The organism is Arcicella rosea (genome assembly GCF_040543805.1).
Lineage (GTDB): Bacteria > Bacteroidota > Bacteroidia > Cytophagales > Spirosomataceae > Arcicella > Arcicella rosea.
This window is the reverse complement of sequence record NZ_JBEUMS010000005.1, coordinates 115,344-173,014: the sequence shown is the minus strand read 5'-3', so window position 1 is coordinate 173,014 and position 57,671 is coordinate 115,344. Positions and strand designations below refer to the sequence as shown.

Here is a 57,671-nt window from a genome sequence, read left to right as displayed (position 1 = left end):
ATCAACAAGTTGTTTTTGATGAAGTAGATAAAAGGATGCTTCGTTCGACGGTAGAAAAACCAGAAATTTTAGGATTGCCAATCCAGAAAAATCTATTTGAGTTTAACCATACGCCAATAGGAGAGGTGTTTGCCAAATTGGAAGAATCGTATGGATTGAAAGTGGTTTTTGATAAAGACGTAATGAAAGAATGTTATCTGACAGCCTCGTTGAGCGACGAACCACTGTTTGAAAAATTACTTTTGATTTGTAAAACAATTGATGCTAGGTATGAAGTAATCGACGCACAAATAATAATTTATAGTAAAGGATGTATTTAAACCCATAAAATATATGATAAAATAACTCAATTAGACAGTAAATTATCAAAAAAATAAGGCGAAAGTGCTGCAACACCTTCGCCTTGTGAGTCCCCAAAATCTATTGGCTAAGATGATACACACGAAAATGTGTACAGGGGAGAATTTTGCCGAATCATAACAATGACAAAACAAACAAATGTATGAAAAACAGATTACTATTTCAAAAAACAATTTTAAAAATCATGCGAATAAGTCTGTATCAAGTACTTATGGCGATTGTCTTTACAACTATCGCACAAGCTCATAAGACAATCGCTCAGGAAATACTTGAACGCAAAGTTTCTTTCCAATCAAACAATCAAAGTGTTGAGTCTATTTTACATAAAATTGAAAAAGTTTCAGAAGTACAATTTATGTACAATCATCAAATTTTTGATGCCAAGCAGAAAATCTCTTTCAATGCTGAAAATGAGAAGCTTGAGAAGGTTTTAGACAGACTTTTAAGTCCACTAAAAATTGATTATGAATTAGCAGGTAATAGAATAATCCTAAAAAGAGGCTTAAAAACAATTACTAGTATTAATGCAATTGAAAATACAAGTACAGAATTAGTACTGGCAGATCAGTTGGTGAAAGGGAAAATTACTGATGAAAAAGGAGAGGGGATTCCCGGTGCAAATATCTCCATTAAAGGAACACAAAAAGGTACTTCTTCTGATGTTTCTGGTAATTATACTATTGCTGTACCTGATGATAAAGCAATTTTGATTTTTTCTTCAGTTGGTTTTGAGAAAAAAGAAGTAGCAGTTGGTAAACGTATAAATATAGACGTGACTTTAGCAACTGACGTTAAATCTTTAGAAGAAGTAGTTGTAGTCGGCTATGGTACAGCGAAAAAAGCTACTTTAACAGGTTCAGTATCAACGGTTAATGCCGCTACTTTTAAAGATAGAGGACCTGTTTCAAGTCCATTAGCGGCATTGCAAGGACAAGTTGCTGGAGTAACGGTTACTCGTAGTTCGGCACAGCCCGGTCGTGAAGGTTGGAATTTCCAAATTCGTGGTGCTTCATCTGCTAATGCTACAGAGCCTTTGGTCATTGTGGATGGCGTACCAGTACCGAATGTAAGTGCTTTAAATTCATTCAACCCGAATGATGTTGAAAATATTTCCTTCTTGAAAGACGGAGCGGCTGCCATTTATGGTTCGAGAGCTGCGGGTGGTGTGGTGTTGATTACAACCAAAAGAGGAAAATCTGGTAAAGTAACCATCGAATACAACGCTTCTACTTCCATGAAAAAAGTAGGTTTATTACCTAAATTGGTAGATATTAATGGTTGGGGACCGATGATTAAAGAAGCAAGAACTGCTGATGGCTTTGCGCCAACAGATATTTGGTATAATTACGGAAATGTTTCTATGTTAGCTTTAGCGGCTGGGAAACAATGGCTTACGAAAGCAGAATATGATGCTTTAAGTCCAAGTGGTGCGAGTTTGTTTTCGGATGTCAAAGATTTTACCTTCTTCAATGGAACAGAACAAGATATGTTATGGGGAAATGCTCGTTCATCAGAACATCAATTAAGTATTTCTGGAAGAACTGAAAAAGCAGGTTATCGCATTTCATTGGGATATTTGGATGATGGAAGTCTATTGAAAGTAGGGAATAATTCAGCGAGACGTTATAATTTCCGTTTGGCACACGATTATCAGTTTTCAAGCAAGTTGAGAATGGAGACAAATATCTCTTTTGAAAAGCAAGATATTACTCAACCCACTTATTTGGGCGATATTGTAAACAACGGTAACCAACCAGGTAAACCATTGAGTGGCTTAGGATTAACAGATAAACCTTATATTTGGGGTTCTGGTTTAGGAAATGCTTCGGTGAATCAAATTGCTAATTTAGGAGGCGATAACGATGAGTACAACAATCGTTTTAACACCAATTTGAATTTAACTTATAACATCACGCCAGAATTGAAAGCCGTAGGTTTTGCAGGATATTATTTGTTCAATACTGATATTAGAACTTTAGGAAATTCTATTCCTTGGTATAATTATGCAGGAGATATTTTACTTTCAAATTTACCAACTCGTAGTTTTTATCAACGTTCAACCAGACAAGAGGCGAATTATAATTTGAATGGCTATTTGGAATACGATAAACAAATCGGGAATGGTCATAATATCAAAGGAGTAGTAGGAGCACAGTTTGAACGTTTTGAGAAAAACATTTATATCGCAAAAACTTTTGATGTATTGGCCAATGTACCGCCATCATTAGGTTTAAGTACTGGTGACGGAACTTCAAAAACTGTTGCAGAAAATCAGTTTCATACAGCATTAGGTGGTTATTTTGGTCGTTTGAACTATAATTATGCAGATAAGTACTTCGTAGAAGCGAATGCTCGTTACGATGGCTCTTCAAAATTCCGTGCGCAAGATCGTTGGAAATTATTCTATGGTGTATCTGCTGGCTGGCGTTTGAGCGAAGAGTCGTTCATCAAAGATTTAGGAGTATTTGATGAATTGAAACTGAGAGGTTCTTATGGAATTATGGGTAACCAAAGTGGTATTGATAATTACGATTATATTCAATTCTTAAACCTAGCATATTCTACTTCATCTACAGATGCCAATTACCCAATTATTGGTACAAGTCCTGTGGTGCGTGTTACTCCAACGAATACTTTGGTGGCTTATGACCGTACTTGGGAAAGATTAGAATCGAAAAACGTAGGACTTGATTTTACTTTATTAAACCGAAAACTATCCGGAACATTTGAATATTTCTGGAAAAGAAATAATAATATGTTGTTGAGTAGAACATACTCTGCCTTGATGGGTGCTTCTGCTCCAAAAGGTAATAATGGCGATTTATCCGTTTGGGGATGGGATTTATCATTGAACTGGAGAGATAAAATCGGAGATTTCTCTTATCGTATTGGGGGCAATATTTCGGATAACCAAAATAAATTGGTTGATTTTGGTGGACAAACCATCATTAGCAGTGGTAATAGAGGTTTTAATAGTGCAGTACAAGGTTATCCAATTGATTCATATTTTGGATTAGTTTATGATGGTCGTATCCAAACAGCTGAACAATTAGCCGCCTACCGAAAATACATTACAGGAAATAATATTGGTATGCCAGCAGGTGCTGAAACGGCTCAAGCAAATAATAAACTTGCTTTAGGAGACAATATGTACAAAGATGTAAATGGCGATGGTAAAATTACTTTCCCTGAAGATGCAGTATTTCTAGGAACAGATAAACCTCGTTTATCTTACTCTTTCAATGGAGGAATCGAATACAAAGGCTTTGATTTAAACTTTATATTTCAAGGTGTAGGGAAAAGAACCATTATTCGTGATGGAAACTGGAGAATTCCAGTAGCAGTAATTTTCCAAGCACAGAATGCTGCTTTCCAAGACCAATGGTGGACGCCCACTAGAACGGATGCAAGTTTACCTCGTATTTCAAGTACAGGTACAATTAATAATTATAATTATTTCCCATCTAATTGGATTGTTGAAGATGGTTCTTATCTAAGATTGAAAAACTTGGTGATTGGTTATACCATTCCGAAAACAATCACTCAGAAAGCTAAAATCGAAAGATTAAGAGTTTATTTTTCAGGAAATGATTTATTTGAATTCTCAAAAATTAAAGATGGTTGGGACCCAGAAGCACCAAGAACGGTATCGAATGCTGGTGATGGCGACAACAGTGGTGTGAGTACTTTCAGCCAGCGTTTCCCATTCTATCGCTACTTTACTTTTGGTGTTAACTTAACTTTTTAAGATGAGCTTTCATCGTGGACGATTAAACCATTGAGAATTTTAAAATTAATAAGGAAATGAAATTTAACAATAGATATTTAAGAATAGCACTAGCAGGTTTATTATTAACCAATGTTAGTTGCAATAGTTTGGTTGATATGAAACCTATCAACGAAATTTCAGATGCTGATTACTGGAAAACAGCTGACCAGTTTAAACTCGCTGCCAACGAATTTTATACTTACTTACGCACTTTCACTGATGTGATTAACGATAATCCACATTCAGATCGTAGAAGTGATATTGTTTACACAACGGGTGGTTCGGTTTTTAGTAATGGCTCTAACACAATTCCTGCATCTGATGGAAACTGGAATACGGCTTATGCCAGAGTACGTGCTACTAATTATTTGTTGGATAAAGCGAATACTTATAGTCAACCCGCTGAAATTCAGAAGTATGTAGCTGAAGCAAAGTTTTTCAGAGCTTACACATACTTCGATTTATTACAACAATTTGGTGGCGTGCCTATCGTATCAAAGCTATTGACAACTACTTCTCCAGAACTGATAAGTCCAAGAAATACAAGAGATGAAGTAATAGATTTTATCATTCAAGATTTAGAAGCGGCTATTGCCATTTTGCCTACTGAAAATGCGATTGCAGCAGCAGATAAAGGGAGAATTAGCAAAGGTGCAGCACAAGCCTTTTTGGGAAGAGTAACTTTATACGAAGGAACTTGGCAGAAATCAAGAGGAAATGCGACTCGTGCAAATACTTTATTGGATAAATCAATTGCTAATTCAGACGAAGTAATTAAAAGTACACAATACGAATTGTTTGCGCCAATTGCTTTGGGAGATTCTGCTCAGAAATACTTATTTATCTTAGAAAATCAGCAGTCGAATCCAGCAAATATTACTAAAGCAGCCAACAAGGAGTATCTTTTAGCGAATAGATATGATTTTGCTTCTCGCCAAATTCGTTTCAATGTTACGCATACTTTATTGAATAACGTGGTATGGATTACTCGAAAATTTGCTACAATGTACTTATCGAAAGATGGTTTACCAATTGAAAAATCGCCTTTGTTTAAAGGTTTTGCTACGACAACCTCTGAATTTGAAAACAGGGATAATCGTATGAAATATAATATGATGCTGGATGGAAAGCAGTATTTTGACAATGAAAATCCTGGTTCAAGAACTACTTGGAAAGGCGATGCCGCAGAAATAGCTTTATCAAGAGGAAAACATAAGTCAAATACGGCTTCAGGTTACGGCAACCAGAAATTTTGTACAGAAAGACGTTTAGACGACAACCAAGAAGGCTACGATTTTCCTGTAATCAGATATGCTGAAGTATTATTGAACTATGCCGAAGCTGTTTATGAAAGAAATGGAACGATTTCAGATCTTGATTTAGATAAATCGCTGAATTTGGTTCGTAATCGTGTCAACAAATTGATGCCTAAATTGAGCAATGCTTTTGCACAAACCAATGGACTTGATTTAAGAACAGAAATCAGAAGAGAGCGTACTATTGAATTGTATTTGGAAGGTTTCAGAAGAGATGATTTGATTCGTTGGAAAACGGCTGAAATAGAAATGCCAAAGCCAATTGAAGGCATCACTTGGACGGGTACAGCTTATGAAACTTATTGGACAGGTATTAAAAATAACATTGTGAATGGCAATTTCCGTTTAGAAACTAGTCGCCAATGGCAAGAAAAACATTATTTATTGCCAATTCCATCACAACAATTACAGTTGAATCCTAGCCTTGTACAAAATACGGGTTGGTAGTTATAGGTATTTTCTCAGATAATTTTTTAGAACAAGGGCTATATTATGTTAGCCCTTGTTTTTTATAATACTTAATTTGTGCTATTTTGTAATATTGGTAAAGTACAAAAAATTAAATTTAATATTTTGTGTAAATGTCTGTTTTGTAGTGTATTATGTTTTGTAGGTGTGTTTTATATATTGTTTATATTTAATTTATTAATTTCTCTCAAAAGCTTCATTCAATTCTGCAATTGTGTATTGCCAAATACTTTCAGAGCCTTTTTGCATGCCTTTTATTTTTTCAAAAACAGTTTCGTAGCTTACATTATATTCTGTCCAAGTGCCGCCCTGGTTAGAACGATTTTGTAAGATAGGTTGAAGTCTATCCATCGTCTTGGCGAATTTCGCCTCATTACTTTTCCCTTCTTCAAATTCTAGCCAAATATCAATGTATTCCTGTGCTTGTTTGGGCGATAAAATCCCAAAAATGCGTTGCGCCGCAATGAATTCTTCATCAGTATTCACATGGTTTTTAGTGGTATCATACAGAAAAGTATCGCCAGCATCAATTTCCACAATGTCGTGTATCAAAACCATTTTTAATACTTTCAACACATCAATGGGTTCATTAGAATGTTCAGCTAAAACCAAAACCATCATTGCCAAATGCCAACTGTGTTCGGCATCGTTTTCATGTCTATCGCTATTAAATAATTTCGTTTTGCGTTGAATATACTTTAGTTTATCAATTTCCTTGATAAATTCAATTTGCTTTAATAGTTCGTTAACTTGCATTGTAATCTTCTTTTTAATTATTCCTGTTATTAGTTTTATGTTTGCAAAGGAAATATCATTTTTTGCTATTTAAAAGGACAATTGTCCCAAGGATAAAATGCTTAGAATAAATAAAGAATTATTGAATTTTTTGGTCGCACTTTATCATTCAGATACGGAAGGTAATATTATTGAGCAGACTTTTCAGCCTAAAAGTCAAATTTTACAAGAAAACAAACAAGTGTTTTCGGTCTATATTATCAAAAGTGGTATTGCTAAATGTTATTTAACGGAAGATACAGGCGATGATTTTATTCAAGAATTTTTTGGAGAGGGATGGATATTTGGAGAAATAGAAGTTATTAGAGATGAACTAAGTTTTTGTAGTATAGATGCTATTTCGGAATTAGTAGTGTATAAAATTTCTAAGGATTTTTTCAATAAATTACTTAACACAAACGAAGCTTTTAATCGTTTGATATTAAAAATTCTAGCCAATAAAATCTATTTTAAGGCCATTCGCCATTCTTATAATCAATCACATCCTGTTGAATCTAAATTGTTAAGACTAAAAGATGATTTTGCTGATTTAGCCAATCTGATTTCCAAACAAGAAATTGCCAATTATTTAGGCATTACCATAAGAAGCCTAAACAGAACGCTCAAAGAGTTAAAAGTAAAAGGTTTGATGGATTTTTAACAATAATAGAATAGGAGAGGGGGAGTAATGAAAAAAGCAAACGCTTACAATATTTAAAGAAATACCGTTTAGGAATACAAAAGAGAGAGAATTGTCGGTTGATGATTCTCTCTCTTTTGTAAACACATTTCTGCTTTCGAGTATCGTTTTAATGCTCGTGAGTATCGAATCAATGCTTTCGAGTATCGTTTTAATGCTCATGAGTATCGAATCAATGCTTTCGAGTATCGTTTTAATGCTCGTGAGTGTCAAATCAATACTTCTGAGTATCATTTTAATGCTTCATAATGTCTCATCGTCTTATAAGTAGAAAAGCCTAAATCGTCCTCAAACCGAACAGTCACTGTAACAAAACCGTACACTTTAATAATAGCTTAAAAATATTAAGTTTCTGATAAACAGTGATTTATGTTTTTTGGCATAGTTCTGTTAATACTATTAGCATGATTGAAAAAATGTAAATATTAAGCATTTAACCTCAACCTTTCAAATAAATTTTAATTTCTAAAAAACAAGAAAATGAAAACTTTAGTAAAAACTTTCGCAATTGCTTTATTCACAACAGTATCATTCTTTGCTAATGCAACAACAGATACTAACGAGGCTACAAACGCTAAAAAAACTTTTGCAGTGGGTATTTATCAAACAATTAATACATTAAAAATGAATGTAATGATTGATAAATTGGCGGGTAAAAAAATTACCATTCAATTAAAGAATGAAGATGGTGAGGTAATTCACACAGAGATTGTCGGAAAGAAAGAAACAGCTTATCGTGGAAATTATGACCTTAAAGAATTGGAGGACGGTAAGTACAGCTTTGAAATCAGCGATGGAAATGCTAAAATCGTGAAGAATGTACAAGTAGGGACAACAAAACCAGCACCCTCATCTTCTGACCGTTTTATTTCGTTGAACTAATCATTTTTTAACAGCTAAACCTAAATTTAAAAGCGGATTATTCGATAAGAGTAATCCGCTTTTTGTTTGAAAATAGTTTACTCTAAATTAATCTCCTGATTTTTAGGATATTTAACACTATATTTCAAAATGTGTTTTTTCTCTTGCTTGGCTGGAAGCTGGTATTTCCAAGTAAGTATTTTACTTTCTTTATCTAGCGTGGCATCTTTGTATTCTTGTTCTTCCACCGTAATTTCCTTCGTCGTAGAAATCGGAAATTGGTCTTGAATAACAATATTGATACTTTGCTGTTTGTTATTTCTTACACTGATTTCAAAACCTCTATTTTCATTTTTATAATTACTCAAAAACTGCTTGGTGCTAAATTCTTTCAGTCTTTTTCGTTCAATGATAATGCCTTTGTCTCTTCCCAACGAAATATTAAGCGTATCACCAGCGTGACGAACATCGAGGATTGATTTACCTAAATAAGCACCTTCTAAGTAAAGGTTTACTTCACCTTCCAATAAATTAAGGTCTTGCCAGTCAATCAATTTTGCTGTTAAGAAAACATCTTTCTCTAGTTTTGGTACAGCAAAGTACTCGTACAATGCTGGCACCGTTTGGTTTTTAATATCAACCGAATACATTTTTCCATCATTCAAAATCGTATAAGGAACTTCAATTTCAAAAGTTAAAGTAGTGGGCTGATACTTTTCTGTAGTTACTAATGGAGCAGATGGAGCAGCGCTTATAGTGCTGACTGCACCTGTCATATTCATCTTACGTTGAACGCCATAGCCTACCACAACTACTTCGTTGAGAGCAGGGTTATCTTCTTCCAAAGCAACATTAATCTTTTTACCATTGATATATGCTTCCTGCTTTTTATAACCGATAGAATTAAAAACTAGGTATTGAGCATTTTCAGGAAGCTTTAAACTAAAGTTTCCATCACTGTCAGTTGTAGTTCCAATTGTAGTTCCTTTTACACTAATTGTTACACCGGGTAAAGGTAAATTTGTGCCTCTTTCTGTTACTTTTCCTGAAATTTCGTTGGCATTATTTATGACAGGTGAGCTAAATGCGATTGATTTGGTTTCTCCGAAACGCAAATACCAAGGTTCTAAATTAGGAGCGATACCACTTTCGGTTGGGTCGCCATTTGAAATGGTTAATTTTACATCTTTCCAATCTTCGCCAGAACTTTGATATACATTGGCTTTGAGCGATAAATCTATTGGATTGCTAATGTCTTTTACTCTTAAATCATAGGTAGCAAACCATCCTGCTTTTTTTACAAAATAGCTTACATCGAAAGAAGAACTCCCCATTTCTTTAGCCGAAACCGTTACTAAAATATCGCTAGTTGCGTACTCTTTGTTATTGTTCAGGGCTCTTAACTGATAGTCGATTGTACGAATACTGCTATCTATTTTTTGGATAGTTTTTTCGTATTCAATTTGTTTCATCAGGACTTCCGAAAGTCTATTTCTTTGAAAATCAACAGCTTCTTTCAAATCTGTGGTTTTCACCCCAGTATTGCTTCCGCCAATGGATTGATTTTTAGTCAGGATGATTTCTTCGTTTTTAAAAACAGCAAGCATACTTTTTTCAACTCTTAATTTTGCTTTTAGACTTGCCTGTTGGTTTTCCAGCGTAGAAGTTTCCTCTCGTCGCTTTTGTTCGTTCAAATAATTCGTTTGATGAATAACCGACAAAATAGTAAAATTTCCGAAGCCTTTTACTTGAATACTTTGTACATCAATGTTTGGCGAAATACCCGAAAAAACTAATTCTGTTTTGCCAGCTTGTAAATTTACTTTGGCTTTTCGACTGACTTGTGCGCCACTGGTGAAAACGGTTACTTGCTCAATTTTAGAGCTAACATTTTGTTTTTTGCCTTGGGCGATGGTCTGTTGCCCACAGAAAACAATAAAACTAAATAGGTAAAGTGCGATTGTTCTTTTCATTTGTTATGTAGTTTTTGAGTTTAAATATTTTAATAATGAGAGTAATATGCTTTCTTAAAGACCAACCACCTTAAAATCCGAAATCTCCTGATGCGAAAACGTAGAGCGAAAACCAAAGTAAGATTGTGTAGGAAAATGCTCGTCTTTCGCCTCAAAAAATTTTTCACCATCAGCCCAAAAGCTTGTCATATTATCTTTAACGATAATTATGATTTGATATTCATGATTGGGCTTTAATAAATATTTTGCTTCGTTTTTTTCGGCTAAAAGTTTTCTTTCACCAGTGCCTTCGTACTTTCTGAAACGAGTGGTTGTATTGGTATTACCGCCCATGCCCACATAATACATTTTTAGATTATCATAGTCTTCAAATTTTCCAGTACGAGTAAAGAGATTGGTATTCTTGGGGTCTTCTGCCAACCAAAAAACATTCAAATCTGAAAGTCTGTCGTTTACTCCTCCGTTCAAAATAAACATTCGTTTAAAAGTAATCATATAATTACCTTTTAGTGTTTGATTGAACCAAACGCTTACACCACCTTTGGTATCCAGAACAAGCTTATTATCAACAGTATATACTTTAGAATTGGGCAATGGTTCTATTTCTGAAACCCATTTTTGAGGATTGAGTACTCCTTGAAAATCTTCAGAAAAAAGAATTTTTTGATGATGAATTTGAAGCTTACAAGCGATTAGTATATTTAGTATAGAGACAAAAAGTACAAGATTTCTTTTATTCATGGCGTTTAAACAATAGTTTTAGGTAAAAATTGGGTAAAAATACAGATTAATTTGCTTTCTAGCCTTGAGCTGAACGCAATAAACTAGCATTTTTCCAATAGGTTTGAAGTTTAAAATGACGGTCAAAGTAATCAGCAACTAACTCTCAAAATAACAATATATGAAATCACCTTTTTCGTTTACACGTCGATCATTTGTTAAAAATTCAATGATTGCCGCAGGCTTACCGCTTGCTTCTTCTGTTAATTTCCAAAAAGAAAAAAAAGTATTCGTCGCTGAGCCAAATGCTGTACCACTTGCTTGGCTCGACAAGCAAATCTCTCCATTTTTCAAAGGAACCACTTGGGGAACTCCTTGGGCTAAAGGTTTACACAAAAAAGGAACAGAATTTACCTTAAAAAGTAATGGAAATGATATTCCTACTCAAACTTGGCCATTGGCTTATTGGCCAGACGGAAGTTTAAAATGGACAGCTCATGCCATCAGTAAAAATGAAAAACTAGCTGATAATATTCAGTTGAAAGTAGGAAAACCAGTTAAACCAGCAGTTTCTCTATCTGTTCAAGAAGGAGCAAATAGCATCAAAATTGACACAGGAAAAATTCAATGTGAAATCAATAAAAAAGGACAAACTTTAATTACTTCTTTGCAAAGAGCGGGACAAATCATTGCGCAAAATGGCAAATTGGTTTTGTCGGTTCAAGACAATGTAGAAGCTGGAGAAACATTTAAAATTGATACTTTTGAAGGAAAAATAGATAAAGTAAGTGTAGAACAAAGTGGCGACATCAGAGCCGTTGTAAAGATTGAAGGTTCGCATCAAAATACTGCTTCAAAAAGTTTATTACCTTTTGTCGTTCGTTTGTACTTCTATGCAGAAGCGGAATCTATCCGAATTATTCATACCATTATTTATGATGGCGACGAAAACAAAGATTTTATCAAAGGTTTGGGCATTCGCTTTTCTGTTCCTTTAAAAGAAGCGTTGTATGATAGACATATTCGTTTTGTTGGAGAAAATTCAGGCGTTTTTACAGAAGCTGTACAAGGTTTATCGGGTTTAAGAAGAGATGCAGGAAGAATCGCTTTAGATGCCCAAATAGGAGGGAAGTCGGTTACACAATTGCCTGATAATGTGTTGAAAAATATCCAGTACATTCCAGCTTTTGGCGATTATACTTTATTTCAAGGCTCGCCTGATGCTTTTGATATTCAGAAAAGAACAAAGGCAGGACATTCGTGGGTACAATCTGCATTTGGTGGACGTGCCAGCGGAACTGGTTATTTCGGTACACCAAAAGGAGGAATTGCTTTTGGCATTCGTAATTTCTGGCAAAGTTTTCCTGCACAAATAGATATAAAAAATGCTCATACAGAGCAAGGAGAAGTAACGTTATGGTTTTGGGCTCCAAAATCACCAGCGATGGATTTACGTTTTTACCATGATGGAATGGGGGAAGACACGCACGAAAAACAATACAGTGCTTTAGATATTACTTATGAAGATTATGAACCAGAATTCGGCAGACCATTTGGCGTAGCCCGCACCAGTGAATTACAAATTTGGGTTTTATCAGAAACACCTTCTGGCGAAAACTTGGTAGAGATTGCCAAGCAAATTCAAGAACCTGCTTTATTGGTGGCAACGCCAGAGTATTTGGCACAAGTAGGAATTTTTGGAAGTGCTTTTTCTGTACCTGAAAAAACTGCTTCAGCCAAAAAACAAGCGATTGAAAGTCAACTAGATTTTTACTTTGATTATTATAAAAAGCAAATCGACCAACGTCGTTGGTATGGTTTCTGGAATTTTGGCGATGTGATGCACAGTTATGATAATGACAGACACGTTTGGCGTTATGATGTGGGCGGTTTTGCTTGGGATAATTCAGAACTTTCAACGGATTTATGGCTTTGGTATTATTTCTTGAGAACAGGCAGAAACGACGTTTTCAGAATGGCAGAAGCCATGACTCGCCACACTGGCGAAGTAGATGTGCATCATATCGGACGTTTTAGTCCGCTAGGTTCTCGCCACAATGTACAACACTGGGGCTGTAGTGCCAAACAGTTGAGAATCAGCACGGCTGCCAACCGTCGTTTTTATTATTACTTAACTGCGGACGAAAGAGTAGGGGATTTGATGCGAGAACAAGTAAATGCAGATAGAACGCTTAGAACGATTATTCCGGGAAGAAAAATCGGACAAAAAGCTCCTGAATCCGACCCTAAAGGTGAATTGGCAAGTGTTTCTTTTGGAACAGACTGGGGCGCATTATCAGCCGCTTGGCTCACAGAATGGGAACGTACCGAAAATCCTCAGGTAAAAGCCAAATTACTCAACAGTATGCGTACTATTGCTGAACAAGCACATGGCTTTTTGACGGGTGGTGCAATTATGGAATTGGCGACAGGGAAATTTCAGCAACAAGATGCTAAAAAACTGTCGGTTTCACATTTAAGTGCTGTGTTTGGTTTGGCTGAAATTTGTGCTGAATTGATTGATGTAGTAGATATGCCTATTTTCGAAAAAGCTTGGCTACAGTATTGTCAATTATACAATGGAACTGCCGAAGAACAAAAAGCAGCATTAGGCGAAAGCTTGAAAAAATTAAATTTAGAACAAGGTCATGCTCGACTAACCGCTTTTGCTGCTAAACGTAGCAAAAATGCTGAATTAGGAAAACGTGCTTGGAAGGAATTTTATGCGGGAGAAGGCGGTATCAAAAAACCATCTACTAAAATTACCAAATTAACAGGACCAACAGTACTTAATCCTGTGGAAGAAGGCGTTGCGATTTCTACCAATGGTGTAGCACAATGGGGTTTAGCAGCCATGCAATGTTTGGCTTTTGCAGGAAATGAGTTGGAGTAAGATTCAAGTAAAAAAATGATTGTCAGTATATTATGTGAAATTCACTTTAGTTATACTCGCATTAGGCAAAAAACAAATATTTTGCCTAATGCTTACAGCCTATCGCCTACAGCAAATAATAAATTGTTTGAATTTTGCAAGTATTGCTTTGTTCACCGCAATAAAGATGTTTTGTTTCCAGTCTAATTTTGTCTTGTCAAAAAACAATAAATATTGTCAAACAAAACAATTTAACAAATGGAAATTTCATCACAAAAAGTATGGTTTGTAACAGGAGCATCCAAAGGTTTGGGGCTTGATTTAGTGAAACAATTATTAGAACAAGGCTATAAAGTAGCAGCAACTTCAAGAAATGTAGAAGAACTAAAAAATGCCGTTGGAATCATTTCAGATAATTTTTTACCACTTTCTCTACAGCTTAATCAACAAGAAAGTATTGCAAAAGCCATTCAAGAAACGGTAAAATATTTTGATAAAATAGAAGTAATTGTCAATAATGCGGGCTATGGTTTAGTGGGAGCTTTAGAAGAATTAAGCGATGCCGAAGCTCGTCAAAATTTCGATGTGAATGTATTTGGTTCATTGAATGTCATCAGAGAAGCCTTACCTTATTTGCGGGAACAAAAATCTGGACACATTTTTAACATTGCTTCAATTGGAGGTTTTACAGGAGCATTTCCGGGCTTTGGAATTTACTGTGCAACAAAATTTGCCGTTCATGGTTTTTCAGAATCGTTGGCTACTGAAGTGAAACCTTTTGGGATTAAAGTAACCGTAGTTTCTCCGGGATATTTTAGAACAAATTTCTTGAATGATACTTCTTTAAGTGTACCGAAAAACCAAATTGAGGATTATCAAAATGTTCGTGATGTACAAAATACGCATGAAAATGATTATAATGGAAACCAAAATGGTGACCCAGTAAAAGCGGCAAAAGTAATGATTGAAGTGGCTGAAAGTCCAGAAGCGCCATTGCATTTATTCCTTGGTGCAGATGCTTATCATTTGGCGGAACTAAAAATGGAAGCCGTAAAACAAGATTTGGAAGCTGTTAGAACTTTGGCAACCAGCACAGGCTTTGATAATTAATCTCAATTTGTATTAAATCAAATGATAATTTGGTAAATTATGCTCAACCTGCTTTTTAAGCGGGTTTTGGGCTTTTAAATAATCCATAAAGAGATGTCAACTACCGAAACTTTAGAAGATTTCTATCAACAAAAATTCAGTTATCTTCCTGAAAATCTTAAACAAGATTTAGGGCATTTTAATGTTTTTAGGCTAGAGGATTGTCACGATGCAGATTCTCCACCAATCAATTATAGTCGTCGTGATTTTTATAAAGTATGTTTGATTCGAGGTAGAAACATTTATCATTATGCCGATAAAAGTATAGAAATTGATGGACCGACGCTCATTTTCTTTAATCCGCAAGTTCCATATACTTGGGAACCTGTATCGGGAGACCAAACAGGTTTTTTCTGTATTTTCAGAGAAGCCTTCTTTACAGAAAATCTTAGGAGTAATATTTATGATTTACCGATGTTTAAAATAGGAGGGAAGCCTGCTTATTTTTTAAACGAAGTACAGGAAAAGTTTATCAGCGATATTTTCCTGAAAATGTTGGAAGAAATCAATTCTGATTATCGTTATAAATATGACCTTATCCGTAATTATTTAACGGAAATGATTCATACTGCGATGAAGATAGAACCGACAGAAAGGCTTTATCAGCATCCCGATGCTAATTCAAGAATTACCTCAGTTTTTACTGAATTACTTGAACGACAATTTCCGATTGAGTCGCCTTCACAAAGGTTTTCATTGCGTTCTGCAAAAGATTTTGCGGAGAAATTATATGTGCATGTTAATCACCTGAATAGGGCAATTAAGACTACGACGGGTAAAACTACGACTGATTTAATTACTGAACGACTTACAAACGAAGCAATGGCTTTACTAAAACATACAGATTGGAATATTTCGGAGATAAGTTATTGTTTGGGTTTTGAAGAACCTGCTCATTTCAATAATTTCTTTAAAAGACAATTACAAATGAACCCTTCGGCGTATCGCTTGAATTAGTTGTGAATTAGTGAATTAGTGAATTAGTGAATTAGTGAATTGTGAGTTGGGGATTGGTTTACTTTAAGTTGATGAATTTAGTGAATTGTGCTTTTATATTAATCCACAATTCACTAATTCACAACTCACTCATTCACAATTACCATCCAGGGTTTTGTTGCATTGCTGGTGCTTTGCGGATTTCTGAATCTGGAATTGGTAAAAGATACATTTCTGGACGGAAATTATGACGTCTGATAGATTCTGTTACTTCATACGTATAAGTTGTTCCGTTTTTGATAATTCTCATACGCTTGTTGAATCCGTTGTTAACAGCCATCGCAATTTTCCAACGGCGAATATCATTCCAACGGTGGTCTTCAAAAGATAATTCGATACGGCGTTCATTTCTGATAACTTCTCTCATTTCCTCTTTTGTCATACCCGCTTTTAAACCATAAAGATTATTTGATCCCGGCTCAATACCTGCTCTTTCACGAAGTTCAATCAATTTAGGGTAAGCCAATTCTGGTTTTCCCGTTTCGTTGATAGCTTCGGCATAGTTCAATAAAATTTCAGCATAGCGTAATAAAGGCCAGCCTCTATTAGCATTGAAGCTACTATTAGCAGAAATATTTACATCACACATTTTACGAGTATAATATCCTGTTGTTTGTCCTGCCACAGTAAAGCCGTCTGTAGCCGCACCTTCATGCGTATAAACGGGTCTTAAAGCATTAGCAGATGCCAAGTAATATAAAGATTCGTTATAGACGATAGAGTAACCAAATCTAGGGTCACGGTCTTTATAAGGATTTTTTGGGTCATAACCAGAAGTCGCATCTGTAATGGCTTTTCCGTTTTTCATTGGAAAAGCATCAACCAAGTTTTGGGTTGGCATAGCGTTATTTCCACCACCTCTGGTTGGCATATTATAAAAACCTTCCATATCACGGTTTGCTACACGGTTTTGGAAGAAAATATACTCTGGATTTACTCTTTCTAAAAATACTTGAGCAAAGCCATTACCCGGTGCAGTAATATTATCTTTATACAAACTGTATTCGTTTGAATTGATAACTGCCAATGCAGCGTCAGCCGCTTTTTGCCAATGTGCAACATCATAAGTTGGATTACTTACAACTTTCGCTAAATCAGCATTTTGTGTTTCAGCACCACCATTGAACAATGGGCTTGCCGCATTCAATAAAATTCTTGCTTTTAATGCCAAGCAAGCACCTTTTGTGATACGTCCGTAATCTTGCTCAGAATACTCATTTTTACTTGGTAATTGTGCCGCCGCAGCATCCAATTCACTCGTTAAATAACTTACACATTCAGCATAAGAATTACGAGGTTCATTGATAAAGTCAGTAATATCATATACTTTATCTTTCACAATTGGTACGCCACCAAAGCTGATTAATAACCAGTGATAATACCAAGCTCTTAAGAAACGAGCCTCAGCTGCCATCTGAGTTTTCAATTTAGCAGACAATGGTGCTTGTGGCAATTTCTGCAATAATAAATTTACTCTACGGATATTGGTATAAGGCGTTGACCAAAATTCAAAGAATGGAAAATTGGTCGGACTTACCGTTCCGCTATAAAGTACTACTGCTTTCTGACCAGTACCAGAGTAACGATATTCAGCATCGTCGGTAGCTTCTTCAGTATTTCCGTGAGAATCCCAACGGCCTTTGTTAAAGCTAAAACCTACGTCGCTATAAATACGAAATAAGAAAGCCATTGTACGAGTACTATCGCTAAAAACCGTTTCTTCGGTTAAAGCATTTGTTTTTGGGTCGAGGAAATCATCAGAAGTTTTGCAAGCTGCAAGGAGACCAATGATACATCCAATTAACAATATTTTTTTCATGACTATTTTCTTCAAATAAGGTTAAACACTTAGAATGTGGCACTTATGCCGAGGTTAATTAACCTCTGAGGTGGATAACTTACTCTGTCTGTTCCAGAAGTAATCTCTGGGTCGAACTGATAGAGTTTACTTAATTTAGTGAACGTAAGTAAGTTAGAACCATTCATATAAATGCGTATTTGCGGAATACCTAGCTTTAAAGAGAATTTACTTGGTACTTCAAAATTTACCTGAGCATTACGCAAACGAAGGTAGTCGCCTGGAATAAACCAGAATGTAGAAGGATAACCTCCAGGATCACTAATCCCACCTAATAAAGTAAGACGTGGATATTTGGCATTATCTCCTAATTCTGGTGTCCAAGCTTGCTGGTGTATAGCGGTTAAGTTTGATGAAAACGCACGGATAGATTCAGCGGTACCTCTTACGTTAAAGTTGAGCGCTCCCTGAAAATTGGCACTGATACTGATACTCTTGTAACGAACTCCTAAATTGATACCATAAACAGTATTTGGTGTATTCGGATTTCCCGTTACCGACATATCATAGCCATCAATTTTACCATCATTGTTTAAATCGGCATATTTCAAATCGCCCGGTTGTACTGGTACAGCAGTTTTTGGACTACTAGCAATATCATCCGCATTTTTATAATAACCAATGAAAGTATAAGCTCTGATTTGTCCGATACTATTGCCAGTATAAGCTTGGTACGGATACAACGAACTAGGTTCGTCTTGGAAAATAATCTTGTTTTTAGCAACCGAATAATTTCCTTTGATTGAATAAGAGAAACCATTGTGAGTAGGACTTTGGTAACCCAATTCTAATTCAAAACCACGGTTGTTTACTTTACCAATATTTACAGGCGGTAAGCCTTGTCCGAAAATAGCAGAAACCGTTCCACGAGTAGTAAGGATGTCATAACGATTATTATCAAAGAAATCTACACTACCAGTAATTGAGCTATTCAATAATCCGAATTCTAAGGCAACGTCTAGTTTTTTCTCTTTCTCCCAAGTTACGTCGTTGTTGGCAAGTGTTCCTTCAAAAACGCCATTGTAACCATTACTTGAATAACCAAAGTTTGGTTGTACTACGCCGTTACCAGTACCATAGTTTTGCTGATAATAATACGAGAAACCACTTCCCAAAGCATCATTACCCACAATACCATACGACCCACGGATTTTAAGCATGTCAATGGTTTTGTAAATATTGGTTTGTTGGAAGAAAGGCTCTTCAGAGATATTCCAACCTGCCGAAGCCGCTGGGAACAAGCCAAAACGTTTATCACTTACAAAACGGTCAGAACCATTATAGGCAGCATTCAATTGTAATAAATAACGGTTTTTATAATCGTATCCTAAACGACCAGAATATCCTTGGAAGTTGTTTGGAATAAAATTGTAAACGTTATTGCTGTTAGATGCTGTTGTTGAGTTGCGGTTCATCAAAGCCAAACCATAAACGTGGTGAGCTTTGTTAAAAGTTCTATCATAATTCAAGATAAACTGCATATTGAATACTCTTGAAGTACTTCTTGGGTCATACCCGATGAAGAATCTTCTTACTCTATACACGTTAGGGTCACGTGGTTCGTAAGTATCTGTACTTGCATTATAAAGGAAAGATGGAAATTGGTCACGTGTCATACTTCTTGTATAAGCGTAATTGCTAGTGAAAGAAACACGACCTTGAATATTCAAACCTTCCGTAATAAAATTCAATTTCTGTTTAGCCGAACCAATGAAGTTAATATTGCTTTCATTACTTTGACTGTAGCCATAATACGACAAACGGCCAATTACGTTGTTTACGTTATAACTTGGGTTTTCGTTACGGCTCCAAGAACTATATCCTAATGAACCATCTGGATTATAAATCGGATAGGCAAATGGCGCCAAAGTAGCGAAACTACTATAATCATAAAACAAATCGTTATAACCAAATGGGCTACCAACTTGTGGGGTATTTACTTGGGCAAAGTTTCCGTATAAATCCAAACGTAAGTCTAATGTTTTAGTAACACTCATGTCAAGATTTGAACGATAATTATAACGTTGGTGGTAATAATTACTGTTTACGCCTTGTCCTTGACCATAATCTTTCAACATCCCGTCTTGATTCAAGTAACCTACTGAAACAAAGTATTTTACTCTTTCTGTACCACCCGATAAATCAAGGTTGCCTCTGTATTGCTTACTAAAAGTTTTGAATAAAGCTTCTTTCCAGTTCACATTTGGGTGACCGTAAGGGTCAGCTCCACTTTTATACAAGGCTAAATCTTCATCAGAAAAACGAGGTTTGAAAGATGGATTTGGATTAGCGGCATTGTCATTAATTTGTGCTTGGTTGTAAAGTCTAGCACTTTCAGCAGCATCTAAGTAATTTGGGATTTTAGTAGGTTGCGAAAGGGCAGTTTCTACTCTTACCGAAATTTGTGGTGGTCCTGCTTTTCCACGACGAGTTGTAATTACGACTACACCATTGGCACCTCTTACTCCATAAATAGCAGTAGTAGAGGCATCTTTTAAAATGGATAAACTTTCAATTTCGTTCGGGTCAATTCTAGCGAATTGATCATAAGAAAATTCAACGTCATCTACAATAATTAAAGGACGGTTATTCCCATTATATGAACTTACACCACGAATATAAAAGTTAGCGCCATCAGCCCCTGGACGACCAGAAGGTTGTTGTGAGAAAAAACCCGGTAATTTACCAGCCAAAGCGTTTTGTAAACTGGCAGCAGGGTTTTCACGAATTTCACGACCAGAAACTGAACTTACAGAACCTGTTAAAGTAAGTTTTTTCTGTTGTCCAAAACCTACCACGACAACTTCGTCTAAGCTTTTTTCGTCAGTTTCTAAAATAACGTTGAGGGTTGATTTATTCGCAACCAGTACTTCTTGTTGTTTATAACCCAAAGAACGAAAGATTAATACGCCACTTTGTCCTTTTAAGGTAATACGGAACTTTCCATTTTCATCGGTTAAAGTACCATTGGTCGTTTTCCCTTTCTCGAAAACGGATACGCCGGGAAGGGTCTCTTTGGCATCAGCGACAACACCACTGACGAGCTGCCCCTGTGCGTAAAGTGAACCGCTAGTGAAGGCGGTAAGGAATAACAGGATATATATTAGTTTTTTCATAAATTCTAATGAATTTTATTGTGCTTGAGTCAATTTTACCAACCTTCGTTTTGGATTAAACTTGGGTTTTTCAAAGTTTCATCATAAGGAAGCGGCATGTAATAAAGTCTTTTTGTGAAAACCATATTACTGATTTGTACAGGCGAATAATTGAAAGTACCATCTGTTTTAGTGGTAATTTTCATTCCCATCAAAGCACCACTCAAAGCGGTTTCTGCAATTTTCCAGCGACGTAAATCCCAGAATCTATGTTCTTCAAAAGCTAATTCAATTCTACGTTCATTTTGAATTAATGTTCTTAATTCGTCTTTAGTAAGATTTGCCTTGATTCCGTAGCGATTATCCGTTCCAGCTTTAATACCTGCTCTTTTACGAACTTCTATTACTCTTTTTACAGCATCTTCAGTTTTGTCTAGTTCATTCAATGCCTCGGCAGCATTCAAAATAATTTCAGCATAACGGAATAGCGGAAAGTTGTGGCTTTGGTTGGTATAAGTAGTATTGTTAGAAAAATCAGCCATGAATTTTCTGAGATAATAGCCCGTTCTGGTTTGTACTATATTGCCACCCGGTTTATCTTTTCCACCTTCAAAAGTTTCAACACTACGTCTCAACCAAGTTTGTCCGTTGAAGAAAACCGTTAAAGCCAAACGTGGGTCACGGTCTTTATAAGGACTTTGTGGTGCATAACCAGAAAGAGGATTATTGATGTCTAAACCATTATTCATCGGGAAAGCATCTACCAAATTTTGTGTTGGACTCGTCAAACCTTGGCTAGCTGCTGGTGAACCATATCCCATTGGTGCGTTCAAAGTTTCGATAGAAGTATTATTTCCAACTTGTTTTGCAAGAATAATTTCCGTGTTTTTCTTCACCGTGAAAATATTGTTGTAAGAAGCCTGCAAAGCGTAATAGTTCAAATTAATCAATTCGTTGTTTGCATCAAGTGCTTTTTGCCAACGAGTAGCATCATAAGTAGCGTAGCCATTTAATGTTTTCAAATTAGCATTTGTACTTACGCCACCACCATTGAATAATGGACTAGCCGCATACAATAACAAACGAGACTTCAATGCAATGGCTGCACCTCTTGGTACTTTTCCCCAGTTATTATCTGAAACAGGTTCAGGAGTTAGATTGCCTTTGATGGCGTCACATTCACTTACGATATAGTTTACACATTCTTCGAAGGTATTTCTTGGCAAAGCCAAATTATCTTCAATCGTGAATACTTTATCGGCAATTAAAGGAACGCCACCATATCTTTTCAGCAATTCGAAATAGAGGTAAGCTCTTATAAATCTAGCTTCGGCTTTCCAAGTAACAATACTTGCTGGCGTAGCAGGCACTTTATCAATATTGGCTAAGAAGATATTTACTCTTCTGATTCCCGCATAGCTATTTCCCCAATATGGGTCTGGGTTGTTCAATACGCTGATGATTCCGTTGGTATAATATTCAACAGAGCGGTTGACTCTTGAAGGAAGTGCATCGCCAGCACCAGCGTCTAGGAAATCGCCACCAACTCGGTTGAAACCCGTTGGGATATAATTGTAAATATCATTCAAGAAGAAAACTGCCAACGTAGCATTTTTATCTTGTTCATCCCAAACCAAATCCTCTTTAATCCAATCACGAGGTTCGGTTTCTACTCTTTCACAGCCCGTCCACGACATCGACAGCACCAGTAAAAGAAGGCTTGTATATAATTTTTTATTCATTTTTTTCAGAAGTTTGGAATTGTGTGATGTGAATATTCTCACAAAAATCTCAGGATTATTCGCCTAGGCTTACAATTTTAAATTCACACCAAAATTGATAAGTCGTTGAACAGGATAATTACTTTGATAGCTTTCTGGGTCAATCGATTTATCTTGATTGAACGTAAATACATTGACTGCATTGGCAAAGAATCTTACCGAATTCACGTTGATTTTACCCACCAATTTCGTTGGTAAAGTAAAGCCAACTTCGATGTTTTTCAAGCGAACATAATCTCCAGAACGTACCCAATAAGATGAAGTAGCCTGATTATACACATTTGAACCAATCCAAAGACGTGGATAAGTAGCATCTGTATTGGTTGGAGTCCAACGGTCTAAATGTTGTTCAAATGCTTGACCGAATCCACCATTTTGGAAAGCGAAAGTAGAAGCATTATTTAAGTAAATGTTTCTGTTGGCAACTCCTTGTACCAAAGCAGAGAAATCAAATGCTTTCCAGCTAAAACCTAAACTTGCTCCGAAAGGAATCACTGGTTTTGTATTACCGATTGCCGTTTGGTCTAATTGGTTAATAAGCCCATCATTGTTAAGGTCTTTGTATTTAATATCACCTGCTTGTGGTGTATAACCAATAATACTTGGTGCGTTAGTGGCTTCTGCTGTAGTTTGGAATAAACCATCTGCTTGATAACCGAATGCTTGTCCTACTCGCTGACCAGTACGTTGCATCCAAGCAAAAGGCTGATTCACTTCGTCAAAATACAATACTTTTGATGATTGAACACCTGCATTTACTGTAGCATAAATACTTATATTTTTGATGTTCTTTTGATATAAAAGTTGTACATCTAAACCTGAGTATTGATTTTGTCCGATGTTTTCGTTTGGATAAGTATTTCCTAATAAAGCCGTGTTACGTCCACGTTGCATCAACAAATCGTAGTACTTCATGTGATAATACTCGAAAGTAAAACCTAATTGTTGATTGAAAAGCGAACCTTGAAGTCCAACATTCAACTTATTAGCTTTTTCCCAAGTGATGTTTGCATTGGCAATTGGTTGTTCAGTAATTGAAGTATTTGAACCAGCACCTGTACCAAAAAACGCACTGTTGCTATCGAAATATCTTTGGATGTACGAGAAGTAACCCGGATTGTCATTACCCGTTTTTCCATAAGAACCATATAATTTCAAGTACGAAAGCCATTCTTGAGATTTCAAGAAATCTTCTTGACTGATGTTCCAAGCTAAACCAACCGATGGGAAGAAACCATATTTAGTTCTGCCGCCATCTGGATAACGGTTAGAACCATTCAAACCAAAAGCCATTTCAAGAATATACTTTTTTGAATAGTTATAGCTGAATCTTCCTGAAGTTCCAGTAAAAGTCAAAGGCAAATCTGAACCTGCTACTGAATTCTGACGGTTCGCTAAAAGTAAACCAGTGAAACCATGCTCGTTGAAAGTACGGTCATAACCTAAAGTCAATTCCAAATAGTCTGAACGTCCTTGATAATCAATTCCGTTTCCATTGGCTTGGTCGCTGTTTGCACCAAATTGTTGATAGCTTGCTACGCCAGTAGGAGAAAGATTTCTTTGAAAAACAGCAAATGTTTTAGCACGGAAGATATTTTCAGAAAGCGTTGCATAATATGACCCTGTAGCTTTTACCCATAACCCTGTTGTTATTTCATCCAAAGTTCTTTTCAAGTAAAAATCAGCCAACATATCTCTTTTGAAATTCTGTTGATAACCAGAACCAACCGTTTGTGCCCAAATATTACTTTGGAATTGTTGAGAACCACCGTAAGAATTATCTGGATTATAAACAGGATAAGCATTGTTTGGCGTATTCATGATAGAATTAAGAATAGAACTTGTGCTATAACCAGCATCATTGCCATTCAAAATTCTTCCTAATAAATAAATACCGCCTGATAGTTTTGGGTTTAATTGTAAATCAACATTCGAACGAAGTGTGTATGATTTAAAATTGTTGTTAGTACTGTAGGCATTAATATCGCTTTGTTTCAATAAGCCTGTTTGATTGATGTGGTCGAACGAAACAAAGTATTTCGAGAAACTATTCCCGCCACTCGCACTAAAAGTATAGCGGTCTTGTCTTGAAGAAGAATTCAATACTTGGTCTCTCCAATTTACATCTGGATATAAATATGGGTCTGAACCAGACTGATAACCTTGTAAAGCTTGTTCAGAATACACAGGAGGTAAACCATCATTTTTCAAAGCTTCATTATACAAAGTAGCATAATTGAAAGAATTGAGTGCTTTCGGAAAACGCAATGGTTGTTGAATGGCAGTTTGTGCAGTGAACGACATTCTCGCAGTATTTGGATTTCCCTTACGAGTTGTAATTACTAAAGCACCGTCAGAGCCACGCACACCCATCATGGCAGTAGAAAGCGCATCTTTCAAAACAGTAACTGACTCGATTTCTTCAAGGTCAAAAACGGTTAATTGACGAGGAATACCATCGATAATAACCAACGGACTTTGATTTCTTAAGGAAATACTTGTGCCATCAAAGCCGGGCTGACCAGTAAACTGATTAGTGCTAATACCAGCCAACCTACCAGACAAAGCACTGATGACCGAAGTAACAGCTGACTTCTGTAAGTCACTATTGAAAACCGCTTGAGAAGACGTTGCCGTCAAATCACTTTGCACGCTAGTATTGAACAGGCGACGAAGTGGTTTTGAACGAAGTACCGCTGGGTTTTTACTGCTAAGGATAATAATTGGCGAAACTTTATCTCCAACTACATAATCCATAATTTTTGTACCCGATGCAGAGATTTCTAATTTATCTCCTTTCTTCGCTCCAATTGTTAGCGAACCTGCAGCATCTGTACTTGCTTTGAGTCCTTTGGTTTTGTTGTTAATGCTGATATTTGCCAAAGGCTCTTCGTTTTCGTCAATGATAATGGGCGAAAACACTTCCAGCTCAGTTGTTTTAGGTTCGTCGGACTGAGCCACCATCAACATCGCATTAAACACTAGCATTGTCGTCAAGGCAATCCTACACAAAGGAAACCAGTAGAGACTGCGTTTACGTAGAAATTTTATCATAGTTTTGTTTTTTTGAATTTTTGCAATGGGGTTTTATGAATACTCATAGTTAGTGAAAAAAGGAATGAAGTTTGAACTACATTTTATCAAATATTAAATTTGAATAATGCAAAACTAAACAATAGAATTTAGCCAATAGGGTGTTTTTTTCGTATAAAAAGGGGGTTAAAATCACACATTCTAAATCTTGTTATGCCTTTACAATCATTTCAGGCAATAAATCAGCGTAGAACTATCGCAAGTATTATTTTGATTAATTCCTTAATCGTTTTTCGACCAAGCGAATAAGTTGAAGCTCTTTTAACTTTTATGGCTTATTTGAGGAGAACTTTTTGCTATTCCCCTTTAGTATGATAAACTTTGCAGGATTTCGGATATAGGATTTCGGTCATCGGATGTCAGCTTTCAGTCATCGGATTTTTTATTAAAACAATCTATGAAATAAAGCTCAACACTAGATGACCGAAATTCGACATCCGAAAGCTGACATCAGAAATCCAAAATTCCAAGGATTGAATTACATATTTATGAAGTGCATTTTTTTTAACATATTCTTAACCATTACGCTAGTTTCCAAGCTTAGTTTGGCGCAAGTAAATACTGCAAAATTTCGTTTTGAACACCTCACCGTAAATGATGGTTTGCCTCACAGCGATGCCATGTTTGTGGTACAAGACCATGCAGGTTTTATCTGGACAGGTACTAATAATGGTATCAGCCGTTATGATGGTTATGAACTCAAGAAGTACGATATGCCCGTGAATCCAGACAATGGTTTACCGAGTAATCGTATTCATACTTTACATGTCGATAGCAAAGGACGTTTGTGGATTGGTGCTGAAAGTGCAGGCGTAAGTTTACTGGATGTTAATCACGAACGAGTAGTAAATATTACAGAAAAAGCGAATACCAACATTAATAAAGCATTGCTAAAAACACTGAGAGTATCAGATGTTGTGACGATTTCATCGGATGCTTGGGGACGTATTTGGGTGGGGACAAGTAAAAATGGTTTATTTGTCTTGAAAGTAAATGATGAGAACGAACTTGTAAGTATTCAACAAATTACGCTTAATCAAAAAACGTCCTATAGAGTTGCTAATATTATTTGCGATAAAGATGGCTATGTTTGGATTGCTACTCGCTCGCAAGGTTTGTGGTATGTTTTACCAAAAAGTTCAACGATTCATCGTTCAACATTAAAGGCAGATTATATTAGAGCTTTACATATTGATACTAAAGGAGACCTCTGGTTGGCGACAAGCGAACAACTTTATTGGGTGAGTAAAGTCAAAAGATTGACATCAAAAAGCTATGAAGCAACATTAGGTAACATCTCAGAGATTGAATGTATTTTCCTTGATTCGTTTAACCAACTTTGGGTTGGTACAAATTATGGATTACACTTTTGGTCACCGAAAAACCCTTTGAAAAAAGGAGAACTACCAATTGATATTCAGAAATCAAGTACTTTTTTACCTTTAGATGACGACCCAAATAGCATCAATTCTGGCAGAATTCACCAAGTATTTGAAGATAATAATCATACGCTTTGGTTGGCGGCATCAGCAGGTGGACTCAATCGTGTGAATTTGCGCCGTAAACCATTTTATAATTTACAGCGACAGTTTTCGCAACATCCTACTTTGCCCAATAATTATATCAACTGTATTCGCAAGGATATTAAAGAGAATTGGTTGTGGATTGGTACTCGTAACGGTTTTTCAAAATACGATTTAACGACACGAACCTACCAAAATTTTATGAGTAGGGATTTGTCGGGTGATGCTACTGGCGTTGACGTTTCTGCTTTTCATCAAAGTAATGATGGAACACTTTGGGTAGGAACAAGATATTTGGGCATTACTAAAATTAAAGATGGAAACAGGCAACATTTTGTACAAATTGCTCCAGATTTAACCTTTTATAATACCAGTATTGAAAGCATTGTAGAAGACCGCTTCGGTACGATTTGGATAGCTACTTTTGAACTAGGCTTACTTCGTTTAGACAAAGAAGGTAAACTAATTGAACGCTATTGGGGAGCAGAAAATCCTTTGAAGAGTAATCAATACACTTTTTTAATGTATGATTCAACCAAAGATGTTTTATGGGCAAGTACTCGTGATAAAGGCATTTTAAAGATTAAAGTACAAGAAAAAGGCGTGAAGCTGTTGAACAAATTTAGTTATGATGCCAACAATAAAAATACTTTAAGTGGAAATTACGCTTGGCCGATTTTAAAAGACAAGTATAACAATATTTGGGTAGGAACGATTGGAGGTGGTTTGAACAAAATATCGACCAATGCAAAAGGTGAAGATATTGTTCAAAGAATCAATTTGCCGTATCCGAATATAGAAAGTTTACAAGACGATGCCGAAGGGAATATATGGATTGCTGGTGATGGCTTGCTGAGATATAAACCTTCGTCGGGGCAATGGTTGCATTATGATGTGGCAGATGGTTTACAAAGTAATTCTTTTAAAGTAGGTGCTTCAACCAGAGATGCCGATGGAATGCTGTATTTTGGCGGTATTCGTGGACTTACTTATTTTAATCCCTTGGCGATTCGTCCAGATTCCAAGGCAGCTGCGGTGCGCCTGACTGATTTCAAAATTTATAATAAACCTGTACAAATTGGAGAAGAAATTAATGGTAGAGTAGTACTTGAAAAACCACTAGACCAAACGAAAAGTATTACTATTAAAGACCGTGAGAATGATTTTTCAATCGCCTTTGTCGGATTGAATTATAATAACCCACAAAAAAATATTTATGCTTATCAACTTCAAGGCTATAATAAAAACTGGGTTTATACAAGTTCAAAACAAAGAACAGCCAGCTTTGCTAACCTTTCAGCAGGGGAATATACTTTGGTCGTAAAAGCCTATAATGGTGAAGGGAAATGGTCAAAAGCTCCAGTTATTTTGAATATCACCGTATTGCCCCCTTGGTACAAAACTTGGTGGGCTTATACTTTATATACTTGCTTGCTTGTAAGTGCATTTATTATGTATCGTCGGGCAAGTTTGGCTCGCCAAGCTTTGGAAAATACCTTGGCTTTAGAAAAATTCAAAGTAGAAAAAGAGAAGGAAATCACTGATTTAAAACTCCGTTTTTTCACAAATGTTTCTCATGAATTACGCACGCCACTTACTTTGATTCTTGGTCCGATGGAAGAATTAATGTCGATTGAAACCAAAATGAAGGATAAAATCGTATTAATGCACCAACAAACTCGTAAATTATTAGACCTCGTCAATCAATTATTAGATTTCAGAAAAGTAGAATCTGGTCATGTTTCCTTGCGAGCCACACAAGGAAATATCTTGCATTTTATTCAGGAAATCTTCTTGATTTTTAAACTGAAAGCGGACGAATGCCATTTTGATTATGCGATGAGTATTCCTGCCGAACCTATCAATATGTATTTTGATTGGAGTAAATTAGAAATTATTCTGACCAATTTACTCTCAAATTCCTTTAAATATACGCCAGAAGGTGGCAAAATTAGGATTGCCGTTTCGATGATTGGTTCGCCAGAAGCAGATGCTATTTTTGAAGATAAAAAACTGAAAGATAATTACTTAGAAATCAGTGTACAGGATTGGGGAATGGGCATGAAGGCAGATGAAATTGATAAAATCTTCGACCCTTATTTTCAGGCATCACATACCGAAACCATGAAAATTATGGGAACGGGCATCGGTTTATCATTAGTAAAACAATTTGTAGAAGCACATGCTGGCGAAGTTTGTGTGAAAAGTGCAGTAGGAGAGGGAACAAGTTTCTTGCTAAAACTCCCTTTTGGAAAGACTCATCTTGCTGTTCATGAAATTCATACAGAAGGGGTTGAACTGAAAAAAGTAACAGTGAATACGCCCGAACCAGTAATTGAAAATATTGATTTAGAAAAAATACCTGTAAAAGTACCGCATACTACTCGGATTTTAATTGTTGAAGACAATGAAGAATTACGTTTGTACTTACAACAACTTTGCGAAGCAAATTATGAGGTTTTTACCGCAGTAGATGGACTAGACGGTTGGGAAAAAACCTTGCAACTTTTACCAGATTTGGTGATTAGCGATGTAATGATGCCAATCAGCGATGGTTTGGAATTATGTCGAAAAATCAAGCAACATCCTAAAACCACACATATTCCTGTGATGCTTTTAACGGCAAGAGTAGCGGCTGTTCATGAATTAGAAGGCTTAGAAACTGGCGCAGATGAATATATGTCTAAACCATTTAACCCGCTGATTTTGAGTGCTAAAATCTTGACGATACTTCAAAGTAGATTGTTACTAAGAGAGTATTATCAACGACAATTATTGCTTGAACCAACGCAAGTTGATATTCCAGATGAAACCAAACAATTGCTAGAAAAAGCAATGGCAATTATTGAAGATAATCTGAGTGATTCTGATTTTAATGTACAAGTATTGGTACGAGAAATGGGCATGAGCCAATCAGCTTTTTATCGTCAAATTAAAGCCATTACAGGTCAATCGGTTGTTGAATTTATTCGTGATATTCGCTTGAAACGTGCTGCACAATTATTGAGTACTGGTAATTTACGGGTTTCTGAAGTAGCGATGATGGTTGGAATTGAAGATATCAAATACTTCCGAAAAATGTTTCAAGGAATTTATAACATGCCACCGTCAGAATACGCCAAACTTCAGCGTGGAAATGTGGGATAAAAAATATGAATAACAGATATTGAATAGCATAATCAATTCATGCAATAATATCGTTCATTTTAAGTAGAGGAACAAAAAATTTAAGGTATTATATCTAAGGATAAAACTCGTAGCGGCAACCCTTGCGGTTGCCGATTGATAAAGTAAGAGATAAGAAATGGCAACCGCAAGGGTTGCCACTACATGTAATTTTTTCTATTAGCATTAGTAGTAAATTTCAATTACTTCAATTCAGAATTTTTACCCTCCTTTTTGACGAAAATCCCCCCTTCTAAAACTCCAATCTCTTCATAGTTTTGTACAAAGTAATTTTATCCAATTCAAACGTATTAGACAATGAGAGTTTCTGCAAATGTGCTACTATTGGCAATGACTATTTTGCTAGGTTGCCAAACACAAAAAGGAAGTATTAGTAAAAAAGAACAAGCCTTTCAACCGGGAAGTATCTGGAATGATAATAATGGTGAAGTAATTAACGCCCACGGTGGTGGAATTTTATACATCAACAAAACCTATTATTGGTACGGTGAAAAAAGAGGAAAAAGTGCTTCGGAAGGCGTTGCGGTTTATTCTTCTAAAGATTTATATCGTTGGAAAAACGAAGGAATTGCTTTGGCAAAATCGAACGATCCAAACAGTGAAATTGCCGTTGGGGGTTTAGTGGAGCGTCCAAAAGTAATTTACAATGCCAAGACCAAGAAGTATGTAATGTGGTTTCACTTAGAATTACCGAATAAAGGATATAGTGCCGCCAGAGCAGGCGTAGCCATCAGTGACAAAGCCACAGGACCATTTGTATATTTAAAAAGTTTTCGCCCGAACGGCCACATGTCAAGAGACATGACGCTTTATGTGGACGAAGACGCTACAGCCTATCACATTTACTCCGCTCGTGAAAACTACGATTTGCGCATTACAAAATTGACAGACGATTATTTATCTGCTACCACAGACGATACTTTACTTTTCAGTAATCATAGAGAAGCACCAGCAGTATTCAAAAAAGATGGGTTATATTATTTAATTACAAGTGGGTGTACGGGTTGGGCGCCTAATAAGGCCAGTTTACACACGGCAACATCTTTGTTTGGTCCTTGGAAATTGGTTGAAGACCCAATGAATGGGCCTTTGGCGGAAAAAACTTTCAATGGACAATCAACCTATATTTTACCAATTGCAGGGAAAAAAGATGCCTTTGTTTTTATGGCTGATAAATGGAATCCGAAGGATTTGAAAGATAGTCGATACCTTTGGTTACCGATACAATTCAAAGATGGTAAGCCGTTGATTACTTGGCAAGATTCTTGGAAATTGGATACTTTTAATCAGTAATTAAACAGCAAGTTTTTACCTTTAATACCTCAACTATGAAATACTTTTTTGTCTCTGTCATTACTTTTTTATCATTCTTTGCTTCAGAAGCTCAAGATATAGCCGTTCAAAAGAAATGGCTTAAAGAAGGTTATAAACTTGCTTGGTCGGATGAGTTTGACAAAGATGGCACTCCCAATCCAGCAAATTGGTCTTATGAAAAAGGCTTTGTCCGTAACCATGAATTACAATGGTATCAGCCAGATAATGCTTTTTGCGAAAATGGATATTTAATCATTGAAGCAAGAAGGGAGCAAAAGCCAAATCCCAATTATGTAGAAGGCAGTAATGATTGGCGAAAAAAACAGCCAATGATAGATTTTTCATCTACTTGTATGATTACTGCGGGCAAAAAAACGTGGCAGTATGGAAGATTTGAATTTAGAGCAAGAATTGATATTAGTCAAGGAGTGTGGCCAGCTTGGTGGACTTTAGGAGTCGATAAAAACTGGCCAGCCAATGGCGAAATAGATATGATGGAATTTTACCGAGGTAAAGTGCTTGCCAATATCGCTTGTTTGTCCGCCAACAAGCAAGCCGAATGGCATAGTAATACCTTTCCTGTTGATTCGCTAGGAGGAGCCAATTGGGCTGCTCAATTTCATGTGTGGCGAATGGATTGGGAGAAAGATTATATCGCTTTGTACCTCGACGACCAGCTTTTGAACAAAGTACCTATGAGTGTTTTAGTCAATAAAGATGGTTCGGGTTTTAATCCTTTTCAGCAACCGCACTATATGTTATTGAATGTCGCAATTGGTGGAGACAACGGTGGTAACCCATACAGAAGCACTTTCCCTAGCCGCATGGAAGTAGATTATGTTAGGGTTTATCAGAAAGAGTAAAATTAAGAAAATAAATAAAAGCTTTCAGGGATAAAAAGATTGCTCAAGCCTTTTTATCATTATGGTGTGACTTCATCATATCCTAATGAAAGCTCGCCTTACGTGTGAACACAGTACAAAAGGAGTAGAAATTGTATTTATCTTCGCTTTTGAGTTAAAATCAAACCATTTAACTTTTAAATATTCATCATGTTCAAAAAAATATTACTTGTTTGTGCTTTTGTGTTGCCTTTTGGCGTTGAAGCTCAACAAAAAACTAATGACGACCGTGCATTCTGGTTACAACATCTTGATAAATTAGCGAAACCAATTTTACATAGTTTGGCAAATGATAGCCTTAGGATAGTCATGCCCAAGACAATGTCAAAATTTATTGATAATCCGAATACTCGTAAAGAAGTAGCTTATTTAGAAGCTTTTGGTCGATTAATGTGTGGCATTTCTCCTTGGTTAAATCTGGAAGGAGGTTCTCCTAAAGAAATAGCTTTAAGAAATCAATATAGAAATTATGCTTTGAAAGCCGTTGCCAATGCGGTAAATCCTAACGCAAAAGACTATATGTCTTTTGAAAAAGGCGGGCAACCTTTGGTAGATGCTTCTTTTTTAGCTTTGGCTTTTGTGAGATGTCCGTGGTTATGGGAACACCTTGATACCCAAACCAAAGACCAAGTAGTAAAAGCATTTTTAGCCACAAGAAATGTTAGAGCGGGTTTTTCTAACTGGATTTTGTTTTCGGGAATGATAGAAACCTTTTTCTGCAAATATGGCTATCCTTGGGACTCAATGCGTATTGAATATTGCTTCCGCCAATTTGAACAATGGTATGTTGGCGATGGCGTTTACTCTGATGGTCCTCCTTATCACTGGGATTACTACAATAGTTATGTTATTCATCCATATTTAGCCAATATGGTGAAAGAATTAAGTCCGAAAACAGGCGCATTTAACTGGACAGCTGAAAAAATTAGAGTAAGAAACGAACGCTTTGCCGTTATCCAAGAAAGATTAGTGAATAGCGATGGGTCTTTTCCTGTTACTGGGCGCTCTATTGTATATCGTGGCGCTGCATTTCACCATTTGGCAGATATTGCTTGGCGAAAAGCTTTACCAAAAGAGTTAAGTCCTGCACAGGTGCGCTCAGCTTTAACGGCTATTATCAAAAAAACGACAGAAAGCCCAAGTACTTTCACTTCTGATGGTTGGTTGACGATTGGTTTATACGGTTCACAACCAGATTTGGCAGATGTTTATATTACCACAGGCAGTTTATATCTCTGTGCGAATATTTTATTGCCATTAGGTTTACCAGAAACAGATGAATTTTGGAGTAGCCCAGCTACGAAATGGACATCACAAAAAGTATGGTCGGGCGAGGCTGTTTTGGCAGATCATGCCATTGAATAAGTAAGTATTTAGTTAAACCTATAAGGATTTACAAGATTGTCTAATAATGAGAATCTTAATTTCAAATCCTTATAGGTTTATATTCTCAATCATTAATTCCTACTACTTAGAAATTAATGATTGAATATTATAAACTCAGTTTCATGAATTGTAAAAAAGGATTAATTACCTTATTGTTTTGTAGTCTTGTCTTTTTTGCAAAAGGACAAGAGAAAATAGCAGTGTTAGAAGTAGGAGAGGGCTGGGCGAAAAATTCAGTCAATGCGGTTATTTTTCGTAAAAACTCTTTGGTTTCTTTTAAAAATTACCAGTTTATTGCCTATTACGATGCCGATGCTTTTGTGGTTTTAGGGAAAAGAAAACAAGGAAAAAATACTTGGGAATTACAGAAAACCAATTTTAAAGGCAATGCCAGCGATGCCCATAATTCCATTTCTATCATGGTAGATGGCGATGGTTTTTTACATCTTTCTTGGGATCATCATAATAATGCTCTTCGTTATGCCGTCAGTAAAGCACCTTTTTCATTGATGATGGGAGAGAAGCAAAGCATGACAGGACGCACAGAAAGCAATGTTACTTATCCAGAATTTTATCGATTACCCAACGGAAATCTTTTGTTTTTCTACCGAAATGGTGCTTCTGGAAAAGGCAATTTGGTCATGAATCAATATGATTTAAAAACCAAAAAATGGTCGATGGTTCAAGAAAACCTGATTGATGGTGAAGGTAAAAGAAATGCTTATTGGCAAGCTTGTTTAGATAGTCAGGGTACAATTCACCTTTCTTGGGTTTGGCGAGAAAGCGCTGATGTAGCCAGTAATCACGACATGGCTTATGCTCGTTCAAAAGATGGTGGAAAGACTTGGGAGAATTCTCAAGGTCTTGCTTATCAATTACCAATCACCGCTCAAAATGCAGAATATGCCTGTAAAATTCCTCAGAAAAGTGAGTTAATTAATCAGACCTCAATGGTGGCGGATGCTGAGGGAAATCCCTACATCGCTACTTATTGGCGACCAGCCAATGAAAGCGTTCCGCAGTATCATGTTATTTATTTAGCCAATCAACAATGGCAAGTAAGTAATCTTGGTTTTAGAAAAACACCTTTTAGTTTAAGTGGTGTCGGTACAAAACGCATTCCAATTTCAAGACCACAAATTTTGGCTTGGTCGTCGAAGAAAAATACTTTATCTGCCATGCTGATTTTCAGAGATGCCGAAAGAGGCGATAAAGTTTCTACTGCGATAACGACAGATTTAAGTAAAGGCAATTGGCAAATTAAAGATATTAGCGAAACCTCAGTAGGTTCGTGGGAGCCAACTTACGATACTGAACTTTGGCAAAATAAAGGCGATTTACATCTTTTTGTAGAAAAAGTAGATCAAGCTGATGGCGAAGGGAAAGTAAATATTCCAGCCCAAAAAGTACAAATATTAACATGGAAGGCTGTCAAAAAAATCAAGAGGAAAGAACAGAATAAGTAGTCGAAGTATTCAGAAGGATTTAGTTAAACCTATAGGGATTCAATAATTGTCTAACAATAAGAGAGCTTTAACCTCAAATCCTTATAGGGTTATATTCTAATACTTATATAAAATAAACGATGTTTTGGGGAATTGATTACAAAATATAAATATTCACAATTCATCATTCACAACTCAAAATTCAATCACAAAAAACATGAAACAATTTTTTCGCATTGCTATCAATACGGTAATGATTTGCTTGATGGCTTGGTCGCTTGCTACGGCACAAACAAGTAAATCGCACCCTAAAAGAGCGGCTTTATTAAAAACTATCAATCAGAATTTCAAAGATGCGGGCAAACAATATAAAGTATTGATGAGTAATCTTCCGCAAGATAAATTCCCGAAAACATATTTCCCTAAAACTGGTAAATACGAATTTAGTGGTTCTGATTGGTGGTGTAGTGGTTTTTATCCCGGTTCATTATTGTACATTTATCAGCAAACAAAAGATGCTGAACTGCTAAAAGAAAACAATCGTATTTTAGGCGTTTTAGAAAAAGAGAAATTCAATACCACCACACACGATTTGGGTTTTATGATGTATTGCAGTTTTGGAAATGCCAAAGACATCGCTCCAAAACCTGAGTACAAAGATATTTTGATTCAAAGTGCAAAATCTTTGGCTACCCGTTTCAATCCAACGGTTGGTTGTATCAAATCTTGGGATTCAAAAAAAGGGGATTTCTTAGTAATCATTGATAACATGATGAACCTAGAATTACTTTTCTGGGCAACCAAAGTAACAGGTGATTCTACTTATTATAAAATTGCGGTGACACATGCTAACACGACGATGAAAAATCACTTCCGTCCAGATTATAGTTCTTATCATGTAATTAACTATAATGCAACAACTGGTGGTGTGCAACAAAAGAAAACTGCTCAAGGTTATGCAGACGAATCTGCTTGGGCTAGAGGACAAGCTTGGGGATTGTATGGTTATGCAGTAATGTATCGTGAAACGAAAAACCCAATTTATTTAGAACAAGCAAAAAATATTGCAAAATTTATCTTAACGCATCCAAACATGCCAGCTGATAAAGTACCTTATTGGGATTTTAACGCACCAAATATTCCAACAGCTTTGCGTGATGCTTCGGCGGCTTCGGTAATGGCTTCGGCTTTGTTGGAATTGAGTGGTTATGTAGATAAAAACCTGGAAAAAGATTATATCAAAAATGCAGAAGCAATGATTTACTCATTGTCGAATGCACCGTATAAAGCAGCAATTGGCACAAATGGAGGTTTTTTAATTGAACATTGTGTTGGTCACATTCCGCAGAATACTGAAGTGGACGTGCCTTTAACCTATGCAGATTATTATTTCTTAGAAGCTATGAAGCGTTATAAAGAGCTTAAATAGTGGCTTAATTGCTTGCTCGTGAGACACGAGCAAGGGCATAATGACAAGCTTTGAGAGATGAGCCTTGAGGTTTTATTTTTGTACGATTTATGTTACAAAATAAAATTTCAAGGCTCAACTATGTAAACAATGATGGTTGTAAAAATGCTCAAATCCTATCACTCACAGCTTAAAGCTAAAAACATGATAAAAAAAATATTACTACTCTCTTGTTTATTGGGGGTCAGTATTCAATCCATGAAAGCGCAAAAAACTGGAAACAATAACCCAATCATCCCAGATTTAATTGCCGACCCAAGTATTGTTCAGTTTGGAGATACTTTTTATTGCTATGCCACAACCGATGGCTACAATGCGGGTTTAGCCACAGCAGGGCCTCCAGTACTTTGGTCGTCGAAAGATTTAAAGAACTGGTCATTCAACGGTTTTTATTTTCCAGCTGCCGAAAAGCAATTATTTTGGGCACCAAGCTATCCTGTAAAAGTAAAAGACAAGTATTATTATTATCCAACGGTCAATCATGATATTTATGTAGCTGTTGCCGATTCTCCTGCGGGGCCTTTTACATTGCCCAAAGGCGATTTTAGTAAAGAAAATACTTTTCCTTTGTTAAAAATGGATGCACCAAAGGGTACAAAAGGCATTGATGCAGAAGTATTTATCGACGACGACCAAAAACCATATCTTTTCTGGGCACAGCGTGGTGTTGGGCGATTGAATCCTGATATGATTAGTTTGGATACGGCTTCTATCGTAAAAATTTCTACCAAAAGAGGTGGTTATTCCGAAGGACCAATTGTATTTAAACGCAAAGGAATTTATTATTACCTCTATACTTTAAGCGGTCACGAAAACTATGTATATGCTTATCAGTATAGTAAAGTTTCGCCTTTTGGGCCATTTATTTATCCAGAAGAAGACATCATTGCCAAAACTGATGTAAAAGAACAGATTTATGGTCCGGGACATGGAAACGTATTCCACATCAAGGATGATTATTATTTTACTTATCTGGAATTTGGACGTTCAAGTACGAACCGACAAGCATGGATTGATAAAATGGAATTTAATGAAGATGGCACGATTAAGCCAATTCGATTGACTAACAAAGGCGTTGACCCTTTTCCATCTTTAGTAAAAAATGAAGTAACGATACAATCTGCCGAAGCGTCTTCTACTTTGCCAGAATTTAAAGTACCTTATGTGAAGGATAAAACCATTAACAGAACGGAAACGTATTCGGCACAAAATGCTTTTGACGGTTCGAATGGAACAAGATGGTTGGCAGAAACAAAAGATAGCACTGCTACTTTTACGGTGAATTTAGGGAAGAAAACAGCGATTAAAAAAGTAGCATCTTACTTCGTAAAACCAACGGCTGGACATGCTTATGAATTAACTTATTCGGTTGACGGGAAAAATTGGAAGCCTTATGGTGGTCATGCAGAAATAAAAGTACAGTCTCCCCATATCGACGAGCGAAGTGTAAAAGCACAATATTTAAAACTGACATTCTTGAAAGGAACTCCAGGTTTGTGGGAATTTAAAGTTTATAAATAGCTTGAATTTATATTTGAAGTATGAGTCATACAGAATTTTCTCATCAAGGAGTGAGTTTTGGGTGTTTTGTAGTTATTATCGCCTTGTCCTTACTTTTCTTTTCTTGATAAAAGAAAAGTAACAAAAGAAAATCAAGAATTCCTAAACTCGCTCCGCTCAAACAGTAGGAATTCGTTGCCCATCAATCAAAAAAAGCGGTCGGAAAACTAATGTTGACTGCTTTTTTGATTTTAAAATTCCGAATGACTCATTTTTAATGACTTTAATATTTTGTCATTTTTCAAGCAAATCATTTGTCAGCGATTCTCTAAATATACATTTTTGCGGTTTTCTTCGGTTTTTAGGTCAAAAAAGATACTTGAAGTATCTCAATACATACTTCAAGTATATCACGAGATACTTTTTACCGCAAAATACCGCAAAAAAGTATCTCGTGACATGCTTTTAGTATCTCTCGACATACTAAATCCCGCAAAATACCGCAAGAAAATATCTCTGGAGATACTTTGAGTATATCGTGTGATACTCAGAGTATCTTTAAGCTTTATCAAGGTATCAGCTTTGTTTATCATTTGTAAAAATGATTTTTTTCTCTTTGCTTAGCGTAATATTAACATTCAAAGTCCTGCTTACCAAAATATCATCAATCATCAACAAAAAACCTTAGCAATGATTTACAAAAATCTATTATTATCAGCACTGTTAGCTTGCGGATTATCCGTTTATGGACAGCAAAATCAGTATTTAACGGTATCAAAAGACGTTAAAAAAGTAGGACTTAGTGAGGCAGGAGCTTCATTTTTAGCACAACTTCCGTTACATTGTATCCAAACTGAGTACCCGAACAAGCCTAATCATACCATAGAAACGGCTCAAGAAGTAGCATTGAGTCCGAAACAATTGCATCCTTCTTTTTATGGTTGTTTAGATTGGCATTCTTCTGTACATGGTCATTGGATGTTGGTGAAAATTCTCAAGACTTATCCCAATTTACCTGAGACACAGCAAATAATAGCCATGCTGGAAAATAGTTTTTCTCCTGAAAATCTACAAAAAGAAGCGGATTATTTTAGTCAGTACAAACTTGCCAAAGGTTTTGAACGAACTTACGGTTGGGCTTGGGTGCTGAAATTGGATGAAGAATTATTGACTTGGGATAGCCCGATGGCTAAACGTTGGCACAAAAGTTTACAACCTTTGACACAAGTAATTGTACAACGTTGGATGGAATACCTGCCCAAACAGACTTATCCAAACCGAACTGGCGTGCATCCCAATACTGCTTTTGGGATGGTTTTCGCATTGGACTGGGCAAGAGCAACTAAAAATATTGCTTTTGAACAACTATTAGTACAACGTAGCAAAGACTATTATTTCAAAAATAAAGCCGTTGCCGCTATACTTGAACCCGATGGAACAGACTTCCTTTCGCCCAGTCTTGAAATTGCAGATTTGATGCGAAGAGTATTAACTCCACAAGCATTTACAAAATGGTTTAATCAATTTTATACTGCCGAAGGACTAAAAAATGTACTACAATTGCCCATCGTAAGTGACCGTTCCGATTATCAAATTGTACATTTAGATGGTTTGGCATTGAGTAAAGCTTGGTGTTTGTTGGGCATAGCCAAGCAATTACCCAAAACAGATTTACGCAAGAAACAATTTCAAGAAAAAGCAACCACTTTTTTACAAAAGACCTTACCAAATATTGCCAACGGCAATTACGGAGGCGACCATTGGTTAGGTTCATTTGCAATGTATGCTTTGAGTTTGGAGGTGGAGTAGATTAATTAGCCATTCATTCTAACTTTGTTTGAAAAGCTTATAGCAGGAGTATAATTTCTCCTTCTATAAGCTTTTTCAAAATTACTCAACAGTAACACCATTATTTTTTAATACTTTATTGAAGAATAACAAATGATATGGTAACGAGTTTTGCCAGTATTCCCAAGTATGTGCTCCCGGTCTTTCGGTATAGTCGTGCGGAGTATTGTTATATAATAAACGTCTGTGCAATTCTCTGTTTACTTCAATTAAAAAATCATCTACTCCACAATCAATAATAACGGGCATCCCATTCTTTTTGATAGTTTCAGCCATATTTACGATTGAATTTTTCACATAAATTTCATTCGAAGTATCAGAAGTACCCAATAGTTTCATGAAACGGTCTTTGAGAGATTTTAAAAAATCTTCATTAACCTTAAATTTAGTATAATTCATATCCATTGCTCCGCTCATCGTTCCAGCCGCACCAAATAAATCTGGATGTCTGCTTGATAGATACATAGCACCGTGTCCACCCATCGAAAGACCAGTAATTACTCTTCCTTTATTACTTTGTACCGTTCTATAAGTATCGTCAATTTTTTGAATTACTTCTTTGGTGATATAAGTTTCAAACTTGTTATTAGCATCAAAAGGACTATCTAAATACCAACCAAAAGTTTCGCCTTCGGGCATTACAATAATAATGTTATATTGGTCAGCTAAATTCTTAACCAACATTTTGTCTGGTGTTTGTGAGAGCCAATCTCGGAAATGTCCACCACCACCATGTAAAAGATACAAAACTGGGTAGTTTTTCTTATTCTTTGAATAAGTTTCGGGTAATACTACCGCCGCTTTATAGTTTTTGTTCATGACAGCACTTGGAATAGCAAGACTATCCACTGTAGATGCTTTAGCATGAGAAAATATAGATAAGCTTAAAAGGAATAAAATAATGACACGTAATGTTTTTGATTGCATGATAAATTAGATTTTAGTTTTACAAAACTAATTTAGTGTATTCATTATAGTCTTCAAATTTAACTTTGATTATTTTTAATTTAATTTTTTTTAGAGAATTCGCCCTTGGTGGTGTTTTCACCGCCAAGCCTTGCATCAGTAACTCGCCAACTAACAATCTTCGAGACAATGAGTATAAAATTAAGTTTATAGTATTAAAGATTGGTTCGCTGCTGACGTTCGCCTCGTTGGAGAAAACTCCAAAGAGGGCGAAAAACAAAAAAAGCTTGAATAGCGTAATTAATTTACAAAACCACTTTCCCCCGTGTGATATGCTTTCCCCTTTTTATCAATTACACATGGACTACTTTTTATTTCATCGCTGGTTTCAAAACTCCAAATTGTCTTTCCTGTTTTACTATCTACGGCGTATAATTTAGCATCTTGACCTCCTACATACACAACACCGTTAGCAATACATGGACTAGAGGATACATAATCTCCCATTTTTAATTCCCATATAATTTTACCATCTGGAGCAGAAAATGCATAAAGAATTCCATCACTTGCACCTACATAAATCAGACCATCGTAAATAATAGGGCTGGAGGTTGATGAGTAGCTAATAGAGAATTTTGTATTATTATATTTGAATTTTAAAGACCCGTCATTCGTATTAAGCACATAATATTCTTGACCAGAAAAATAGAGACCATTATTCAATACAGTAGGGCTGGCAATAGCCGTATATCTACTATGTCCCCATATTGATACACCTGTATTTACATTGATGGCATATATGTAACTATTGGTAATTAGGCTACGTCCACACACATAAACAATACCATTTAGAACACATGGATTATTTGTTACTGGTGTTTTTACATCAAACATCCATTTTTTTGCTCCTGTAATAGCATCTAAAGCATAAAGGCTTCCTGTATGTAAATCTCCTCCTGAGAAGGGAAAAGAAGAAGTACCAACAAGTAATGTGCCATTTTCTATACAAGGGCTGGCATCTATATAATAGTCAGTAGCAAACTCCCATTTCTTCTTGCCTGTCAATACATCCAATGCTACCATTTTGGCATCCACCCCAACATATATTAATCCATTAGCGATAAGAGGCGTACTTCCTAAACTATTTATACCGTCTTTGAATTGCCATTTCTGTTTACCCGTTTCTGCATCTAACGCATAAAGAACATATCTATCAGAAAAATATACCACGCCATTATCAACAATCGGGCTATTGCTTGTGCTTGAGCCTATGCTGAATTTCCATTTTAGTTCACCCGTCTCAGCATTAATAGCATAAGCATCTCCTTTGGAGTTTGAGATAAATACGGTCTTATTGTCTTTAATGGTTGTAATTATTTGTTGTGTGATATTTGCTGTATAAACCTGCTTAGTGCCGTCTTCAGCAGTAACGGTAAAGCTTACGGGTTTAGAAAAATCTAAAATTGTAGCAGAGGCAGGAACAATGCTGGCACGTTCAGACAATGTAGTGGTTACTTTCAGTTTTGTTAAGTCGGCTGTTGCTGGAACAGTAGCGGTGATTAATTTGGTAGCAGTGTCAATGGTAGCGGTTACTACTGGTGACAAATCATTAAATGAAAAACTTAGGATGTCTTTCCCTGTGAATTTAGTACGACTTATCAGTACTTTGTAGATAGCCTTTGAGCCGTTTTCGGCAGTAACAGTATAGGCAACTTCCCTTGAAAAATCCTGTACTTTCCCAGAAGTAGGTGAAATCATCGCTTTATCGGATACAGTGATAGTAGGAGTTAGCTGGGTAATATCTGTCGCAGGGGGAACAACAGCCGTTATTTTTTTATTGGCTTCGTCAATAGTGGCATCAACTATTGGTGTTAAGCCTGAAAAGCTAAATTTTGAAATGGCTCTTTCATTGCTTAAAGATACTATAAGTTCTTCTTTACAAGCCATTGTTAGCATCATAATAGGTAAGTAAAAAAGTACGATTTTGATAAAAGTAGATTTCATGATTTTATTAAGTTTTATTTGAGAAAATAATAGTTGCTCTTTTTTAATGAATATATTTATAATAGAACCCAACTCGTTAAAAAGTTGCTTATTCAAGAGATATGACTCAATTTACCAAGATTATAGCCCTACTTCACAACCTGCACTTTAACACTTTGTCGTTCTTTGTCACTCTCTATCAACAATAAATATAAGCCGTTTGGAATATCTTTTACATTGATATAATCCTGATTCAATACTTGCTTGACTATTGAACCATTACTTTCTACTAAACTCAATGTATAGGATTTTGCAGGTACTTTTACATAAATCTTGTCATTGGCGGGGTTGGGGTATGCCTGTACTGTTCTTTCGAAATTATCAAGTCCCAAAATCATTGTTACTTCCAAAGGGGCAGCAGAGCTATAAATTGTATAACAATCATTCTTTATCTCACAACGATATTGATAAGTACTTTGGGAAAGACTGGCAGAAGTAAGATTCAGCGTGTTAGTCTGTTGTCCTCGATATAAAGTATCGCTACTCGAAATCATGTTCCAAGTAACTCCTTTATCCGTACTTACTTGCCATTGATAAGCTGAAGCACTTGAAACATTGACAACAAATTGAGCAGAGCTTTTTTCTGTTGTCGATTGTGCGGTGGGTTGAAGGGTGGTTTGAGGTAATACACATTGTTTGGCTTGAATACTTACCGTATCAGACAATACGCTGTTACATTCTCCATTGACTAAACAGCGATAAACAATATTGTTATCACGAATTTTAACTTGATTAACTGTCAATTGGTTAGTTCGATGACCTGCATAACTAGAATCAAAATTGGTGATAGCTCGCCAAGTAGTACCTTTATCTTTACTGATTTGCCAAGCAAAACTGGTGGCAGAACGCTCATTGACAGACAATTGGGTTTCTTTTGTACCAAACACTTCTGTCTTTTCAGTACGAAGGGAGATTGGTAAAGGATTTTTACAATCTAAAGTTAAAACAGAAAATTTTCCGTAGCTTCCAAACCAGAATCTACCATCTTTAGATTCATGAATAGTTCCGTCTCCATTTAAATTGAATACTCCTTCAGGGACAAAAGGGTTTTGAAAAGTAGTAATGGTTTTACGATTATACATTTGAATTTTCCCCCCTGCAATACTCCAAAAATTATCTTTTGAATCAACCAAAAAGTTATTAGAATAGCTGTCTAACCCGATTACAAACTCATTTGGAATATCTATTTTTTCAAATTTATTTCCAACTAATTGATAAAGGTCTTTATTATAATCATTCGCATCCTTTCGAGCAATAACATATAACCCTAAATTATTATCATTAATCAACCTTATGGCATAAGAAGGGAAATTGATATAGTTACTGGCTTTTAAGCTTATGCCATCGTGTATAAAAAGTCCATTTGAAAACATTACATATACACCAGCAATAGGATTGATTACAATATCTGCTTCTCCATTGAGGTCAAAAGTCTTCCATAATCTTTTGTCATAGTATGATAAAAAATATTTAAATCCTTTTTGCGAGTATTTGTATGATAAAGCCCAAATATTCTGGTTTTTATCACATATCATTTTAGTAATGCTACCAATATCAAGAGTATTCGTTTTTAATGTGATTCCATTATCTTGCTTTACCTGAATCACGGAGTTATACGAACCTAACCAAATGTCATCACCTTCTCCTTGACAAAATGAAAAGATTGATTGATACCATTCTAATGGAACATCAACTACTTCTCCTTTCTTTTCGTCAAAACGCATTACTATAGAACCATCTAAAGCCCAGATTCTATCCTTGGCATCAGTAGTAGCTTCTATAATTCGATAATAACAGAAATTTTTTACTTGAGGTAAATCCAATTGAGTAAATATATTGTCTTTCAATAAGGTTATAGAAGCATTACTACTATAACCATTTGTTATTATTAAATTCTTTTGTGTGTCTTCGTAAATAATATGACCCGCTTTAAAAGTAGGGGTAAATAAAGTTAAATCTTGATTATCTAGCCGATACACGTTACCATTAGAAGCTGTTACCAAAATATCCCCATTTCTGGTAGGTAGGAGATTATACACCTCTTTATTTTGGGTAGGAATGAATGTCGAGGTTTTTAAAGAAGTATTGAATCTGTAAAGCTCATTGTAAAACGCTTTAAAGTAAATGTTATCGTTTTGGTCGATGACAGCATTATTTTGGTATTCATAGCTTTTAGGAAGAGAACTATTTGTATGGTCATATTTCCTCCATTTATCCCCCTCAAAATTCCAAAAGGATGCCTCATTTATTTTCCAAAAATGTCCTTTAGAATCGACTAAAAGACTTTTATTGTCAAAAGACTTTATTCCTTGATTTACCCAATCGTAAGAAGTATGTATAGAGTCTTTCCCTACTTGAACAAATTTACTTCCTTTGTCATAGCTAATCCATTCACTTCCATCCTTTGAATAAAATAAAAGTGGTTCAGCTGTGATGAATGGTTTTCCTAAAATATTGGCATCTATCCAAACAGAGCCATCAAAAACAAAAGTTTTATTGTAGGATAAATTAGAAATGATTGAAAGATACCGGCTACTACAACTTGCCCAGATATTACCATAAATATCTTCTTTAATTGAAGTAATCAAACTATCTAAACCATCATTTTGATTATAAAAGGCTATGAGCTTGTAATCTTTATCATAGTGTAAAATACCGCCATTTGTTCCAACCCATAAAGTTGAATCTTTTGCGGAAAATAAGCAATTATCATCCCCAAGCGAACTATAAGTCTTCCACTGTTGGGCATGAGTAACATGAAGACTGAAAAAGTAGAAAGTAAATAATATTAGCGTTTGTAGGACTTTATACATGATTATTTAGCGTTTAATTATATTTTTCTTGATGCTCAGAAAGATTTTTAACCCTATTTCAACACCTGCACTTTAACACTTTGTCGTTCTTTGCCACTTTCTATCAACAATAAATATAAGCCGTTTGGAATATCTTTTACATTGATATAATCCTGATTCGATACTTGCTTGACTATTGAACCATTACTATCTACTAAAGTCAATGTATAAGTTTTTGCAGGTACTTTTACATAAATTTTGTCATTGGCAGGGTTGGGATATGCCTGTACTGTTCGCTCGAAATTATCAAGTCCCAAAATCATTGTTACTTCCAAAGGGGCAGCATTACTGTATAGCGTGTAACAATCGTTCTTTATCTCACAACGATATTGATAAGTATTTTGAGAAAGACTGGCAGAAGTAAGATTCAGCGTGTTAGTCTGTTGTCCTCGATATAAAGTATCGCTACTCGAAATCATATTCCAAGTAACTCCTTTATCCGTACTTACTTGCCATTGATAAGCTGAAGCACTTGAAGCATTGACAACAAATTGAGCAGAGCTTTTTTCTGTTGTCGATTGTGCGGTGGGTTGAAGTGTGGTTTGAGGTAATTCACATTGTTTGGCTTGAATACTTACCGTATCAGACAATACGCTGTTACATTCACCATTGACTAAACAGCGATAAACAATATTGTTATCACGAATTTTAACTTGATTAACTGTCAATTGATTAGTTCGATGACCTGCATAACTAGAATCAAAATTGGTGATAGCTCGCCAAGTAATACCTTTATCTTTACTGATTTGCCAAACAAAACTAAGAGCAGAACTTTGGTTAACAGATAACTGAGATTTACCCGTTCCAAATCCATCCGTTTTTTCAGTACGAAGGGATTTAGGTAAAGGGTTTTTGCAATCTACAATAAGTGATGTAAGTCCTGTATAGCTCCCTAACCAAATTTTACCATCTTTAGATTCATGGATTGCGTTGGTAATGGTTGAAAAATAATCTTGGTTAGTTGAACGAAATGGACTATTAAAAGTAGTGAGCGTTTTACCATCATATCTTTGTATTTTATTTCCTACACTCCAAAAATTGCCTTTGGAATCTATCATAAAATCACTGAAATAATAGGATGCCATTATTCTAAATTCATCAGGAGTAACAATTTTATCGAATTTGTTTCCAACCAATTGATAGATGTCTCCCTCGAAATTTTCAATTTTTTTAGCAATAATATATAAGTCTAAATTGGCATTACTGACAAACCTTTGGGGATTTTTTGGGATATTCAAATAATTACTTGCTTTCATACTTATTCTATCATGAGTAAAAACTCCTTTAGAGTTAAGTATATAAAGCCCACCATTAGGGTTTGCTGCAATGTCTATAATCTCATTTTCAAGCACAAATGTCGTCCATTTACTTTTATCATAGTAAAACAAAAGGTATTGATAGCGATTTGTTGACCAAGAATATTGATAGTCCAAGGCCCAAATATGCTGATTTTTATCTTTTACAATTTTTTCAACACCGTATTCAACACCCAACAGAGGGTGGTTTATTAATTTTAAACCATTGTCTTGTTTTATTTGAGTAAGTGAAGTACGCTCGCTTACCCATAAATCATCTCCTTCGCCTTGGGCTATGGTATATCCATTGTCGGTAATATCAATAACTTCGTCATTTGTATTCTTTAAGTATTGAATCTCCATTGAATAAGGTTGAATCAAGATATTATTCTTGGTATCTGATACAATTTTAGAAATAACATTGCTGGAAAGATTGTTTTTGGGTAAAGGAAAATCTTTTAGGCTATTGCCATCAAATAAATTTAGTCGAGCATAACCTCCTAAAAGTAAATTTCCTCGAAAATCTTCATAAATATTGATTGCATAAACATTAGGAACAAATACAGAAAGTTTATCTCCCTTTAATTGATAAAGTGCATAATTTTCCCCAACGAAACCAGATACTAAAACCTTATTGTCTTTGGTTACGCAAAGAGACTGAGCATATTCAATAGAAATAAAATCACAGGTGTTAGTGGGAATATTAAACTTGTAAATGCCACCATTATTTGCTAGAAAAATATTATCATTTTGGTCGATGACAGCATCTTTGGAAAAAGATGTATTTGGAAGAGAACTATTATTATAATCATATTTATTCCATTTTTTACCGTCAAAAGTAAGTAAGGATTTTTCATTTTTTACCCAAAAATTCCCTTTAGAATCTACTATAAGACTTTTATTGTTAAAATAATTTATTCCATTCGTCTCCCAGTCATAAGAAGTATATACAGAATCTTTTCCTACTTGGATAAATTTCTTTCCTTTATCATAACTAATCCATTTACTACCATCTTTTGCATAAAATAGAAGTGGTTTATCTGCAATCAGTCTCTTTCCTAAGTCTTGATTGCTTATCCAAACATTACCGTCAAAAATATATGTTTTGAAATATCCATTGAAGGGTTCATTGTAGTAAGCCCAAATATTCCCTTGAACATCCTGAGTAATAGAAGTAATAATACTATCTAAACCATTATTCTGATTATAAGAAGCAAGAAGTTGATAATCTTTATCATAATGCAAAATACCACCACTTGTTCCAATCCACAAGGTCGAATCTTGAGCTGTAAAAAAACAATTAGCTTGAGAAAACGAGCTATAAGCTTTCCATTGTTGGGCATGAGTAGTATTAAGACTGAAAAAGTAGAAAGTAAATAATATTAGCGTTTGTAGGACTTTATTCATAAATGTATAGCGTTTAATTATTCTACAAAAATAGTGTTTATCTATCTTATCTATACGATTCCAAACTATTTATCTAAAACGAAAGCTAATTTCAACGATAAGCCAATTTTTTATTATTATGTCTTAACTTTGTGGTTTATTTTAGTTAAAATCAAATAAGAGTACGTTACTATCGTATGAAGAAGAAAGTTGAAATTCTTGCTCCCGCCAAAAACCTTTATCAAGGGATGGCTGCCATCAATGCGGGTGCAGATGCTGTATATATGGGGGCTCATCAGTTTGGGGCTCGTTCTAATGCTACCAATTCTGTAGAAGATGTGGCAGAAATGGTAAAATATGCCCATTTGTTTAAGGCAAAAGTGTTTGTCGTAATTAATACAATCTTGTACGATAACGAATTAGAGCAATGTAAAAAACTCATTTATGAGTTGTACAATATTGGTGTTGATGCCTTGATTATTCAAGATATGGCGATTATGGAAATGGATTTACCGCCTATCGTGATTCATGCAAGTACACAAGCCAATAACAGAGATGCTCAACACGTAAAATTCTTGCACGATGCGGGAATGAAACGAGTTGTATTGGCAAGAGAATTGAACTTAGACCAAGTTCGAGAAATCAGCGAAGCGACGGATGTAGAATTAGAATTCTTTGTTTCGGGTGCTTTGTGCGTTGCTTTTAGTGGTAACTGCTATATGAGTGTTGCCAATGGCGAACGCAGTGCCAACCGTGGTTCTTGTGCCCAAAACTGCCGTTTGCCTTATCAGTTAATTGATGGAACTGGCAAAACTTTGATTGCAAATAGCCATTTATTGTCTATTAAAGATTTAGATTTGAGCGACCAACTTCCAAACTTAATTGAGGCAGGTGTTACTTCATTCAAAATTGAAGGACGTTTAAAGGATATCGTTTACGTAAAAAATAATACTTCTTATTTGCGTCAAAGATTAGATAGTTTCTTGGAAGAAAACGAAAAATACGAAAAAGCTTCTTCAGGTAGAACCTTCTATAATTTTGAACCAGAAATGGATAGAAGTTTTAACCGTGGTTATACTGCCTATTTCGTGAATAAACGCAAAGAGAAAATTGGTTCTTGGGAAAGTCCGAAGTCGAAAGGTCAATACATTGGTAAAGTATTGGAAATCAAAGCCAACGGATATGTTATTGAGAATTATGAAATGTTAAATAATGGTGATGGACTGTATTTTGTCAACGAAAATGGCGAAGCAGACGGTGCTCAAATCAACATCATGTTTAATAACATTGCCATTCCGAATACTTTTAAACCATTAGCTGTTGGAACGGAAATTTACCGAAATTCTGATGCTGAGTTTAACAAAATGGTTGAAAAAGAAAACAGTGCGGTGCGTAAAATTGGCGTTTCGTTGAAATTCACAGAAACAATCGATGGTTTTCAATTGTTGGCTGTTGACGAAGATGGACATCAAGCTGTACAAAGTTTTCAGACTACTAAAGAATTAGCGAAAAGTCAGGAGTCAGTAATTCCGAATATCAAAAAGAATCTGGCTAAAACAGGAAATACGCCTTTTATTGTCGATGAAATTGAAGTTGAATTATCAAGTAATTGGTTCTTGCCGATTTCAAAAGTAAACGAAATCAGAAGAGAAGTTTTAGAACAATTAGTTGACATTCGTATAAAAGAATATCATCGAGAAGAATACCAAATCCAAAAGACCGACCACCCATATCCAGTACAAAAACTTGATTTTATGTACAATGTGTCTAATAAAATGGCAAGAGCTTTTTATAAAAGACATGGTGTAACCGAAATTGAAAAAGCTTTTGAATTGCAATGGGATCCAGGAAAAGCAAGAGTAATGACGACCAAATATTGCGTAAAATATGAATTAGGCAAATGTGCCAGATTCCAGCGTGATACTATGGGCGAAAAATTAGTTGAACCATTAACGCTAAAACATGGCGAAAATGAGTACAAATTGAAATTCAATTGCAAACCTTGCGAAATGGAAATTTGGGAAAAAGACGCAGAATTAGAGTTTGAAGACGAAGACGAACAATTGGGCTATGTTCCAAGAAGATATTAATCGGGGCTGATATTTTATCATAAATATGAGTCATCCCGATTTTTCTTTGGAATAATGAGTTTAGGAATTCGGTCTCATCAATCATAAAAAAGCAGTCGAAAAACTAATTTCGACTGCTTTTTTATGATTTTAAAATTCTGGATGGACTCACGTTTATTTGACTAATTATTATACTACATCAAAGCGGTCAAGATTCATTACTTTCGTCCAAGCTGCAACAAAATCTTTAACGAATTTTTCTTGAGAATCAGTGCATCCGTAAACTTCTGCGATTGCTCTAAGCTCTGAGTTTGAACCAAAAATTAAATCTGCACGAGTACCCGTCCACTTAAGTTCGCCCGTAAAACGATTACGACCTTCAAATACATCTTGTGCGTCAGAAGTAGCTCTCCAAGTAGTACCTAAATCAAGTAAGTTTAAGAAGAAATCGTTTGTTAAAGCACCGCTATTCTTGGTAAATATTCCATGTTGAGAATGGTCGAAATTCGTATCTAATACACGCATACCACCTACAAGTACTGTCATTTCAGGAATAGTAAGGGTTAATAGTTGCGCTTTATCAACCAACATTTCTTCTTCTGAAATGGTATATTTTTTCTTAGTATAATTGCGGAAACCATCTGCAATTGGCTCAAGTACAGAGAATGAATCAACGTCAGTTTGTTCTTGCGAAGCATCTGTGCGTCCTGCCGTAAATGGTACAGTAATTTCATAACCAGCATTTTTAGCTGCCTGTTCGATACCTGCACAGCCACCCAAAACGATAAGGTCTGCTAATGAAACTTTTTTCGCACCAGTTTGAATATCGTTAAATTCACCTTGAATACTCTCAAGTGTTTGAAGTACTTTTGCCAATTGAGTAGGATTATTAACTGCCCAATCTTTTTGTGGAGCTAAACGAACACGAGCGCCATTTGCACCACCACGTTTATCAGAACCACGGAAAGTAGAAGCCGAAGCCCAAGCCGTTGATACTAATTCAGATACTGATAATCCTGATGCTAAAATATTAGCTTTTAAAGCCTTCACATCTTCTGCATCAATCAATTCATGTGTTACTGCTGGAACTGGGTCTTGCCAAATTAATTCTTCTGTCGGAACTTCATTGCCCAAGTAAAGTACTTTAGGACCCATGTCACGATGTGTTAATTTAAACCATGCACGAGCGAAAGCATCAGCAAAAACATCAGGATTTTCGAAGAAACGTCTTGAAATAGGCTCATAGATTGGGTCCATTCTCAAGGCAATATCTGTCGTAAACATGATTGGAGTATGGCGTTTCGATGGGTCGTGTGCATCAGGAACAGTATTAGCACCCATACCATGTTTTGGAATCCATTGATGTGCACCCGCTGGACTTTTGGTTAATTCCCATTCGTAACCGAATAAATTCCAGAAATAATTATTACTCCATTTCGTTGGTGTTGTTGACCATGCACCTTCCAAACCACTTGTAATTGTATAGCCAGCATTACCTGTACCATAAGTATTTTTCCAACCTAAACCTTGTTCTTCAATACTTGCAGCAGCAGGTTCTGGACCAACGTATTTACTTGGATCAGCCGCACCGTGTGCCTTTCCAAAAGTATGTCCACCAGCAATTAAAGCAACAGTTTCTTCATCGTTCATCGCCATTCTACCAAATGTTTCACGAATATCACGAGCAGCTGCAATTGGGTCTGGATTTCCGTTTGGACCTTCTGGATTTACATAGATAAGTCCCATTTGAACGGCTGCAAGCGGGTTTTCTAATTCACGGTCGCCAGAATAACGTTTGTCATCCAACCATTTTCCTTCTGTTCCCCAATAAATATCTTCTTCTGGTTCCCATATATCTGCACGTCCGCCACCGAAACCAAAAGTTTTAAAGCCCATTGATTCTAAAGCACAGTTTCCAGCCAAAATCATTAAGTCAGCCCACGAAATCTTTCTACCATATTTTTGCTTGATTGGCCAAAGTAATAAGCGAGCTTTATCTAGGTTTCCATTGTCTGGCCAGCTATTTAGTGGAGCAAAACGTTGCGTTCCAGCACCAGCACCACCACGACCGTCAGCGATACGATATGTACCTGCACTGTGCCAAGCCATACGGATAAAAAATGGACCATAATGACCATAATCTGCTGGCCACCAATCTTGCGAAGTAGTCATTAGAGCGAAGATTTCTTGCTTCAAAACAGCTAAATCAAGTGATTTAAATTCTTCTGCATAGTTGAAATCATTCCCCATCGGATTTGACAATGATGAATGTTGACGAAGAATGTTCAATCTCAACTGATTTGGCCACCAGTCCTGATTTCTTGTACCACCACCAGCACTTTGTTTAACTGGTGCCGCTGCTCCATGATGGAATGGGCATTTTGCTTCCCCATTAGAACTGTGATGTGATGCGTTAGAAGATGAATGTTGTTCCATTTTTATAGATTTTGTATTATTATAATGATGAATGTTAATATTTCGCTTTTATACTTTTAAGTTATAAATAAAATATCAAAGATTATATATTAATCTTTTAAGATTTGTTCTTCAAAATTACAAGGCTGGTTATTATAAAACAAATCAATAGTTTTTATAATATTATAAATAAAAACTATTTAAAGGCTTTGTAATAAAATTTTTAAATCTGTAATTTTTAATTATACAATTGATAACCAGTAAGTTGTTTGCTGAATACTTCAGTGTTTCAATTGTTCTTAGAATATTTTAAGACCTAACATTATATGAGAGCTTCGCCAATAATTTTATCAGCAAGAAAAATATCGACGAAGATTTCTATGAAAAAATGCTCCTTGTATATTTTCAGTCAAAGTATTTTTCCCTTTTTGCTAAGAATCGCTGTATCCAAAACTTAAAATAATAATTGAACAAATGTATTATTAATGGATAATAACATATATTTGCATTCAACTCTGTTGAATTAAAGTAAACAATATAATATATAATTAAACAAAGTTGAAGTTTATGGCATCGGAAGAAACAAATGCAATGAATATCGGAGACCGTATTCGGATATTAAGGAATAATCAAAAAAGAACCTTGCAAGAGGTTGCTGATGGCAGTGAATTGTCTAAAAGCATGATTTCGAAAATTGAAAATAATAAAACAGTACCGTCGGTAGCGGCATTGATTAAAATTGCTCATACTTTGGGTACCAATATTTCGAGTTTATTGGAAACCGAGGCATTTTTAAATGCTATACTCACGACCAAGCAAAAGGCAGAAGATAATCTCAGACAAACTGAAAAAGGTTATTTCTTTTATCCTTTCGGGCAAGAATATCACCAGAAAAAAATGCAACCAATGTTGTTCGTTGCACGAAAAGGAGAAGTAAAGCCACATCTTTTACAGCACGAAGGCGAAGAATTTATTTATATCATCAGTGGGGAAATGAAAATGACTGTTGGCGAGATTGATTACCATCTGAAAACAGGCGACAGTCTATACTTCAACTGTTTGCAAAAACATGGGATTATGCCAATTTCTGATGAAGTACATTATTTAGATATTTTCGTTTAGATGAACACTAATATTTTACTGCTTTCAACAAATCGTTAACGCCGGATTATCAAGAATTATACATAAACCATATCATTAAAATATTAACATTTTTAAATCAATAAAATGCACTTGAAAAAAACATCATTATTGCTGTTGTTGGCAGCCCAATCTGTGGCGATGTCTGTTCCAGTATTTGCGCAGGAACAAGCTCCTGTGTCAATTCAGGTTGATTTGTCGAAAACTAAAGCACCCATGAAACCAATATGGGCTTGGTTTGGCTACGACGAACCCAACTATACTTATATGAAAGACGGCAAAAAATTGCTGACAGAAATCTCGCAATTAAGTAAAGTACCAGTTTATGTAAGAGTACATAGTTTATTGGTAACGGGTGACGGAACGGCTGCTTTGAAGTGGGGTTCTACCAACGCTTATACCGAAGATGCCAATGGAAATCCTGTTTACGACTGGACTATCGTTGATAAAATTTTTGATACTTTCATCGAACGTGGCATGAAACCCATTGCTCAGATTGGCTTTATGCCCGAAGCACTTTCAAGTCATCCAAAGCCGTATCGTCATTACTGGAAACCAGGAGATAATTACAATGATATTTACACGGGTTGGGCATATCCACCAAACGACTATAACAAATGGGCTGAATTGGTTTACCAATGGGTGAAACATTCGGTAGAAAAATATGGAAAAAAAGAGGTAGAAAGCTGGTATTGGGAACTTTGGAACGAACCAAACATTGGCTACTGGAAAGGTACAACCGAAGAGTATATCAAGTTGTACGATTATTCGGCAGATGCTGTAAAGCGTGCTTTGCCAACTGCCAAAATTGGTGGACCAGAAGTAACAGGTCCAGCATGGGATAAATCGGCTACTTTCTTGAAGACTTTTTTAGACCATGTAACTAAAGGTAAAAACTATGCTACGGGTAAAACGGGTTCTCCGATTGATTTTATTACTTATCATGCCAAAGGTGCGCCAAAAGTTGTGAGCGGACATGTACAAATGAACATGGGCACACAACTCCGTGACCTTGACAAAGGCTTTGAGATTGTGGCGTCGTATCCAAGTTTAAAGAAATTACCGATTATCATTGGAGAATCAGACCCAGAAGGTTGTGCCGCTTGTTCAGAAGATTTGCATCCACAAAATGCTTATCGCAACGGGACGATGTATTCTAGTTATACAGCTGCTTCATTTGCTAGAAAATACGAATTGGCAGAAGCTAGAGGTGTAAATTTGCTAGGTGCTGTTTCTTGGTCATTTGAATTTGAAGACCAAGCGTGGTTCCGTGGTTTCAGAGATTTGGCTACTAATGGTGTTGATAAACCTGTACTAAATGTATTCCGTATGTTTGGTATGATGGAAGGGAATCGTGTAGAAGTAAATCAAAATTTAGCTTATGATTTCAAAAAAGTTAGAGACCAAAGTGTTAGAGATGCTGCCGATATTAATGCCTTGGCTTCTAAAAGTACAAATTCAGCAGGAGTGATGGTATGGAATTATCATGATGATAATATTCCTGCGCCAGATGCTTCTGTGGAAATATCAATAAAAGGATTACCTACTGGTAAAGTAGCCTTATTGCATTATCGTATTGATAAAGAAAATAGTAATGCTTATGAAGTTTGGAAGACGATGGGTTCACCTAAACAACCTACAGCTGAACAGATTGCGATACTCGAAAAAGCAGGACAATTACAATTGCTTACTTCTCCAGAATGGATAACGCCTAAAAATGGGGAAGCTCAAATCAAAATGAAACTTCCGAGACAAGGAGTATCGTTTTTACATTTTAAATGGTGATTTGAGCATATTATTTTTTCATCAGTGAAACATTTCGACTTGTTCCTTAAGGGCAAGTCGAAATGTTTTTCTTCCGAATTTCAGAAGGATTATAATTCATTTTCTTCTTAAAGATTCTTGAAAAATAAAATTCTGATTCAAAACCGCATTGATAGGCTACCTCAGAAAGAGTAAGGTTGGAATCTTGAATGATTTGTTCAGCTTTTCTGAGTTTCAAAAGTAAATGATATTGGTTGGGCGATGTTCCTAGTACTTCTTTAAAGGTTTTTCTAAACCAAACATAGCTAAGATTATTACTTTGTGCCAACTCCTCAAAATCAATGTGATTATTCCATTTTCGGTGAATTTCATTTCTGATTTGGTCAATTATTTCCTCTTTCCTAGATTTCTTTTGGTTTGATAATAATACAGAAGTATAAACAATACCCAATAATTGAATAAGTAAAAAGGAAGAAAGCTTTAAATATGATGCTTCCTGTACTTCTGCCAAGGCTATAAATCTTGAAAATGTTTCTAAGAATTCTGTGTTAAAACCCACTTTTATAATCGGATTTTGTGGATTAAAACATTCCTGTTCAAGCAAATATTTAGCATAAGCACCCGAAAAACCTACCCAATATTCTTCCCAACCTGTTTCTTCCTTTGGTCGAAAACGATGCCAAATACCGGGATAAAGTAAGATTATCGTTCCACTTTCAATCAATTGTGGCGGTAAACCGTTACTTTCAAAATAACCTTCTCCTTTAGAAATATAAATGATTTGATATTCCTTCAAACTTCTTCCTTTTTCCCATTCGAAATAATAAGAATCAGGATGCTGAATATCTGGATATGGTTTATTGGCAGGGTGAATATTATGCCCAAGGTTCAGCACATTGATACCTAAAGTATCAGCAGTATTATTGGAAGCGAAAGTAAAATATTGCCGAAATTGTTTCATGTATAAATGTACGAAATTCTCCCAAACCTTTAAAACAGGAATAAATACTATTTATTATTAGAAAATAATTATTATAATTTTTTTTTAATTAGATTTGTCAATTAGAATTGAAACGTAATTTAGGGAACTTAGTCTTTATTAAAAGCTTAAAAATTGTTTGTATTGAGTATTTTTTTTCAATTATTTCCCTTGATTTTTGTTTCTGTACAATTAAATATATCAGTTTTGAGTAACTATTTCTCCTCCAACTGAAGCTTTTAATGAAAGCGTAGTTACTATTAATGAAGATTTATCAGCAAAATATTCCATTAAATGAAGGCTCTTTAGATGCCAAGGCGATTACGCTTTGGTTAAAAATCAAAAGTGGTGATGAAACTGCTTTTGAGACACTAATGCTTGACTTTTATAAAGTACTTTTTAGTTATGGAATTCGCCTTGTGCCTGATGAAGATTATATTAAAGACTGCATTCAAGATGTTTTTA

General features: G+C 35.7%; 33 protein-coding genes (2 of these 33 cut by a window edge). 20 read left to right on the top strand and 13 right to left on the bottom strand.

Features of this window, described 5'->3' with window-relative positions:
* The 3 genes from ABID42_RS08360 to ABID42_RS08350 form a co-directional block, all read left to right on the top strand.
* Positions 1-320, top strand: partial view of a FecR family protein gene (locus ABID42_RS08360; RefSeq protein ID WP_367283257.1) — the 3' end only. 793 nt of this gene lie to the left of the window's left edge; 320 of the gene's 1,113 nt are visible here — the last part of the coding sequence; its start codon lies off the left edge, out of view; its stop codon occupies positions 318-320.
* 182 nt (positions 321-502) lie between these two features.
* A complete protein-coding gene (locus tag ABID42_RS08355) occupies positions 503-4,108 on the top strand; it encodes a TonB-dependent receptor (protein WP_367283256.1) in 3,606 nt (1,201 codons plus the stop codon).
* Positions 4,109-4,164: 56 nt separating this feature from the next.
* Positions 4,165-5,892 carry a RagB/SusD family nutrient uptake outer membrane protein gene (locus tag ABID42_RS08350; RefSeq protein WP_367283255.1) on the top strand — a complete coding sequence of 576 codons (1,728 nt, stop codon included), beginning with the start codon at positions 4,165-4,167 and terminating at the stop codon, positions 5,890-5,892.
* Positions 5,893-6,090: 198 nt separating this feature from the next.
* Here ABID42_RS08350 and ABID42_RS08345 read toward each other — a convergent pair whose 3' ends face one another.
* Positions 6,091-6,669: an HD domain-containing protein gene (locus ABID42_RS08345; RefSeq protein WP_367283254.1), complete on the bottom strand. Its 579-nt coding sequence runs from the start codon at positions 6,667-6,669 to the stop codon at positions 6,091-6,093.
* Positions 6,670-6,766: 97 nt separating this feature from the next.
* Here ABID42_RS08345 and ABID42_RS08340 point away from each other — a divergent pair, with 97 nt between their 5' ends.
* On the top strand, positions 6,767-7,348 hold the full coding sequence (locus tag ABID42_RS08340) for a Crp/Fnr family transcriptional regulator (protein WP_367283253.1): 582 nt from the start codon (positions 6,767-6,769) through the stop codon (positions 7,346-7,348).
* Between the two features lie 519 nt (positions 7,349-7,867).
* Positions 7,868-8,269: a T9SS type A sorting domain-containing protein gene (locus ABID42_RS08335; protein ID WP_367283252.1), complete on the top strand. Its 402-nt coding sequence runs from the start codon at positions 7,868-7,870 to the stop codon at positions 8,267-8,269.
* Between the two features lie 77 nt (positions 8,270-8,346).
* Here the strand turns inward: ABID42_RS08335 and ABID42_RS08330 are convergent, their stop codons facing one another.
* Positions 8,347-10,221, bottom strand: coding sequence for a DUF4139 domain-containing protein (locus ABID42_RS08330; RefSeq protein WP_367283251.1), 1,875 nt, complete (start codon positions 10,219-10,221; stop codon positions 8,347-8,349).
* Positions 10,222-10,275: 54 nt separating this feature from the next.
* Positions 10,276-10,962 (bottom strand): DUF6250 domain-containing protein, encoded by a 687-nt coding sequence (locus tag ABID42_RS08325; RefSeq protein ID WP_367283250.1) that lies wholly within the window; start codon positions 10,960-10,962, stop codon positions 10,276-10,278.
* A gap of 160 nt (positions 10,963-11,122) precedes the next feature.
* On the opposite strand from ABID42_RS08325, the gene ABID42_RS08320 reads away from it, so the two are divergent.
* The 3 genes from ABID42_RS08320 (at position 11,123) to ABID42_RS08310 (ending at position 15,919) form a co-directional block, all read left to right on the top strand.
* Entirely contained in the window at positions 11,123-13,834 is a 2,712-nt protein-coding gene (locus ABID42_RS08320; protein ID WP_367283249.1) for an exo-rhamnogalacturonan lyase family protein, read from the top strand.
* A 237-nt stretch (positions 13,835-14,071) separates the two neighbouring features.
* The gene (locus tag ABID42_RS08315) at positions 14,072-14,923 is read left to right on the top strand and encodes an SDR family oxidoreductase (protein WP_367283248.1); all 852 of its coding nucleotides are present in this window, start codon (positions 14,072-14,074) and stop codon (positions 14,921-14,923) included.
* Between the two features lie 93 nt (positions 14,924-15,016).
* A complete protein-coding gene (locus ABID42_RS08310; RefSeq protein WP_367283247.1) occupies positions 15,017-15,919 on the top strand; it encodes a helix-turn-helix domain-containing protein in 903 nt (300 codons plus the stop codon).
* Positions 15,920-16,058: 139 nt separating this feature from the next.
* Here the strand turns inward: ABID42_RS08310 and ABID42_RS08305 are convergent, their stop codons facing one another.
* The 4 genes from ABID42_RS08305 to ABID42_RS08290 all read right to left on the bottom strand — a co-directional run bounded on the left by ABID42_RS08305 (position 16,059) and on the right by ABID42_RS08290 (position 25,746).
* Complete coding sequence (locus ABID42_RS08305; RefSeq protein ID WP_367283246.1) at positions 16,059-17,777, bottom strand: RagB/SusD family nutrient uptake outer membrane protein; 1,719 nt, start codon at positions 17,775-17,777, stop codon at positions 16,059-16,061.
* A gap of 29 nt (positions 17,778-17,806) precedes the next feature.
* The gene (locus ABID42_RS08300) at positions 17,807-20,932 is read right to left on the bottom strand and encodes a SusC/RagA family TonB-linked outer membrane protein (protein WP_367283245.1); all 3,126 of its coding nucleotides are present in this window, start codon (positions 20,930-20,932) and stop codon (positions 17,807-17,809) included.
* A 35-nt stretch (positions 20,933-20,967) separates the two neighbouring features.
* Positions 20,968-22,653 (bottom strand): RagB/SusD family nutrient uptake outer membrane protein, encoded by a 1,686-nt coding sequence (locus ABID42_RS08295; RefSeq protein ID WP_367283244.1) that lies wholly within the window; start codon positions 22,651-22,653, stop codon positions 20,968-20,970.
* 69 nt (positions 22,654-22,722) lie between these two features.
* Positions 22,723-25,746 carry a SusC/RagA family TonB-linked outer membrane protein gene (locus ABID42_RS08290; protein ID WP_367283243.1) on the bottom strand — a complete coding sequence of 1,008 codons (3,024 nt, stop codon included), beginning with the start codon at positions 25,744-25,746 and terminating at the stop codon, positions 22,723-22,725.
* Positions 25,747-26,273: 527 nt separating this feature from the next.
* Between ABID42_RS08290 and ABID42_RS08285 the strand changes: the two genes are divergently transcribed.
* From ABID42_RS08285 to ABID42_RS08250, 8 genes are all read left to right on the top strand, one after another.
* A complete protein-coding gene (locus ABID42_RS08285; RefSeq protein WP_367283242.1) occupies positions 26,274-30,455 on the top strand; it encodes a two-component regulator propeller domain-containing protein in 4,182 nt (1,393 codons plus the stop codon).
* Positions 30,456-30,791: 336 nt separating this feature from the next.
* The gene (locus ABID42_RS08280) at positions 30,792-31,787 is read left to right on the top strand and encodes a glycoside hydrolase family 43 protein (protein ID WP_367283241.1); all 996 of its coding nucleotides are present in this window, start codon (positions 30,792-30,794) and stop codon (positions 31,785-31,787) included.
* 35 nt (positions 31,788-31,822) lie between these two features.
* Positions 31,823-32,671 (top strand): glycoside hydrolase family 16 protein, encoded by an 849-nt coding sequence (locus ABID42_RS08275; RefSeq protein ID WP_367283240.1) that lies wholly within the window; start codon positions 31,823-31,825, stop codon positions 32,669-32,671.
* Positions 32,672-32,860: 189 nt separating this feature from the next.
* On the top strand, positions 32,861-34,075 hold the full coding sequence (locus tag ABID42_RS08270; RefSeq protein ID WP_367283239.1) for a DUF2264 domain-containing protein: 1,215 nt from the start codon (positions 32,861-32,863) through the stop codon (positions 34,073-34,075).
* A 143-nt stretch (positions 34,076-34,218) separates the two neighbouring features.
* Entirely contained in the window at positions 34,219-35,562 is a 1,344-nt protein-coding gene (locus ABID42_RS08265) for a BNR repeat-containing protein (protein ID WP_367283238.1), read from the top strand.
* Between the two features lie 196 nt (positions 35,563-35,758).
* Positions 35,759-36,970 (top strand): glycoside hydrolase family 88 protein, encoded by a 1,212-nt coding sequence (locus ABID42_RS08260; RefSeq protein ID WP_367283237.1) that lies wholly within the window; start codon positions 35,759-35,761, stop codon positions 36,968-36,970.
* Between the two features lie 237 nt (positions 36,971-37,207).
* On the top strand, positions 37,208-38,530 hold the full coding sequence (locus ABID42_RS08255) for a family 43 glycosylhydrolase (RefSeq protein ID WP_367283236.1): 1,323 nt from the start codon (positions 37,208-37,210) through the stop codon (positions 38,528-38,530).
* Positions 38,531-39,199: 669 nt separating this feature from the next.
* Positions 39,200-40,318 carry a DUF2891 domain-containing protein gene (locus ABID42_RS08250; RefSeq protein WP_367283235.1) on the top strand — a complete coding sequence of 373 codons (1,119 nt, stop codon included), beginning with the start codon at positions 39,200-39,202 and terminating at the stop codon, positions 40,316-40,318.
* Between the two features lie 81 nt (positions 40,319-40,399).
* On the opposite strand, the gene ABID42_RS08245 is transcribed toward ABID42_RS08250, so the two are convergent.
* From ABID42_RS08245 to ABID42_RS08230, 4 genes are all read right to left on the bottom strand, one after another.
* On the bottom strand, positions 40,400-41,284 hold the full coding sequence (locus ABID42_RS08245; protein WP_323259550.1) for an alpha/beta hydrolase: 885 nt from the start codon (positions 41,282-41,284) through the stop codon (positions 40,400-40,402).
* 279 nt (positions 41,285-41,563) lie between these two features.
* Complete coding sequence (locus ABID42_RS08240) at positions 41,564-43,267, bottom strand: outer membrane protein assembly factor BamB family protein (protein ID WP_367283234.1); 1,704 nt, start codon at positions 43,265-43,267, stop codon at positions 41,564-41,566.
* Between the two features lie 128 nt (positions 43,268-43,395).
* Positions 43,396-46,119 carry a T9SS type A sorting domain-containing protein gene (locus tag ABID42_RS08235; protein WP_367283233.1) on the bottom strand — a complete coding sequence of 908 codons (2,724 nt, stop codon included), beginning with the start codon at positions 46,117-46,119 and terminating at the stop codon, positions 43,396-43,398.
* Between the two features lie 53 nt (positions 46,120-46,172).
* Entirely contained in the window at positions 46,173-48,860 is a 2,688-nt protein-coding gene (locus tag ABID42_RS08230) for a T9SS type A sorting domain-containing protein (RefSeq protein WP_367283232.1), read from the bottom strand.
* A gap of 176 nt (positions 48,861-49,036) precedes the next feature.
* Here ABID42_RS08230 and ABID42_RS08225 point away from each other — a divergent pair, with 176 nt between their 5' ends.
* Positions 49,037-50,929, top strand: a complete 1,893-nt coding sequence (locus ABID42_RS08225; RefSeq protein WP_367283231.1) for a peptidase U32 family protein — start codon at positions 49,037-49,039, stop codon at positions 50,927-50,929.
* 168 nt (positions 50,930-51,097) lie between these two features.
* Here the strand turns inward: ABID42_RS08225 and katG are convergent, their stop codons facing one another.
* Positions 51,098-53,344: a catalase/peroxidase HPI gene (gene katG / locus ABID42_RS08220; protein ID WP_367283230.1), complete on the bottom strand. Its 2,247-nt coding sequence runs from the start codon at positions 53,342-53,344 to the stop codon at positions 51,098-51,100.
* Between the two features lie 546 nt (positions 53,345-53,890).
* Here katG and ABID42_RS08215 point away from each other — a divergent pair.
* A complete protein-coding gene (locus ABID42_RS08215; RefSeq protein WP_367283229.1) occupies positions 53,891-54,445 on the top strand; it encodes a helix-turn-helix domain-containing protein in 555 nt (184 codons plus the stop codon).
* A 159-nt stretch (positions 54,446-54,604) separates the two neighbouring features.
* Complete coding sequence (locus ABID42_RS08210; RefSeq protein WP_367283361.1) at positions 54,605-56,248, top strand: GH39 family glycosyl hydrolase; 1,644 nt, start codon at positions 54,605-54,607, stop codon at positions 56,246-56,248.
* Between the two features lie 46 nt (positions 56,249-56,294).
* On the opposite strand, the gene ABID42_RS08205 is transcribed toward ABID42_RS08210, so the two are convergent.
* Positions 56,295-57,188 carry an AraC family transcriptional regulator gene (locus tag ABID42_RS08205; protein WP_367283228.1) on the bottom strand — a complete coding sequence of 298 codons (894 nt, stop codon included), beginning with the start codon at positions 57,186-57,188 and terminating at the stop codon, positions 56,295-56,297.
* A gap of 281 nt (positions 57,189-57,469) precedes the next feature.
* On the opposite strand from ABID42_RS08205, the gene ABID42_RS08200 reads away from it, so the two are divergent.
* On the top strand, positions 57,470-57,671 hold the beginning of the coding sequence (locus ABID42_RS08200) for an RNA polymerase sigma factor (RefSeq protein ID WP_367283227.1). 428 nt of this gene lie beyond the right edge of the window; 202 of the gene's 630 nt are visible here — the first part of the coding sequence; it begins with the start codon at positions 57,470-57,472; the stop codon falls past the right edge of the window.

Coding starts and splice junctions, on each gene's coding strand:
- ABID42_RS08250 (WP_367283235.1), top strand. CDS start 39,200: ATGATTTACAAAAATCTATTATTATCAGCACTGTTAGCTTGCGGATTA.
- ABID42_RS08315 (WP_367283248.1), top strand. CDS start 14,072: ATGGAAATTTCATCACAAAAAGTATGGTTTGTAACAGGAGCATCCAAA.
- ABID42_RS08300 (WP_367283245.1), bottom strand. CDS start 20,932: ATGAAAAAACTAATATATATCCTGTTATTCCTTACCGCCTTCACTAGC.
- ABID42_RS08215 (WP_367283229.1), top strand. CDS start 53,891: ATGGCATCGGAAGAAACAAATGCAATGAATATCGGAGACCGTATTCGG.
- ABID42_RS08295 (WP_367283244.1), bottom strand. CDS start 22,653: ATGAATAAAAAATTATATACAAGCCTTCTTTTACTGGTGCTGTCGATG.
- ABID42_RS08240 (WP_367283234.1), bottom strand. CDS start 43,267: ATGAAATCTACTTTTATCAAAATCGTACTTTTTTACTTACCTATTATG.
- ABID42_RS08335 (WP_367283252.1), top strand. CDS start 7,868: ATGAAAACTTTAGTAAAAACTTTCGCAATTGCTTTATTCACAACAGTA.
- ABID42_RS08345 (WP_367283254.1), bottom strand. CDS start 6,669: ATGCAAGTTAACGAACTATTAAAGCAAATTGAATTTATCAAGGAAATT.
- katG (WP_367283230.1), bottom strand. CDS start 53,344: ATGGAACAACATTCATCTTCTAACGCATCACATCACAGTTCTAATGGG.
- ABID42_RS08325 (WP_367283250.1), bottom strand. CDS start 10,962: ATGAATAAAAGAAATCTTGTACTTTTTGTCTCTATACTAAATATACTA.
- ABID42_RS08285 (WP_367283242.1), top strand. CDS start 26,274: ATGAAGTGCATTTTTTTTAACATATTCTTAACCATTACGCTAGTTTCC.
- ABID42_RS08260 (WP_367283237.1), top strand. CDS start 35,759: ATGAAACAATTTTTTCGCATTGCTATCAATACGGTAATGATTTGCTTG.
- ABID42_RS08245 (WP_323259550.1), bottom strand. CDS start 41,284: ATGCAATCAAAAACATTACGTGTCATTATTTTATTCCTTTTAAGCTTA.
- ABID42_RS08205 (WP_367283228.1), bottom strand. CDS start 57,188: ATGAAACAATTTCGGCAATATTTTACTTTCGCTTCCAATAATACTGCT.
- ABID42_RS08225 (WP_367283231.1), top strand. CDS start 49,037: ATGAAGAAGAAAGTTGAAATTCTTGCTCCCGCCAAAAACCTTTATCAA.
- ABID42_RS08235 (WP_367283233.1), bottom strand. CDS start 46,119: ATGTATAAAGTCCTACAAACGCTAATATTATTTACTTTCTACTTTTTC.
- ABID42_RS08305 (WP_367283246.1), bottom strand. CDS start 17,777: ATGAAAAAAATATTGTTAATTGGATGTATCATTGGTCTCCTTGCAGCT.
- ABID42_RS08210 (WP_367283361.1), top strand. CDS start 54,605: ATGTCTGTTCCAGTATTTGCGCAGGAACAAGCTCCTGTGTCAATTCAG.
- ABID42_RS08255 (WP_367283236.1), top strand. CDS start 37,208: ATGAAAGCGCAAAAAACTGGAAACAATAACCCAATCATCCCAGATTTA.
- ABID42_RS08350 (WP_367283255.1), top strand. CDS start 4,165: ATGAAATTTAACAATAGATATTTAAGAATAGCACTAGCAGGTTTATTA.
- ABID42_RS08355 (WP_367283256.1), top strand. CDS start 503: ATGAAAAACAGATTACTATTTCAAAAAACAATTTTAAAAATCATGCGA.
- ABID42_RS08265 (WP_367283238.1), top strand. CDS start 34,219: ATGAATTGTAAAAAAGGATTAATTACCTTATTGTTTTGTAGTCTTGTC.
- ABID42_RS08230 (WP_367283232.1), bottom strand. CDS start 48,860: ATGAATAAAGTCCTACAAACGCTAATATTATTTACTTTCTACTTTTTC.
- ABID42_RS08275 (WP_367283240.1), top strand. CDS start 31,823: ATGAAATACTTTTTTGTCTCTGTCATTACTTTTTTATCATTCTTTGCT.
- ABID42_RS08270 (WP_367283239.1), top strand. CDS start 32,861: ATGTTCAAAAAAATATTACTTGTTTGTGCTTTTGTGTTGCCTTTTGGC.
- ABID42_RS08280 (WP_367283241.1), top strand. CDS start 30,792: ATGAGAGTTTCTGCAAATGTGCTACTATTGGCAATGACTATTTTGCTA.
- ABID42_RS08340 (WP_367283253.1), top strand. CDS start 6,767: ATGCTTAGAATAAATAAAGAATTATTGAATTTTTTGGTCGCACTTTAT.
- ABID42_RS08320 (WP_367283249.1), top strand. CDS start 11,123: ATGAAATCACCTTTTTCGTTTACACGTCGATCATTTGTTAAAAATTCA.
- ABID42_RS08310 (WP_367283247.1), top strand. CDS start 15,017: ATGTCAACTACCGAAACTTTAGAAGATTTCTATCAACAAAAATTCAGT.
- ABID42_RS08290 (WP_367283243.1), bottom strand. CDS start 25,746: ATGATAAAATTTCTACGTAAACGCAGTCTCTACTGGTTTCCTTTGTGT.
- ABID42_RS08330 (WP_367283251.1), bottom strand. CDS start 10,221: ATGAAAAGAACAATCGCACTTTACCTATTTAGTTTTATTGTTTTCTGT.